General features: G+C 73.1%; 51 protein-coding genes and 1 pseudogene (1 of these 52 only partly in view). 32 read left to right on the forward strand and 20 right to left on the reverse strand.

The annotated features are described in order from the left end of the window. Together QSK45_RS35890 and QSK45_RS35895 are read left to right on the forward strand one after the other, a co-directional pair. On the forward strand, positions 1-127 hold a 127-nt coding region (locus QSK45_RS35890; RefSeq protein WP_285563213.1), incomplete at its 5' end, for an adenosylhomocysteinase. Between the two features lie 19 nt (positions 128-146). Continuing rightward, positions 147-827, forward strand: a complete 681-nt coding sequence (locus tag QSK45_RS35895) for a maleylpyruvate isomerase family mycothiol-dependent enzyme (protein ID WP_285563132.1) — start codon at positions 147-149, stop codon at positions 825-827. Positions 828-869: 42 nt separating this feature from the next. On the opposite strand, the gene QSK45_RS35900 is transcribed toward QSK45_RS35895, so the two are convergent. Beyond that, positions 870-1,610, reverse strand: coding sequence for a PIG-L deacetylase family protein (locus QSK45_RS35900; protein ID WP_285563133.1), 741 nt, complete (start codon positions 1,608-1,610; stop codon positions 870-872). Positions 1,611-1,761: 151 nt separating this feature from the next. Between QSK45_RS35900 and asnB the strand changes: the two genes are divergently transcribed. The 4 genes from asnB (at position 1,762) to QSK45_RS35920 (ending at position 7,380) form a co-directional block, all read left to right on the forward strand. Then, positions 1,762-3,552: an asparagine synthase (glutamine-hydrolyzing) gene (asnB, locus tag QSK45_RS35905; protein ID WP_285563134.1), complete on the forward strand. Its 1,791-nt coding sequence runs from the start codon at positions 1,762-1,764 to the stop codon at positions 3,550-3,552. 161 nt (positions 3,553-3,713) lie between these two features. Further along, on the forward strand, positions 3,714-5,285 hold the full coding sequence (locus QSK45_RS35910; protein WP_285563135.1) for a class I tRNA ligase family protein: 1,572 nt from the start codon (positions 3,714-3,716) through the stop codon (positions 5,283-5,285). 132 nt (positions 5,286-5,417) lie between these two features. Continuing rightward, positions 5,418-6,719, forward strand: coding sequence for a D-inositol-3-phosphate glycosyltransferase (gene mshA / locus QSK45_RS35915; protein ID WP_285563214.1), 1,302 nt, complete (start codon positions 5,418-5,420; stop codon positions 6,717-6,719). A gap of 265 nt (positions 6,720-6,984) precedes the next feature. Then, positions 6,985-7,380: a hypothetical protein gene (locus QSK45_RS35920; protein ID WP_285563136.1), complete on the forward strand. Its 396-nt coding sequence runs from the start codon at positions 6,985-6,987 to the stop codon at positions 7,378-7,380. A 56-nt stretch (positions 7,381-7,436) separates the two neighbouring features. On the opposite strand, the gene QSK45_RS35925 is transcribed toward QSK45_RS35920, so the two are convergent. The 6 genes from QSK45_RS35925 to QSK45_RS35950 form a co-directional block, all read right to left on the reverse strand. After that, positions 7,437-7,880 carry a Fur family transcriptional regulator gene (locus QSK45_RS35925; RefSeq protein ID WP_285563137.1) on the reverse strand — a complete coding sequence of 148 codons (444 nt, stop codon included), beginning with the start codon at positions 7,878-7,880 and terminating at the stop codon, positions 7,437-7,439. A gap of 116 nt (positions 7,881-7,996) precedes the next feature. Continuing rightward, complete coding sequence (locus tag QSK45_RS35930) at positions 7,997-8,938, reverse strand: helix-turn-helix transcriptional regulator (protein ID WP_285563138.1); 942 nt, start codon at positions 8,936-8,938, stop codon at positions 7,997-7,999. Positions 8,939-9,149: 211 nt separating this feature from the next. Further along, positions 9,150-10,007, reverse strand: a complete 858-nt coding sequence (locus QSK45_RS35935) for a class I SAM-dependent methyltransferase (RefSeq protein ID WP_285563139.1) — start codon at positions 10,005-10,007, stop codon at positions 9,150-9,152. A gap of 174 nt (positions 10,008-10,181) precedes the next feature. Further along, positions 10,182-10,523 carry a GNAT family N-acetyltransferase gene (locus QSK45_RS35940; protein WP_285563140.1) on the reverse strand — a complete coding sequence of 114 codons (342 nt, stop codon included), beginning with the start codon at positions 10,521-10,523 and terminating at the stop codon, positions 10,182-10,184. A gap of 143 nt (positions 10,524-10,666) precedes the next feature. Further along, positions 10,667-11,650 (reverse strand): M56 family metallopeptidase, encoded by a 984-nt coding sequence (locus QSK45_RS35945; RefSeq protein WP_285563141.1) that lies wholly within the window; start codon positions 11,648-11,650, stop codon positions 10,667-10,669. Continuing rightward, complete coding sequence (locus QSK45_RS35950) at positions 11,647-12,039, reverse strand: BlaI/MecI/CopY family transcriptional regulator (RefSeq protein WP_285563215.1); 393 nt, start codon at positions 12,037-12,039, stop codon at positions 11,647-11,649. The genes QSK45_RS35945 and QSK45_RS35950 overlap by 4 nt, the downstream gene beginning before the upstream one ends. Positions 12,040-12,147: 108 nt before the next feature. Between QSK45_RS35950 and QSK45_RS35955 the strand changes: the two genes are divergently transcribed. Continuing rightward, complete coding sequence (locus QSK45_RS35955) at positions 12,148-12,321, forward strand: hypothetical protein (RefSeq protein WP_285563142.1); 174 nt, start codon at positions 12,148-12,150, stop codon at positions 12,319-12,321. Positions 12,322-12,381: 60 nt separating this feature from the next. Here QSK45_RS35955 and QSK45_RS35960 read toward each other — a convergent pair whose 3' ends face one another. The 3 genes from QSK45_RS35960 to QSK45_RS35970 form a co-directional block, all read right to left on the reverse strand. Continuing rightward, positions 12,382-12,651 carry a metal-sensitive transcriptional regulator gene (locus tag QSK45_RS35960; protein WP_070025049.1) on the reverse strand — a complete coding sequence of 90 codons (270 nt, stop codon included), beginning with the start codon at positions 12,649-12,651 and terminating at the stop codon, positions 12,382-12,384. Between the two features lie 27 nt (positions 12,652-12,678). After that, a complete protein-coding gene (locus QSK45_RS35965; protein ID WP_285563143.1) occupies positions 12,679-14,943 on the reverse strand; it encodes a heavy metal translocating P-type ATPase in 2,265 nt (754 codons plus the stop codon). Between the two features lie 302 nt (positions 14,944-15,245). Further along, on the reverse strand, positions 15,246-15,503 hold the full coding sequence (locus tag QSK45_RS35970; protein ID WP_285563144.1) for a heavy-metal-associated domain-containing protein: 258 nt from the start codon (positions 15,501-15,503) through the stop codon (positions 15,246-15,248). A 179-nt stretch (positions 15,504-15,682) separates the two neighbouring features. On the opposite strand from QSK45_RS35970, the gene QSK45_RS35975 reads away from it, so the two are divergent. From QSK45_RS35975 to QSK45_RS35995, 5 genes are all read left to right on the forward strand, one after another. Further along, positions 15,683-16,639, forward strand: coding sequence for a DUF8832 domain-containing protein (locus QSK45_RS35975; protein ID WP_285563145.1), 957 nt, complete (start codon positions 15,683-15,685; stop codon positions 16,637-16,639). Positions 16,640-16,709: 70 nt separating this feature from the next. Next, positions 16,710-17,267 carry a GNAT family N-acetyltransferase gene (locus QSK45_RS35980; protein ID WP_285563146.1) on the forward strand — a complete coding sequence of 186 codons (558 nt, stop codon included), beginning with the start codon at positions 16,710-16,712 and terminating at the stop codon, positions 17,265-17,267. A 504-nt stretch (positions 17,268-17,771) separates the two neighbouring features. Further along, positions 17,772-17,963, forward strand: coding sequence for a hypothetical protein (locus QSK45_RS35985; RefSeq protein ID WP_285563147.1), 192 nt, complete (start codon positions 17,772-17,774; stop codon positions 17,961-17,963). 87 nt (positions 17,964-18,050) lie between these two features. Continuing rightward, positions 18,051-19,736 carry a SpoIIE family protein phosphatase gene (locus tag QSK45_RS35990; RefSeq protein WP_285563148.1) on the forward strand — a complete coding sequence of 562 codons (1,686 nt, stop codon included), beginning with the start codon at positions 18,051-18,053 and terminating at the stop codon, positions 19,734-19,736. A gap of 138 nt (positions 19,737-19,874) precedes the next feature. Further along, positions 19,875-20,045, forward strand: a complete 171-nt coding sequence (locus QSK45_RS35995) for a DUF5670 family protein (RefSeq protein WP_285563149.1) — start codon at positions 19,875-19,877, stop codon at positions 20,043-20,045. A 334-nt stretch (positions 20,046-20,379) separates the two neighbouring features. Here QSK45_RS35995 and QSK45_RS36000 read toward each other — a convergent pair whose 3' ends face one another. After that, positions 20,380-21,657, reverse strand: coding sequence for a TrbL/VirB6 family protein (locus QSK45_RS36000; protein WP_285563150.1), 1,278 nt, complete (start codon positions 21,655-21,657; stop codon positions 20,380-20,382). Positions 21,658-21,887: 230 nt separating this feature from the next. Beyond that, entirely contained in the window at positions 21,888-22,850 is a 963-nt protein-coding gene (locus tag QSK45_RS36005; RefSeq protein WP_285563151.1) for an SDR family NAD(P)-dependent oxidoreductase, read from the reverse strand. Between the two features lie 143 nt (positions 22,851-22,993). Here QSK45_RS36005 and QSK45_RS36010 point away from each other — a divergent pair, with 143 nt between their 5' ends. Continuing rightward, the gene (locus tag QSK45_RS36010; protein WP_285563152.1) at positions 22,994-23,428 is read left to right on the forward strand and encodes a hypothetical protein; all 435 of its coding nucleotides are present in this window, start codon (positions 22,994-22,996) and stop codon (positions 23,426-23,428) included. Between the two features lie 300 nt (positions 23,429-23,728). Here the strand turns inward: QSK45_RS36010 and QSK45_RS36015 are convergent, their stop codons facing one another. Together QSK45_RS36015 and QSK45_RS36020 are read right to left on the reverse strand one after the other, a co-directional pair. Beyond that, positions 23,729-26,332 carry an MFS transporter gene (locus QSK45_RS36015; protein ID WP_285563153.1) on the reverse strand — a complete coding sequence of 868 codons (2,604 nt, stop codon included), beginning with the start codon at positions 26,330-26,332 and terminating at the stop codon, positions 23,729-23,731. Continuing rightward, entirely contained in the window at positions 26,329-26,961 is a 633-nt protein-coding gene (locus tag QSK45_RS36020; RefSeq protein ID WP_490993666.1) for a MarR family winged helix-turn-helix transcriptional regulator, read from the reverse strand. The genes QSK45_RS36015 and QSK45_RS36020 overlap by 4 nt, the downstream gene beginning before the upstream one ends. Before the next feature lie 508 nt (positions 26,962-27,469). On the opposite strand from QSK45_RS36020, the gene QSK45_RS36025 reads away from it, so the two are divergent. From QSK45_RS36025 to QSK45_RS36050, 6 genes are all read left to right on the forward strand, one after another. Further along, positions 27,470-28,465 carry an ABC transporter ATP-binding protein gene (locus QSK45_RS36025; protein WP_285563154.1) on the forward strand — a complete coding sequence of 332 codons (996 nt, stop codon included), beginning with the start codon at positions 27,470-27,472 and terminating at the stop codon, positions 28,463-28,465. Then, the gene (locus QSK45_RS36030) at positions 28,462-29,817 is read left to right on the forward strand and encodes an ABC transporter permease (protein ID WP_285563155.1); all 1,356 of its coding nucleotides are present in this window, start codon (positions 28,462-28,464) and stop codon (positions 29,815-29,817) included. The genes QSK45_RS36025 and QSK45_RS36030 overlap by 4 nt, the downstream gene beginning before the upstream one ends. Before the next feature lie 3 nt (positions 29,818-29,820). Continuing rightward, positions 29,821-32,577 carry a bifunctional YncE/alkaline phosphatase family protein gene (locus QSK45_RS36035; protein ID WP_285563156.1) on the forward strand — a complete coding sequence of 919 codons (2,757 nt, stop codon included), beginning with the start codon at positions 29,821-29,823 and terminating at the stop codon, positions 32,575-32,577. A 96-nt stretch (positions 32,578-32,673) separates the two neighbouring features. Next, positions 32,674-33,696, forward strand: coding sequence for a GNAT family N-acetyltransferase (locus QSK45_RS36040; protein ID WP_285563157.1), 1,023 nt, complete (start codon positions 32,674-32,676; stop codon positions 33,694-33,696). A gap of 105 nt (positions 33,697-33,801) precedes the next feature. Further along, entirely contained in the window at positions 33,802-35,007 is a 1,206-nt protein-coding gene (locus QSK45_RS36045; protein ID WP_285563158.1) for a serine hydrolase domain-containing protein, read from the forward strand. Further along, positions 35,004-36,578: an alpha/beta hydrolase gene (locus tag QSK45_RS36050; RefSeq protein WP_285563159.1), complete on the forward strand. Its 1,575-nt coding sequence runs from the start codon at positions 35,004-35,006 to the stop codon at positions 36,576-36,578. Before QSK45_RS36045 ends, QSK45_RS36050 begins: the two co-directional genes overlap by 4 nt. Before the next feature lie 201 nt (positions 36,579-36,779). On the opposite strand, the gene QSK45_RS36055 is transcribed toward QSK45_RS36050, so the two are convergent. Beyond that, positions 36,780-37,202, reverse strand: a complete 423-nt coding sequence (locus tag QSK45_RS36055) for a hypothetical protein (RefSeq protein WP_285563160.1) — start codon at positions 37,200-37,202, stop codon at positions 36,780-36,782. A 150-nt stretch (positions 37,203-37,352) separates the two neighbouring features. On the opposite strand from QSK45_RS36055, the gene QSK45_RS36060 reads away from it, so the two are divergent. From QSK45_RS36060 to QSK45_RS36080, 5 genes are all read left to right on the forward strand, one after another. Next, positions 37,353-38,096, forward strand: coding sequence for an HAD family hydrolase (locus QSK45_RS36060; RefSeq protein ID WP_285563161.1), 744 nt, complete (start codon positions 37,353-37,355; stop codon positions 38,094-38,096). Then, positions 38,093-40,480, forward strand: coding sequence for a glycoside hydrolase family 65 protein (locus tag QSK45_RS36065; protein WP_285563162.1), 2,388 nt, complete (start codon positions 38,093-38,095; stop codon positions 40,478-40,480). Before QSK45_RS36060 ends, QSK45_RS36065 begins: the two co-directional genes overlap by 4 nt. Before the next feature lie 144 nt (positions 40,481-40,624). Continuing rightward, complete coding sequence (locus tag QSK45_RS36070) at positions 40,625-41,365, forward strand: LamG domain-containing protein (protein WP_285563163.1); 741 nt, start codon at positions 40,625-40,627, stop codon at positions 41,363-41,365. A gap of 37 nt (positions 41,366-41,402) precedes the next feature. Continuing rightward, positions 41,403-42,161: a PIG-L deacetylase family protein gene (locus QSK45_RS36075; protein WP_285563164.1), complete on the forward strand. Its 759-nt coding sequence runs from the start codon at positions 41,403-41,405 to the stop codon at positions 42,159-42,161. 75 nt (positions 42,162-42,236) lie between these two features. Continuing rightward, positions 42,237-42,452 (forward strand): hypothetical protein, encoded by a 216-nt coding sequence (locus QSK45_RS36080; protein ID WP_285563165.1) that lies wholly within the window; start codon positions 42,237-42,239, stop codon positions 42,450-42,452. Positions 42,453-42,996: 544 nt separating this feature from the next. Here the strand turns inward: QSK45_RS36080 and QSK45_RS36085 are convergent. Then, on the reverse strand, positions 42,997-43,548 hold the full coding sequence (locus QSK45_RS36085) for a putative immunity protein (RefSeq protein ID WP_285563166.1): 552 nt from the start codon (positions 43,546-43,548) through the stop codon (positions 42,997-42,999). 192 nt (positions 43,549-43,740) lie between these two features. Here QSK45_RS36085 and mgtA point away from each other — a divergent pair, with 192 nt between their 5' ends. Beyond that, positions 43,741-46,374 (forward strand): magnesium-translocating P-type ATPase, encoded by a 2,634-nt coding sequence (mgtA, locus tag QSK45_RS36090; protein ID WP_285563167.1) that lies wholly within the window; start codon positions 43,741-43,743, stop codon positions 46,372-46,374. A 102-nt stretch (positions 46,375-46,476) separates the two neighbouring features. Beyond that, positions 46,477-47,511 (forward strand): cytochrome c oxidase assembly protein, encoded by a 1,035-nt coding sequence (locus tag QSK45_RS36095; protein ID WP_285563168.1) that lies wholly within the window; start codon positions 46,477-46,479, stop codon positions 47,509-47,511. 10 nt (positions 47,512-47,521) lie between these two features. Here QSK45_RS36095 and QSK45_RS36100 read toward each other — a convergent pair whose 3' ends face one another. Continuing rightward, positions 47,522-48,124: a helix-turn-helix domain-containing protein gene (locus QSK45_RS36100; protein WP_285563169.1), complete on the reverse strand. Its 603-nt coding sequence runs from the start codon at positions 48,122-48,124 to the stop codon at positions 47,522-47,524. On the opposite strand from QSK45_RS36100, the gene QSK45_RS36105 reads away from it, so the two are divergent. Both QSK45_RS36105 and QSK45_RS36110 read left to right on the forward strand, forming a co-directional pair. Further along, positions 48,123-48,641, forward strand: a complete 519-nt coding sequence (locus tag QSK45_RS36105) for a GNAT family N-acetyltransferase (protein ID WP_285563170.1) — start codon at positions 48,123-48,125, stop codon at positions 48,639-48,641. The two genes, QSK45_RS36100 and QSK45_RS36105, sit on opposite strands and share 2 nt — an antisense overlap. Before the next feature lie 137 nt (positions 48,642-48,778). Further along, positions 48,779-50,113 carry a chloride channel protein gene (locus QSK45_RS36110; RefSeq protein WP_285563171.1) on the forward strand — a complete coding sequence of 445 codons (1,335 nt, stop codon included), beginning with the start codon at positions 48,779-48,781 and terminating at the stop codon, positions 50,111-50,113. A 43-nt stretch (positions 50,114-50,156) separates the two neighbouring features. Here QSK45_RS36110 and QSK45_RS36115 read toward each other — a convergent pair. Further along, positions 50,157-50,635, reverse strand: a pseudogene (locus QSK45_RS36115) (YciI family protein); the annotation flags it as partial. Between the two features lie 236 nt (positions 50,636-50,871). Between QSK45_RS36115 and QSK45_RS36120 the strand changes: the two are divergent. From QSK45_RS36120 to QSK45_RS36130, 4 genes are all read left to right on the forward strand, one after another. Then, the gene (locus QSK45_RS36120) at positions 50,872-51,843 is read left to right on the forward strand and encodes an alpha/beta hydrolase (RefSeq protein WP_285563172.1); all 972 of its coding nucleotides are present in this window, start codon (positions 50,872-50,874) and stop codon (positions 51,841-51,843) included. 53 nt (positions 51,844-51,896) lie between these two features. Then, entirely contained in the window at positions 51,897-52,496 is a 600-nt protein-coding gene (locus QSK45_RS36125; RefSeq protein WP_285563173.1) for a YdeI/OmpD-associated family protein, read from the forward strand. A 441-nt stretch (positions 52,497-52,937) separates the two neighbouring features. Further along, positions 52,938-53,204, forward strand: coding sequence for a HEAT repeat domain-containing protein (locus QSK45_RS38690; protein WP_395482008.1), 267 nt, complete (start codon positions 52,938-52,940; stop codon positions 53,202-53,204). A gap of 151 nt (positions 53,205-53,355) precedes the next feature. Continuing rightward, the gene (locus QSK45_RS36130) at positions 53,356-53,826 is read left to right on the forward strand and encodes a GreA/GreB family elongation factor (RefSeq protein ID WP_285563174.1); all 471 of its coding nucleotides are present in this window, start codon (positions 53,356-53,358) and stop codon (positions 53,824-53,826) included. A gap of 3 nt (positions 53,827-53,829) precedes the next feature. On the opposite strand, the gene QSK45_RS36135 is transcribed toward QSK45_RS36130, so the two are convergent. Both QSK45_RS36135 and QSK45_RS36140 read right to left on the reverse strand, forming a co-directional pair. Beyond that, positions 53,830-56,313, reverse strand: a complete 2,484-nt coding sequence (locus tag QSK45_RS36135) for an ATP-dependent Clp protease ATP-binding subunit (RefSeq protein WP_285563175.1) — start codon at positions 56,311-56,313, stop codon at positions 53,830-53,832. Positions 56,314-56,336: 23 nt separating this feature from the next. Then, positions 56,337-56,634, reverse strand: partial view of a Dyp-type peroxidase gene (locus QSK45_RS36140; protein WP_285563176.1) — the final stretch only. Its footprint extends 671 nt past the window's final position; only the last 298 of its 969 coding nucleotides appear in the window; its start codon lies beyond the right edge, outside the window; its stop codon occupies positions 56,337-56,339.

Consider the following 56,634-nt stretch of genomic DNA (forward strand, 5'->3'; position numbering starts at 1 on the left):
CGAGAAGGTCGCCCGCCTCCACCTCGACGCCCTCGGCGTCAAGCTGACGACGCTGCGTCCGGAGCAGGCCGCGTACATCGGCGTGGAGGTCGACGGCCCGTACAAGCCGGACCACTACCGCTACTGAGCCCGCGGAGCAGAGAGAGATGTCCGAGCACACCCCGTACGCGGCAGAGGGCCGGGACCCCGGCCTCCCCGGCCGGCTGCTCCGCACGGAGCGGGACGCGCTGATGCCGCTGCTGCGCGCCGCCCCGCGCGAGCGGTTCGAGCTGCGCACCGCCTGTCCCGGCTGGACGGCGCGGCAGGTCCTCGCCCACTGCGGCGCCGCGTTGATCCGCATCGTCGAGGGCCGCCTGGAGAAGGGCGCGTTCCTGCCGGAGGCGAACGCCAGGGATGTGGCGGAGCGCGAGGACTGGCCTTTGGAGCGCGTGCTGGACGAGCTGGACCAGGGGCTCGCGGAGGCCGGCGCCGTCATCGCCCGGCAGGACGACGACCGGCTGGACGCCGTCGCGCTGGGCGAGTGGGTGCACGCCGGTGATGTGCGCGAGGCGTTCGGGGAGCGGGGGGCGTACGCCGGGGAAAGCGCGGAGCACGCCCTCCCCCTGCTCACGGCGACCAGTCGTCGGCGCGGTACACCGGGGCTGCGCGCGCATCTGCCGGGCCTCCCGGCACCGCTGCCCCTGGGGAACCCCTGCGCGGAGCGCCCCCTCGCCGAGTTCCGCGGCGACATGCCGACGCTGATCCGCGTCTACACCGGCCGCCCGCTCGTCGGCACCCGCTACCGGCTGTCGGGCGCCACGGAGAAGGAGCTGTGCATCTACCGGTGACGCGGGGCGCCCGGCCGGTCCACGGCGCGAACCGGCCGGCGTTCACTCGGTCTTGACGATCTGGAAGGCCTCGGCGAGGCGGCCCGGGGGCAGGCCGCCCGCGTCGGCGTGCTCCGCGAGCCAGTCGCGCAGCAGTCCGGCGAGGTCCTCGAAGTGGGCCGTCTGCGAGGTGTGGATGCGCAGCGCCTCGACCTTGCGCTCGAAGACGGTGGTGACGTCGACGTACTGGTTGGGGGTCGGTCCGGTCATGAGCCACAGCTCGGGCACGATCCAGGGGTCGAGGCCCTCGCTCCTGAGCAGTTCCGGATGGGCGAAGGGGTTGCGCGCCTCCGGGTAGACGGCCCGCAGCGCCGCGTCCCCGACCGCCCGGTGGTCCGGGTGCAGGTCCGCGACCCGCTTCCAGTTGATCTCGGGACTGGGGATGATCGCGCGCCGCGGGCGGACCTGGCGGATCACCCGGCACAGGTCGCGGCGCAGTTCGGCGGTCGGCTCGACGAAGCTGTCCCGGTAGCCGAGGAAGCGCACGTCGTGCACCCCGCTGAGCTTGGCCGAGTGCACCTGTTCGGCGCGGCGCAGATCGGCCATCGCCTGCCGGGGCAGTCGTTCGTCGTAGCCGCCGGCGTCGCCGTCGGTCACGATGCAGTACGTCACTCGGGTCCCGTCGGCGATCCAGCGCATCACCGTGCCGCTGACGCAGAACTCGATGTCGTCCGGGTGGGCGGCCACGACGAGAAGACTCTCCGGCGCGCCGCGGTCTGGGGGCTCGGCCCTGAACTCTTCCATGAGATCAACCCTGTTGGGCGGCTACCTGGCGGACAAGGCGGCCCCGGTGGCGCATCGACGCCATGACATCTATGCGCCAGACCAATAATTGGCACTCCCCCGATATTTTGTTGCCTCAAAACAATGGATCCATCTCTCGGAGGCCACCAGAATGTGCAGGATCTTCGGTTCCTTCGCGGTCGCGGCCACCGGCGCCGAACTGGCCACGGTGTCGGCCCGGCAACGGCACGGGGGGCCGGACGACCGCGGTGTCCTGACCGGCCGCGGCTGGTCGCTCGGCTGCGACCGGCTCGCCGTGACCGACCCGGCGGGCGGCGCCCAGCCCTTCACCCTGCCGACGGCGCCGGGTGTGCTGGCCGTGCTGAACGGCGAGATCTACAACCACCGCGAGCTGCGCGGGCAGTTGACCGCGCGCGGCCACCGTTTCCCCGACCGCTGCGACGGAAGCCTGCTGCCCGCGCTGTACACCGAGTTCGGCCCGGCCTTCGCCGAGCGGCTGGACGGCATGTTCGCGATCGCCGTCCTCGATCTGCGCGAGCGCCTGCCCCGACTCGTCCTGACCGTGGACGGGATGGGCATGAAGCCCCTGCACTACCACCAGGGTCCGCGGGGCGCGGTGCGGTTCGCCTCCGAGATCCCCGCGCTGCTCGCGTTCGACGGGGTGCCCGCCACGCCACGCGAGGAGGCCCTCGACACCGTCCTGTCCACCAGGACCCCCTTCGGCACGGAGACCGCACTGCGGGACATCCGCGTGCTGCCGCCCGGGAGCGTCGCGGTGGCCCACGGTGCCGGGGGACTGCGGATGCTGCGCTGCGGTCCCCGCGCCTCGGCACCCCGCACCGAGCAGGCGCCGTCGGCCGCGGACGTGCTGGAGACCCTGCGCCAGGAGGTGCGCCGGCTCGCCGACGTCGACCTGCCACTGTGCGCCCTGACCAGCGGCGGCCTGGACTCCGGCCTGGTGACCGTCCTCGCCGCGGAGCACGCCGGGCCGCTGCACACCTTCCACCTCGGCTACCGGGGCCGCTGGCCGGGCGCCGAGCACACCTTCGCGAGGGCCGTCGCCAAGCGTGCCCGCACCCGCCACCACCAGGTCGGCCTCGATCCCGCCGAGTTGCCCTCCCTGCTCACCCGCACGGTGCGCCACCTGGGCCAGCCCAACGCCGATCCCATCACCGTCAGCACCTACGCGCTGTTCCGGGCCGTGCGCGAGGCCGGGTTCACCACCGCGCTCACCGGGGACGGCGCGGACGAACTGTTCGGCGGCTACGAGCGCTTCCGTACCGCCCTGACGGCGCCCGCCGGGGCCGACTGGACGGCGGCCTACGCCGACGCGCTGGCGGCCGCGCCCCGGCTGCTGCGGGAGTGGCTGTACACCCCCGGATACCGGGCGTTCATCGCCGAACGCGGCTCGGCGGCCGACCGGGTCACGGCCGAACTGCGCGCCTCCGGCACCGAACGGGCCGCCGTGCTCCAGCAGTTCGAGACGCGACGCCGGCTGCCCGCGTACCATCTGCGGCGCGTGGACCATCTGAGCATGGCATGGGCGGTCGAGACCCGGATGCCGTTCTGCCAGCCGGAGGTGGTGCGTCTCGCCCGGCGACTTCCCGCCGAACTGCTTACCGGCAAACGGGCTTTGTACGAGGCCGGGCAGGGGCTGCTCCCCGCGGCCGTGCTCCGTCGGCCCAAACAGCCCTTCACCCTGCCCCTGTCCGCGATGCTCGCCGTCGACGGGCCGCTGCTGTGGACCCTGCGCGAGCTGCTCTCGCCCGCGCGGCTGCGGCGCACGGGGCAGCTACGCGCCGACCGGGTGCAGGCGCTGTTCGCCCGGCACGCCGAACGGCCCTCCGACCAGGACGCCCTCGCCCTGTGGGCGCTCGGCGTGCACGAGTTGTGGACCGATGTGGTGCAGGGTCTTCGGGTGTCGGCGGACCTCGCGGCGTGATCACCTGGCGCATCCACGTCACGGCGTGAACGCGCACCGCTCCGGGCGCGGTCGGGGCGGCACCTTTCTGTCAGTGTGGAGGCAGCCCCCGGAGCGCCGCCTCGAGCCCCGTTGACGCTCGCGGGCTCAGCAGCGCTTCCCCACCGCCAAGGAGCTCGGCCATGAGCAGCCCACTCTGGATCACCGCCACCCCCCTTGCCAGTGACGGCGAACTGCACATCGGGCATCTCGCCGGACCGTATGTCGCCGCCGACGTCCTCAGCCGCTCCCTGCGTGCCGACGGGCACCCCGTCCTGTTCACCTCGGGCACCGCCGACCACGCCGAGTCCGTCGAACTGCGCGCGCTGCGCGGCGGGCGCAAGCCGGAGGAGGTGGCGGAGGGCTTCCGGGCGGCGATCACCGCCGACTGGCTGCGCGCCGGCGTCCGCCTCGACCGCGTGGTCCGCCCCGGGCGCGACCGCGGTTACCGGCGGTGGCTTCAGGAACTCCTCCTCGGCCTGTACGCCCAGGACGTCATCGTCCCCCGCACCCGGCTCGCGTACTACTGCGACTCCTGCCGGTCCTGGCTGCACGGCGCGTACGTCACCGGCGCGTGCGGCCACTGCGGGGCGCGCGGCGAGGGCGGGCTGTGCCGGCGGTGCGCCCGGCCCAACGACGCCGAGCTGGTCGATCCCACCTGCGCGCGGTGCGGTGCGCCGGGCCGCCCGCGCCGCTGCCGACGCCTCTACCTGGCCCTGGAGCCGATGCGCGAGCTGCTCGCCGACCACTGGCGGGGCGCGGAACTGCCGCCGCGGCTGGCGGTCCTGTGCGAAAGCCTCCTGGAGGACGGGCTGCCCGACGTACCGGTGGGCCATCCGGGCGAGTGGGGGGTCCCCGTGGCCGTGGACGGCTTCGCCGGCCACCGCGTCGATTCCTGCTTCGAGTCCGCCGCGATGCAGCTGTTCGGCTACGGCCACGACAAGCAGCCCTTACCCGAACGCGCCCTGCACTTCTGCGGACTCGGGCACGCGTTCTGCCATGTGGTCCTGCTGCCCGCGATCCTGGTCGCGCTCGGTCTGAAGCTGCCCCAGGCATTCCACGTCAACGACACCTTCGACACCGGGTGCGGGGAACCGGACGGCGCTCCCGCGCTGTGGGCACTGGACCTGCTCACGGAGTTCGGGGCGGACACCGTGCGCCGCCATGTCCTGACGGCGCGACCGCAGGGCCCGGTCCACGGCGTCGGGCGGGCGGACCTGGAACACACCCGCGCGCTCCTGGACGGCACCTGGAACAGCTGGCTGAGCCGGCTGTTCGCCGCCGTGCGCGAGGACAGCGCGGGCCGCGTGCCGGACGCGGAGCCCGGCGGCGAGGGCTGGTCGGCGCTGCGCCACCGGCTGCACCGGGCCGCCGAGGACCTGCGCGAGGCGTACGGACCCGAGGCGTACGACCCCCGGCGCGTGGTCGCCCTGCTGGACGAAGTGGTGCGCTGCACCGCGGACTTCGGGTACGTGAACGGGTTCGAGCGGCATCGCCCGTCCGGCGCGGTACGGCATCTGCGCGCACTGGCCGCGCAGTTGGCGGTCGCGTCGGCGCTCACCGCCTGGGCCTGGCCGGTGATGCCCGAGGGCGCGACGCGACTGGCGCAGGCGCTGGACGTCCCGCCGGGTGGTCCGGTGATCCCCGGGTCCCTCGTCCCGCCGACCGCCGGAACACGGCTCGCCCCGCCGTCCGGCCCGGTGTTCGGCTTCTGACCCGCGCCCCGACCCCCTGCTCCCGCGCCCCGCGGGAGAACCAGGTGCCCACCCGCTCCCGGCGAGGAGCGGGTGGGCACAGCAGTTTGCGGACCGTCAGCGAAGGAGTCCCTCGTGTCCTTGCGCATCGCCATGCTCAGTGTCCACACCTCGCCGCTGCACCAGCCCGGCACGGGTGACGCGGGCGGCATGAACGTCTACATGGTCGAGCTGTCCCGCGCCCTCGCCCGCGAGGGCGCCCGCGTGGACCTCTTCACCCGCTGCCTCGGGGAGGGCCACCCGCCCCGTGTCGAACTCGCCCCCGGTGTGGACGTCCTGCACCTCCCGGCCGGTCCGCGCCGGCCGTTGCCGAAGGAGACCATGCCGGGCCTGGTACCGGACTTCGCCCGCGCCCTGCTGGCGGCGACCGCCCGGGACCGCTACGACGTGATCCACTCCCACTACTGGCTCGCGGGACAGGCCGGCGCCGTGGCCGCCGCCCACCGGGACGTCCCGCTGGTGCACACGATGCACACGCTGGCCCGGGTGAAGAACGCCTCGCTCGCCCCGGGCGACCGCCCCGAACCCGCCCCGCGCATCCACGGCGAGGCCGCCCTCGCCGAAGCCGCCGACCGGCTCATCGCCAACACCGCCGAGGAGGCGCGGGCGTTGCGGGACCTGTACGGGGCCGACGCCGACCGCACCGACGTCGTGACACCCGGCATCGACGTGCGGACCTTCCGCCCGGCGGACGGCCGGCGGGCGGCGCGCGCACGGCTCGGCCTGCCGCGGGACGCCTTCGTCCCGCTGTTCGCCGGGCGCATCCAGCCGCTGAAGGGACCGGACGTCCTCGTCCACTCGATCGCCGCGCTGCTGCGCGAGTCACCCGGACTGCGACGGCGGCTGCTCGTGCCCGTCATCGGCGGGCTCAGCGGAGCCGGCCTGCGCGCGCCGGGTGAGCTCGGGGACCTGTGCGCGCGGCTCGGCCTGCTGGACGTGGTGCGCTGTCAACCGGCTGTCCCGCAGAGGGAGCTGGCCGACTGGTACCGGGCCGCGGATGTGCTGGTGATGCCGTCGCGCAGCGAGTCGTTCGGGCTGGTGGCGCTGGAGGCGCAGGCGTGCGGCACTCCGGTCCTGGCCGCGGCGGTCGGGGGCCTGCCCGCCGCCGTGCGGGACGGGCTGACCGGTCTCCTCGTACAAGGGCACGACCCGGACGACCACGCGCGCGCGTTGCGCTGGTTCGCGGAGCATCCCGCACATGCGGAGGGCATGGGCCACGCCGCCGCCGAGCACGCCCGTCGGCTGGACTGGGGGGCGACGGCCCGCAGCACACTGGGCAGTTACACTCGTGCGCTGCGGAACCGGGCATCCGGGGTGGGGCAGGAACGGCGGCACGCCCCTGCCCCCGCGGCCGCTTCCTCCCGGAGGTACAAAAGGGCCGCGGTACCAGCCTAGCATTTCATTTGAGCAGACCAAAGGTGCTGCCTCACCCAAAAAGGATGTCCGGCCTGATTTCTTCGGTTGGCCGGATGAAACCGCCCGTGGTGAGTCCGTTCCGCACCACCGGCCCCGGCGCTGTCATATCCGCGCCATGGCAGGTCCACGACTTGTGGAAACATGGACTCCCCGTCCAGGGAGGGCGATTATAGAAATGTCTTCGGAACAAGCCCGGCGGCACGGGCCCGAAGACAAAAATCACCGATCACTTCCTGGAGGAAAAGTGTCCGCGTCTTCCCGCACCACCGGTTTCCGCACCGCCGCCCGCCAGTTCGCCCTCGCCGCCCTCGTCTGTACCGCCGTGGCGGGCGGCGCGGTCGCGGCCACCGCCACGGGAACGCACTCCGCGCACCACGTAGTCGCCGACAACAACTGGCCGGCCACGCCCGGCGCCACCCCGGCGGACAACAACTGGCCCACCGCCAGCGCCACCCCCGCGGACAACAACTGGCCCAACTCCGCCACCGTCACCCCGGCGGACAACAACTGGCCCACCACCAGCGCCACGCCGGCGGACAACAACTGGCCCACCGCCTCCGCCGTCCCGGCCGACAACAACTGGCCCACCGCCTCCGCGCCGGCCGACGACAACGGGCCGACGCCGGTCGCGGCGGTCTGACGCGGCACACCCCCGGGGCCGGGAGAGACGGGTCACCGTCTCCCCGGCCCGGCCTGTCATCCCGCCGCGGAAACCGCGGCACGGCAGTCCGGGCACAGCCCCTTGAAAACAATATCCGCGTCGTTCACATCCCAGTCCGGCAGATCTTTTCGCGGCAGGGTCGGAGCGCTGTGGACGACATTTTCCACACGCCCGCAATGCACACACAATGCGTGCTGGTGACGCGGTCCCGCGATTTCGAACACCGCCGGCCAGCCGGGACGCTCGAATTTCGTCACCAGGCCCGCTTCCAGAAAATGCCTCAGCATTTCGTAGACGGCCTGGGAAGTGAGCGTGCCGAGCCGTTCGCGCGCCGCGGCCGTCAGGCCCTCGACGTCGAGATGACCGCCCGAGGCGAGCACCTGGAGCACCTCCAGGCGCGGGCTGGTGACCCGCAACCCCGCATCGCGGAGTTGCCGGATCGCCGTCTCGCGCCCCTGAGCCACCGCTTCGCGTGCCATCTTCCCGCCATCTGGTGAGACCAAAAGTTTGAACGCATCGTACCTCTTGGTCCACCGGGTGCGCGGAGGGCGCGGGAGGGGTTGGCCGAGAAGGCCCGTCCGCCGGGCGGCGGCGTTCAGTCGAGCCAGCCGAGCCGGGCGGCCCGCACTCCCAGCTCGAAACGGCTGGACGCGCCGAGCTCCTGCATCAGCTCGGAGATCATCCGGCTCACCGTCCGCAGCGAGACGCCGAGGCTGCGCGCGACCTTCTCGTCCTTCATCCCGGAGGCCAGCATGCGCAGCGCCGCCCGCTGCTGCTCCGACAGCCCGTCGCCGCCCCGGGCGGGCAGCACCTGCTCGCCGTAGGGCGTCGCGGTGTGCCAGCAGTGCTCGAACAATGTCTGGTACGAGCGCACGATGGCGGAGCCATGGGCGAGAATGGCGCCGGCCGAGCCGTCCTCCGGGTCGACCGGAAGAATCGCGAACTGCTCGTCCGCGATGATCATGTTCATGGGGACGACGGGCGAGAGGCGCACCTGGACGCCCAGTTTCGCCTTCATCCGCAGGTGTTCCGCGTCCTCGGGCACCGAGGTCAGACGCTGACTGAAAATGGAGCGGACCTGGACGCCCTTCTCGATCTGGCGCCGGTCCCGGTCGAGGGCGCGCTCGGGGATCTCCCGCCCCCGCGCGATCGGGTGCATCGAGGCGAGGTTGGCCTGGACGGTCACCGTGATGTCCTCCAGGACCTGCTGGATACGCCGGTAGTCGGAGAGGATCTCGATCTCCACGCCGACCGTCTGGGCGAGCGTCTCCGTGCGCAGGAAGTTGCCGGCGAGGGTCTTCAGCGTGTGGTGCGCCCGGTCGGCCTGCTCCAGGTGGTTGCGCAGCCGGGTGCGCTCGCGCTCCAGCAACCGCAGCAGGGCGATCTCGGGGGCGATGACGGTGACGACGTCGGCCTCCGTCTCGTCGCAGGCGTCCGGCTCCAGACGGCTCGCGTGCAGTCGGCCGGTCCGGACGACCAGCCCGAGGTCGATCAGTTCCTCGCGACATCGCGCGAGGTCGTCCTCCGACAGGCCCATGCCGGACGCGACGTGGTGCAGGCTCGACGCCCCCCGTGCTCGAAGATGCCGGTAGAGGGTGAGAGCCAGATCAGTGGATTGCGTCCCTGCACCGCCACTGCCATTGATCACCGCGACGCGGCCCCCCTTGTGATTGCGCGAAGCTCTCCCATCACACCTTGTCACAGAGGGGGCCAAAGATCTCCGATGCTGCTTAGTAATGTGATGCTCGTCACGTGTCGGTGCGGCACACCAGCAGCACGCTCCGGGTCCGCTCGTCCAGCCGGTGCTGCCGCTCGTCGGCGACGCGCAGTCCCGCGGCGCGCAGATCCCGGTGCAGATCCAGGGAGTTGACGATCCACTTGCCGGTCGTCACGCACGAGGAGCGGCTCCCCGCCGGCTCCGAACGCTCGATGGCGTAGGTGATGTGCTCGCGCATGGCCACCGGGTCGAAGTCCTGCCGTGCCACGACCCATTCGGTGACCCCGTCGAACCGCGGTACCTCGAACGACCAGGCACGGTGCGGGTGTTCGGCCAGTTCCACGGCGTCATGGGCGGTGTAGTCGAAGGCGAGCGCGCCGTGCGGCTGGAGGTGCCCGGCGATCTCCCGCAGCACCCGGGGGCGGGAACCCGGCGGGACGGCGGCGATCATCGATCCCGCCATCACGGCGAGTCGGCAGGGCCGGTGCAGGCGCAGGCCGAGCAGATCGGTGCGGGTCGCGGTGATCCGCTCGCGCACCCGGGGGCCGAGGCGGCGGGCCCAGTCGAGCAACCGGTGCAGACTGCGCCCGTCCCGGTCGACCGCGTCCACCGTGAACCCCTGGCGCGCGAGGGGCACGGCGAGCCGGCCCGCGCCCGAGCCGAGGTCCAGCACCGGGCCGCCGGTGGCCCGTGCCAGCGCCAGGTACTCCAGGATGTCGCCGCTGAACGGGCCCAGCAGCGCGTCCTGGAGCCACACGTCCTCCCGCGAGAGCGGGGCGAGGCACTCCAGACCGGGCAGGTGGTCCGGGCGCGGAGGGGACACGGTGGCGGTCCGGGACAGCGGGTCTGCGAGCGCGGTCCTCACCGGTGTGCCGGTCTGTGTGTGCATCGCTCCTCCAGGTGGCCTCGGCCGTTCCCGGCCGTCCGGACGGGCCCCGTGCCGCCGGGGCCGCGCCGCCCGACCATCGTGTCCGGGACCGTCCGCGGCGGTCCAGCCAGGAGGTATGCGTTTTCACGCCAACGCGTGGGTACGCCAGGGCCGCGCCCCGGTCGACCACGCGACTCACACGGTTCGCGCCAATCTCCGTCCGCCTGCGGTGGAGCCGTGGGCGGTGAAGAAGGGCAGCGCGGGATCACCGTCGGCCTGGGAGGTGACGCCTCGCGTCCGCGCCGCCTGGGCGCGCGTCCGGTCGGTGAGCGCGGTCAGCAGGGTGCCGCGGCGGCGGTCGGGTCCGGCGCACTGGGTGTGGAGCTCGCCCTCGCCACCGCCCGCCGCGGCGCCGGCGACCCGGCCGTCGGGCTCCGCCGCCACCAGCCGGCCGAGCCGGCCCGGGGCGCCGCCCGGTATCCCCCTCTCGGCGGCGACGCGGGACAGCGAACAGTTCGTCGCCACCAGCCGTGCCACGTCGTCCGCCGGGGGCAGGCCGGTGCAGGGGCGCCGTATGACAGCGGCGAGCAGCTGCGGATCGGGGCGGCGTCCGTCACCGCGGCGGGCCGCACCTCCACGCTCATCAGGGCGGAACCTCCACGGAGGCCCCTCCTTGCCGGTCACATGCCGGGTGCCGGGACGGAGCAGCACACGGCCGCCAGTCCGGGCAGGCCGACCGCCAAGGTGAGGACGAGCAGGGCGACACCCGGCACCGTGGGGCGTTCGGTGGGTGGTTGAAGGATGCGCCGCATGCGCAGCAACGCCGACGGGCCGCCCGCCGCCAGGGCGGCGTGCGGTGCCTGTCCGGCCGCGACCGCGTACAGGGCGACGGCGAGTGCCCGGCGCGAACACCGGCGCAACGCCCGGTCGTCGGCGACCATTTCGAGCAGGAGAGGCACCTCGTCGCGGACGAGCCGGGCCAGCGGGAGCCGCCGGGAGAGGGCCCCGACGGCCGAGGCGGCGGCCGCCAGGAGGTGGTGGCGACCCGCGATGTGCGCGCGTTCGTGCTCCAGCGCGGCCGCGAGCTGTTCTCCGGTCAGGGCGTGCACGGCGCCCTCGCTGACCACCACCTGGGGCGCGCGCCCCGGCAGACAGTAGACGGCGGGGGTGGTGTGCGGCAGCACCGTGGCTCCCAGTTCCGAGCGCCAGTGCCCCACCATTCCGAGTACTTCGGCGTGCCGGGCGCGCCTTCGCCGGAAGTCGAAGACCTGCCGGGCGAAGGCCAGGGCGAGGGCGAGCGGCGGACAGACGGCTGCGGCGAACCCCGCCCACGCGCGGGCGCTGGGCCGCTCCAGGTCGTTCAGCATGACGTCGACACAGCGCCTGCCGCTGGTGAGGAAGCATCCCTGGGCCGCCTCGGACAGCTGGTGGCTCTCGGCGACGGGGAAGAACAGTTGCATGACCGCGAGGGACAGCGAGGCGGTGACGACGAGCACCAGCAGCCCCCATAGCCCGAGCGTGAGCCGGGGCGTGCGGTGTGTCCAGGAGCTGCGGACGAGGAACCGCGGCAGGATCACCCCGGCGGCCACGGCCAGCATCAGCGGCGGCAGCACATGGTGGAACCGCAGCGCAAACTCCCCGGACCGGTACAGGAGTTCGCTCACGACGGTTTCTCCGGTGGCACCTCGCCCGCGGGCCGGTGTCCCGCGGCGCGCAGGGCGGCCTCCAGGACGGACACGTCCTCCGGCGACATGCGCTCCACGAAGCGCTGGAGTGCGGCCTGCCGGTCCTCGGTACTGCCGAGGACCTGCTGCATCAGGCTCGCGGTGTACTCCTCGCGGCTGCGCAGCGCCTCGTACAACCAGGCACGCCCGGTCTTCTCGCGCCGGAGCATGCCCTTGCGGTACAGGATGTCCGCGACCGTCATGACCGTCGTATAGGCGACCGGCCGGATGCGGTTGATGTCGTCGACGACCTCCCGGACCGTGGCGGGCCGTCCCCAGTTCCAGAGACGATCCATGATTTCGGCTTCCAGACCACCGAGCCGTCGCACCTGTTCCCCTCCGCCGCCCGTCACCGAGGCGCTCCATATCGTAGGACAAGCCTTCCGGATACGACATCACCGACCGTCGACCATACCGGGGAGGGGTATGGTCGACGCATGGTGTCCTTCAGCAGGAGAGTCGTCGTCGGACGTCCGGGTACCGCGTGTGCCAGGTTCTGCGGAGCCGGCCTCGGCGAGGCCGAACTGGTGCTGCTGCGCCAGGTGTTCGGCCTGTGCCTGAGTCTCGGTCTGCGGCTGCGCACTGAGTGCGCGGCGGCGCGGGAGAGGTGACACACACCGGGCCCCGGACGGAGCGATCCGTCCGGGGCCCGGTGTCTCGGAGGCCGGCCATCAGGCTCGTACGAGCCGGGCGATGGCGGAGGATGCCTCGCTGACCTTGGTTCTGGCCTGTTCACCGCCTTCCACGATGGCCTCCGTGACACAGGAGTTGAGGTGCTCGTCCAGCAGGGCCAGCGCGCAGGACTGCAGCGCTGCGTTGGTGGCGGCGACCTGGGTGAGGACGTCGATGCAGTAGGCGCCCTCCTCGACCATGCGCTGTAGGCCACGGACCTGGCCTTCGATGCGGCGCAGCCGTCTGACGATGTCGTCCTGGTGGGCCACGGCGGCCTCCTCGTCCTCGTCCGCGTCTCAGCGGTCCGCGGGCGTGAACCCGCGCAGCCGGAGGCTGTTGCCGACCACGAAGACCGAGGAGAAGGCCATGGCGGCGCCGGCGATCATCGGGTTGAGCAGGCCGCTGGCCGCGAGCGGCAGTGCCGCGACGTTGTAGGCGAAGGCCCAGAAGAGGTTGGACCGGATGGTGCCCAGCGTCTTGCGGGACAGCCGGATCGCGTCCGCCGCGACCCTCAGGTCCCCGCGGACCAGCGTCAGGTCGCCGGCCTCGATGGCCGCGTCCGTGCCCGTGCCCATGGCGAGACCGAGGTCGGCCTGGGCGAGCGCGGCCGCGTCGTTGACGCCGTCGCCGACCATGGCCACCGAACGGCCCTCGCCCTGGAGTCGCTTGACGACATCCACCTTGTCCTGGGGGAGGACCTCGGCGAAGACGTGCTCGGGGGCGATCCCGACCTCCGCGGCGACCGCCTCGGCGACCGCGCGGTTGTCACCGGTCAGCAGGATGGGCGTGAGCCCGAGTCCGCGCAGCCGGCGGATGGCCTCCGGGCTGGTCTCCTTGATGGCGTCGGCGACCTCCAGCACCGCGCGCGCCGCGCCGTCCCAGGCCACGGTGATGGCCGTACGACCGGCCGCCTCGGCCCGCGCCTTGGTCCGGGCGAGCTTCTCGGGCAGTTCGATCGCCCACTCGGCGAGCAGCTTCTCCCGGCCGACGAGCACCGCGTGCCCTTCCACGATGCCCTGGACGCCGAGTCCGGCGATGTTGGCGAAGTCCTCGGGCGCGGGCAGGGTGCCCACGCGGGCGGCGGCGCCGGAGGCGACAGCCTGGGCGATGGGGTGCTCGGAGGCGTGCTCCAGCGCGCCCGCGAGGCGCAGCACCTCGGTCTCGTCCGTGCTGTCGGCGGCGTGCACGGCCAGCAGGGTCATCCGGCCGGTGGTGACGGTGCCGGTCTTGTCCAGGACGATGGTGTCGACCTTGCGGGTGGTCTCCAGGACCTCGGGGCCCTTGATGAGGATGCCGAGCTGGGCGCCGCGGCCGGTGCCGACCATCAGCGCGGTCGGCGTGGCGAGGCCGAGGGCGCAGGGGCAGGCGATGATCAGCACGGCGACGGCCGCGGTGAACGCCTCGGTGATGCCGGCGCCGTTGCCGAGCCAGAAGCCCAGCGTGCCGACGGCCAGCGCGATGACCACCGGGACGAAGACCGCCGAGATCTTGTCGGCGAGGCGCTGGGCCGCGGCCTTGCCGTTCTGCGCGTCCTCGACGAGCTTGGCCATGCGGGCCAGTTGGGTGTCGGCGCCGACGCGGGTGGCCTCGACGACGAGCCGGCCGCCCGCGTTGAGGGTGGCGCCGGTGACGCCGTCGCCGACGCCGACCTCGACCGGCACGGACTCGCCGGTGAGCATGGAGGCGTCCACGGCGGACGAGCCCTCGACCACGGTGCCGTCCGTGGCGATCTTCTCGCCGGGGCGGACCAGGAAGCGGTCGCCCACCTTCAGTTCGGCGACCGGCACGAGTTCCTCGCGCCCGCCGCGCAGCACGGTGACCTCCTTGGCGCCCAGTTCCAGCAGGGCCTTCAGAGCGGCGCCGGCCTTGCGCTTGGACCGGGCCTCGAAGTAGCGGCCGGCCAGGATGAACGCGGTGACCCCTGCGGCGGCCTCCAGGTAGATGTTCCCGGCGCCGTCGCTGCGGGCGATGGTCAGCTCGAAGGGGTGCCGCATACCGGGCATGCCGGCCGTACCGAAGAACAGCGCCCACAGGGACCACAGGAAGGCCGCCGAGGTGCCGACGGAGATCAGGGTGTCCATGGTGGCGGCGCCGTGCCGGGCGTTGGTCCAGGCGGCCTTGTGGAAGGGCCACGCGGAGTAGGTGACCACCGGCGCGGCGAGTGTCAGCGACAGCCACTGCCAGTTGTCGAACTGGAGGGCCGGGACCATGGCCATCGCGATGACGGGCACGGCGAGTACGACCGCGACGGTCAACCGCTCGCGCAGCGGCCGCAGTTCGTCGCTCTCCGCCACGGCCTCCCCGCCGCCGGGACCGGATTCGGCACGCGGCGGCTCGGGTTCACGCGCGGTGTAGCCGGTGGCCTCGACGGTCGCGATCAGATCGGCGACCTCGATGTCCGCGCGGTAGCTGACCTTTGCCTTCTCGGTGGCGTAGTTGACGGTGGCCTCGACACCGTCCATGCGGTTGAGCTTCTTCTCGATCCGGGCGGCGCACGAGGCGCAGGTCATGCCGCCGATGGCGAGTTCGACCTCGGCCGCGCCGGGCGTGGTGGTGGTCATGTCTCTGCTCCTCGGAGCTGGTGGACGTACAGAGCCGGGGCGGGACGCAGCGGGCGGGCGGGTCCCGCCCCGACGTGGGTGGTCGGGCGCGTGGGCCCGACATGGTGGGGTCGGGCGGATCGGCCCGACGGGGGTGAATCGGTACGGATCAGGCGGTGGGTCCGGCCCGATCGGGTCAGGGCCGGGCGCCGAGGTGGGTGGAGCCGGCGGCGCCGGGGCCGATGGTCTCGACGTCCGGAGCCGACGTGGTTGGACGTGCCGGCCGGGGCCGGGGGCCGGGCGGCCGGGAGCGGCTCGGCCGGTCAGGCGGCCCGGCCGGCGAAGTCGTAACCGGCGTCGTCGACGGTCTCGGCGATCAACGCGTCGAACGCCTCGCCGGCCGCGGCGACGGGTGTCACGGTCACCAGGCCGGTGCCGATCTCCACCTCGACCGCGGCGACCTCGTCCAGACCGCCGACCGCCCGGGTGACGACTCCCTGGCAGTGGGCGCTGCCGACACCGCCGACCTTGTAGACGACCTTGGCCGGGGCGCTGCCGTCAGGGGTGCGGGAGTTCGACACGGGATCCTCCAAGGTGACGGTCCAATACCCCCGTGGGGTATCTTCGAACGGCTTCATGTATACCCCCCACCCGTATGGGACGCAACCCCTGACCCGGTTTGACTTCATACCCCCTGGGGGTATGGTGAGCCACACGGTCGGCCGCACACCGAGCGACCGAGAGGGACGAGGAGTTGGGCATGAACACCGCACTGCGGATCACCGTCTTCGCCGCCGCGCTCGCCGCGACGTTCGGCACCGCCTACGGGGTCGGCAACGCCGTGGGCCCCATCACCCCGCAGCAGAAGGGCGGCCACACCATGCACCACGACACGAGCGGCGGACACCACGACATGGCGTCCATGCCCGGCATGACCGGCACGCCCGGCACGCGGCACGACGCCGAGCCCGGCGGTCTGGAGATCTCCAAGGACGGCTATACGCTCGCCCTGAACACGTCACAGGTGCCGGCCGGCAAGAAGACGGAACTGAGCTTCTCGGTGGTTCGGGACGACACGGGCCGGAAGGTCACGGCGTACGAGCAGGAGCACGGCAAGGAGCTGCACTTCATCGTCGCCTCCCGGGATCTGACGGTCTACCGCCATCTGCATCCGACGCGTGCCGCCGACGGCACCTGGAGCACGTCCGTGGATCTCCCGCGCGCGGGCGGCTACCGCGTCTTCGCGGACTTCACACCCAAGGGCGGGGAATCGCTCACACTGGGCGCCGACCTCGCGGTCGCGGGCCGGTACGAGCCGACGGCACCGCCGGCGCACAGCACGACGGCGAAGGTGGACGGCTACGAGGTGCGTCTCGACGGCACTCCCGTGGCCGGCGAGCCCTCCACCCTGACCCTCACCGTGACCAAGGACGGCCGCCCGGTCCGGAACCTCCAGCCCTACCTCGGCGCCTACGGCCACCTCGTCGCCCTGCGCTCCGGCGACCTCGCCTACCTCCACGTCCACCCGACGGGCGAACCGGGCGACGGCACGACCACGCCGGGCCCGGAGGTCTCCTTCATGGTGACGACGCCCACCGCGGGCGCGTACCGCCTCTTCTTCGACTTCCAGCACGGGGGACAGGTGCGTACGGCGGCGTTCACGGTGCACGCGGGCGGTACGGCGGGGACGCACGGCGCCGGGACCGGCGAGCACTGACGCGGCCGCCCGATCACGCGAGGGCCCTGCCAGGTTCGGCCGGACCAAGTGATCTTCCGCGGACGGACGGATGTTCCCCGAGACAGTACTGCACACGGACCGCCTGGTCCTGCGACCGTTCACCGACGCCGACATCGAGGACACCCGGGCGAGTTGCGCCGACGCGCTCACCCAGCGATGGCTCCCCCTCCCCCGGCCCTACACGTCGGCCGACGCCACCGCCTGGTGCACCTCCGTCTCCCATGCCCTGCGCGAGTCCGGTGACGGCATCCACTTCGCCGTCACCGACGCCCGCACCGAACGGCTGCCGGGCACCGTCGGCCTCAAGAAGACCGACTGGCGGGCCCGGGTGAGCGAGGTCGGCTACCGGGTCTCCCCCTGGGCCCGCGGCGACGGTGTCGCCGCCGAGGCGACCCGCGCCCTGGCCCGCCGGCTCCTGGCCGACCACCGCTTCGAGCGCCTCGAACTCCGCGCCGCCACCGCCGACACCGCTTCCCGGAGAACCGCCGTCACAGCCGGCTTCCACCCCGAGGGCATCCTGCGCAACGCGGGCTTCGTCCATGACGGACGGGTCGATCTCGTCCCGTTCTCCCTGCTCCCGGACGATCTCCGGCGACCGGCACGATGACCGGATGACCGGCACGAACGCTCGGCGGACGACCTGCCCGACGCGGCCGGCGCGGGTGCCTCCCCTCCCGCCTCGGTGACGACGGCTCCCTCGACGCGATTCCGGGGGCGTCGTACGTACGGGACCCGCCGAGGTCCGGGGAGAGCCGATGCGGGCGCCCTCGAAGGCTCGGGCGAACCAGCACCGCCCGGCCGGAGCCGGGTGCGGCGTGGACACCGCCCCCACCCGCGAAAAGACGTGTGCGCGCTCCCCGTTGCCCGCCGACCGGATCGGCGGCCTCGTCCTGATGGGGGAACGCGCCACCGTGCTCGGCCACCGGTCCGATGCCGCGCCGGTGCGGGGCGGTCCGCCACCCGGAACGGGTGTCCGCCGGTGCCACGGCCATCCCCCGCTCCTCACGGCGGTACCGGGTGCCGGGGGTGGCCGCGCCGGTCCCTGTCAGCGGGCGACGCGGGGCTCGGGGCCGAGCTGCCGTCCGGGGGCGACGGACGTACATTCGCGTTCATGGAGGAGATGCCGCGGCGCATCGACCCCGCCACGGACCGGACCGCCGCCGCACACCTGCTGGGCTGTCCGCCGGACGAGGTCGGCTACTGCCCGCGCTGTCAGGGGCTCACCCGCCGCTACGGCCGCCGGGCCCAGGTCATCTGCGCCGCCTGCCGGGCGGCCGAGGCGGCCGACTCCTCCCGCGGCTGACCGCGCCGTCTCGCCCGGTCTCCCGGGTGACGTGAGGCAGAGGGGGAACTCCGGAAGGAGGGACGCCATCCGGTGAAGGGGGCGGAGATGCCTGCGCAGGGCAGCCCTCGGGAGACGGTGGCCAAGGCGCTCGACGCCCTCGGCACGGGCGCTTATCTGGCCGACGCGCAGGGCTGCGTCGTGGGCGTGAACCCGTGTGCCGAACGGCTTCTGGGCCGGTCCGCCGCCGAGCTGCTCGGCGGGGACGCGCACGACCTGCTCCACCGCAACGTCAACGGAGAGCCGGTGGCGAGGGCCCAGTGCCGGGTCCGGGAGGCCATCCTCGCCGGCCGCACCGCGCACGGCCGCGAGTGGATGGAGCGCGGTGACGGCACACTGCTCCCGGTGATCTGGCTGGCCACCCCCTGTGACCTGGGGCAGCGCCCCCCGACCACCCTGGTGCTGTTCTACCCGGCGGGCTGGGGACAGGACCCCGCGCCCCGCTCCCCGGCCGACGGGCAGCTGTCCGAACTGGAGCGGCTCGCCCTGCTGGCGGAGACGACCACCCTGCTCACCTCCACGCTGGACATCGAGGAGGCCCTGCACCGGCTGATCGCCCTGCTGGTGCCGAGGCTCGGCGACTGGGCCGTCATCGACCTGATCAGCGAGCGGGAGGAGGTGCGACGCTGGGCCGTGGCCCACGCCGAGGACGGCCACGTGCGTCTGCGGGAGGACCTTCAGGGGCCCATGCCGCCGGTGCCGCAGGAGTCGGGCATGCCCCTGTCCCGCGCCCTGCGCGGCGTCGCGTCCACCCTCGCCGGGCCCGAGACCTACCAGGGGCCGCCCGACTCCGGTCTCGCGGTCGAGCAGCGGCGGCTCTTCGAGGCGACCGGCATGCACTCGGCGGCCGTCGTCCCCATCCGCAGCCTGCGCGAGGTGCTGGGCGCGGTCACCCTCGGCCGCGCCGACCAGCCCGGGAAGTACACCGCGACCGAGCTGGCCCTGCTGGAGGACATCGCGCGGCGCGCGGGCCTCGCCCTGGAGAACGCCCGCCTCTACCAGCGGCAGCGCATGGTCGCGGAGACCATGCAGCGCCATCTGCTGCCGCAGCTCCCGCGCACGTCCGGGCTCGCCATGACCACCCGCTACCTGCCCGCGCCGGACGCGTCGGAGGTCGGCGGGGACTGGTACGACGCGTTCCCGCTGGCGGACGACGTGACCGCGCTCGTCGTCGGGGATGTCGTCGGCCATGATCTGGACGCGGCGGCCGGCATGGCCCAGCTGCGCAACATCCTGCGCGCCTACGCCTGGTCGCAGCAGAAGCCACCGAGCGAGATCGTGCGGGAGCTGGACCGCGCGACCGCGCGCATCGCCGAGGTGACCATGGCCACGGTGGTCTTCGCGCGGATGACGGTGGACGACGCCGGCCGGTCCACGCTGACCTGGACGAACGCGGGCCATCCCCCTCCGCTGCTGATCACCCGTGAGGGCCTCGCCGAGTACCTGACCGACGGCCACGGTGTCCTGCTCGGGGTACTGCCCGAGCAGGAGCGCCCCGACGCGACGCGCCGACTGCCGCCCGGTGCCACGCTGCTCCTCTACACCGACGGCCTGATCGAGTCCCCGGGCCACCCCTTGGACGAGGGCCTCGAACGACTGCGCCGGCACGCCGCGTCCCTCGCCCACCGCCCGCTGGAGTCCTTCACCGACCAACTGCTCGCGCGGGCACGGCCGCCGGACAACGACGACGATGTGGCGCTGCTGGCAATACGGGTGCCGTCCGCGTCGTCGTGAGGCCGGGCCAAGCAGCTGCGTCCACCTCGGACCGCGAACCGAAGGTGTGCTCTTCCCCTCAACGCGTGCAAGTAACGTGCGTTTTATGTGCTTGCCGGGACGGAGCAAGGGCATTCGGTGGCCAGGAGGTTGATAACGATGGTTCCCCTGCTTCTGGTTCTTCTTCTGGCCCTGATTCTGTTCGGTGCGGGCTTCGCGCTGAAGGCACTGTGGTGGATCGCGGTGATCGTGCTGGTCCTGTGGCTGCTGGGCTTCCTCGTCCGGCCCGCGGGCAGCGGCGGCCGCCGAGGGCGCTGGTACCGGTGGTAGCCGCCCGGCGGACCGTCGTCCACGGCTACCGGCCACCCTCTGCCCCGCGGGTCAGACGGGTGGCGAGACGGTAGTCGACGGCGATGTCGCGGTACCCCCGGCCAGGGGTGACCCGGTCGGGGAGGTTGGTCCGCTCGCTGTGGGAGGAGGACTCCCGTGCGCCGTCGCCGGGGAAGCCGACGGACGTCCGGGGCTCCTCCTCGAAGCGCAGACGGTCACCGCGGACCGTCGCCTCGAACGAGATGTCCGGTTCCGGGGGTCCCCCGGAGCCGCGCGCGGCGGGTGACCGGCGGCCCGTCGGCCGCGCGGCGCGGGTCCCTCGGCGGGCACCCGTTCACGGCGGCTCGTCGCGGTGCTCCCGGGCACGGCGGCGGACGGGACGGGCCGACGGCTCGCCTTCGCCGCCGACATCGTCGCGGTCGCCGTCGCGGTCGCGGTCGCCGTCGCGGTCGCGGGAACGACGTGGCCGGGCGGGCCGGGCCCGTTCGGCTTCGCCGCTCCTGCTCGCGGCCCTCTTGGCCGACCGTGCCGTTCGCCTGGCGGCGCCGCGGTCGGCCGCCTTCCCCACCACGTCGGCCGGCTCCCCCTCGACGTCGACCGCTTCGGCGGCGGTGTCTCCCGCCTTCTCCACCGTGCGCCCCGCGGCCCGGCCGGTCTCCCGCACGGCCCCGCCGACGTCCCCCGCGACCCGGCCGCCGACGTCCTCCACCACACGCCCGGCCCGGCCGCCGACGTCCTCCACCACACGGCCGGTACCGGCGCCGACGTCCTCGACAACACGGCCGGTACCGGCGCCCACGTCCTCGACAACACGGCCGGTACCGGCGCCCATGTCCTCGACGGCACGGCCGGCTCCCTCACCGACGACCCGCACGGCGGACCCGGCGCCCCGACCGACGTCCTCCACCGCGCCGCCGGCTCCGCGCCCGACGTCCTCGACCGCGTAGCCCGCGCCCCGGCCGACGTCCTCCACGGCCCTTCCCGCCCCGGTGCCGAGTTCGCCGACGGCCAGCCGGGCCCCGCCGCCGACGTCCCGCACCGCCGAGCCGACGCCGCGCGCCAGTTCCTCCAGGATCTGGGGATTGCGGTCGAGGGTGGTGAGCACCCGGTTGATGATCGTCGCGACGTTGTCGAGCCGCACTCTCAGCTGCGCCTGCGCCTCCACGCCCGAGATCCCCAAGTGCACCCGGCCGAGGGCGACATCGGCACCGACGTTCAGTCTCAGCAGGTCCAGCACCTCGGCCTGGAGCGAGACTCGGGCCCGCAGGTCCTCGACCTCCAGGTCGATCTCGTCGACCTTCAGGCGCGGGACGTCGAGGAAGACGTCGGGCTCCGCATCGGCCCGCCCGCTCCGGGCCGCCGAACCGTCGCCCTCGTCCTCCTCATACGACGCGACCCCGTCGTGGACATCGGGGCCCTCGGGTTCGTACTCGGCACCGGGCTCGTACCCGGCCTCGTCCTCGCCCTCGTCCTCATCCACGTCCTCGCCGTATTCGTCCCCGCCCCCGTCCCCGCCGTGTTCGTCCTCGTCCTCGTCCTCACCGTATGCGTCCTCGTCGTACAGCTCGGGTTCCTCGACGGGCCCGTCGTCGTTCTCGACGTCGTCGCGCATGCTGGCACCTCCGCGGGTTCGGCGGCCGTTACGCCCCTTTCGAGCAAGTATGGGAGGCCGCCGTACGCGATCCCGGGCGACGGACATCCCCGGCGCGGCCGCCTCCACGGCATACGCCGACGCCGCAGGCGGGAGCGCCCGGGACGCGGGCGGTGGCAGGCCGGTACGCCGGACGGGTGACGAGGAGGGGCCCGCGGGCCGGCGCGCGAGGCGCCGGGCAGCCCCGCCGGTCAGGAGGCGAACGCGTCCACCCCCGTCAGCTCCGCCGACAGCGCCCACAGCCGGGCCGCCTGCTCCGGGTCGATCGCCCAGTCCTTGACGCCGACGCGGTCACCGTTGTCCGGAGCGGGTTCGGCGACCTCGCAGTCCTCCAGGTACAGGCCGCCGAGCCCGTCGAGCTGCGGAGAGGTCGCCGCCCACACCTGGGTGGCCGCGCCCTGCTGCGGGGTCTTGAAGGCCTCGGGGTGGAGCACGGTGCCCTTCTCGTCGATCCAGCCGCGCTCGATCATCTCCTCCTTGGGCAGGTGCCGCTGGAGCGGGGTGATGATGCCGCCGGGGTGCAGGGCGAAGGCGCGGACACCGGTGTCGCGGCCGAGCGTGTCGAGTTGGACGGCGAACAGGACGTTGGCGGTCTTGGCCTGGCCGTATGCCTCCCACTTGTCGTAGCCCTGCCGCCAGTGGATGTCGTCCCAGCGGATGCCGCCGGCGTGGTGGCCGCGCGAGGACACGGAGACGACCCGGGCGCCGCCCGGCGCGATCGCGGGCCACAGCCGGTTGACGAGGGCGAAGTGGCCGAGGTGGTTGGTGGCGAACTGCGCCTCCCAGCCGTCGCCCACCCGCGTCTCCGGGCACGCCATGATCCCGGCGCTGGCGATCACGATGTCGAGGCTCCGTCCGGAGTCGAGGAACCGCTCCGCGAACCCCCGTACGCTTTCCAGGTCTCCGAGGTCCAGCTCGTCCACCTCGACACCGGGCAGCCCGGCCAGCGCCTGCCCGGCGGTCTCCGGACGGCGCGCCGGTACGACGACCGTGGCGCCGGCCCTGACGAGCGAGCGCGTGGTCTCCAGGCCGATACCCGAGTAACCACCGGTGACCAGGGCCAGTCTGCCGCTGAGGTCGATGCCCCGCAGAACCTCGTCCGCGGTGGTGGCGGCGCCGAATCCGGACCCGATCTTGTGCTGTGCAGTACTCATGCCCGGAACGCTACGGATTGGAGTGCGCTCCAAGTCAAGCGGCGCACTGGGGGATGAGGCCGCCCGCCTCCCACGACCGACCGGCGGGCATCCCAAGGTGATCGGCATGCCGACACCCCGTACACGCCCTCGCCCACCGGGCCTTGACCACCGAGGCCGTCGCGGAACTGGTCGCCCTGCCGTTCGTGGCGCCGGTCGGCGAGGACCACGAAGCCGTCGACGAGGAACTGCGGCGGCGCGGCCGGCACCGGGAGGACCTGGTCCGCGAGTCGTTCCGCACCGGGCACGGGCATGTGCTGCGCAGCGACGACGACAGCCCGTTGGGGGAGCTGGAGGCACGGACCTTTCTCGTCTTCGGACAGATGTGTCCCGTGGATCCGGACGACACGGGGATGCGCAACGGAACCTGGCTGAACGGGTACATGGAGGGGTGGGAGCAGGTGCCCGGCTGGAGCAGTCTGCGGCCCGCCACCGATCAGGACTGCGAGTCGGTGCTCACCCAGGCGGCGGGGGCGGTGACCGAACTGCTCGGCTCGGCCCCCGAGCGGACCCTCGTGTCCGCGCACATCGACTGGTGACGTCGGACGCCAACCCGTAGGAATGGAAAGCCGGTTGGTCGCCGACCGGCGTCTCACCGAGGCCAAGCCGCCATACACGACGTCGGCGGCGGCCTCGCGGAGGCGGCGGCCAGTTCACCGAAGGCGCCGTCGGCCTGGTGATCAGGTCGCTGAGCCGCCGCATGGCCACAGGGTGCTCCTGCCGTGCCGGAACGGACCGGCCGCCGACGGCTTTCGGCGGGACCCGCGCACAGGCGTCAGGGGCTGCGCTCCGGCGGATCGCAGACCCTGACGCGGACGCGCCCGGGGCGCGCGGACTCGTTACCGGGTGGTGTCCTCGTGGGACAGTTCGAGGTCGAAGTCCGTGGTGCCGCCGGCGTCCAGGTGCACGGAAGTGGCCACCGGGGCGTACCCGCCGGCGATGACGGTGTACTCGCCGAGGTCGAGGTCGGTGAACGCGTAGGCGCCGTCGGGGCCGGTGGTCGCCGTGCCGAGCACGTTTCCGGCCGCGTCCAGCAGCGTCACCTTGGCGTCGCCGAGCGGCCCGCCGGTGGCGGCGCTGATGACGCCGTGCAGCCGGGCACCGGGTTCGAGACGGATCTCGCAGGGCTCGGCCGTACCCGCGGTGACCTCGACCGGGACGGCCGCCGGCCGGTGGCCCGCGGCGTTCACGGCGAGGGTGTAGCTGCCCGGGACCAGGTCCACGAGCGAGAAGCCACCGTCGGCGGCGGAGGTCGCGGAGGACACGACCTCACCGCGCAGGTCGGTCGCGACCAGCAGGGCGCCCGGCAGCGGGTTGCCGTCGACCGCGTCCCGGACCGACCCGGCGAGCGCGGCGCCGCTGCTGCCGAGCACCAGGTCGCAGACGACCGGCTCGTCGCCGGCCGGCACCGTGACGGCCTGCGGCTGACGGGCACCCGCTGCGCCGATCAGCACATAGGTGCCCGCGCCGGGCACCGACACCGTGTAACCGCCGTCCGCGCCGCTGACCGCGCGGTCCAGCTGCCGGCCGCGGACGTCGACCAGCGTGATCGCCGCCTGCGCGACCGGGGCGCCGGAACCGTCCAGCACCCGGCCGCTGACGGCCCGCCGGGCGGCGGCGGTCACGGACTCGACGGCCGTGGGAGCGTCCGCGACCGGCGCGTCGGCGGGCTCCGGCGTGCGGACGCCGTCCGCCGGGGCGCCACTCGTCCGGGCGTCCTCCGGCTCGGCGTCCTCCGCCTGCGTGCCGCTCGCCTCAGCGGCCCGTGCCTCCAGGCCGGAGACCTTGCGCAGCGGTACCTCCTTGGTCCACACCGCGACCAGCAGGCCGAGGACCATGATGGCCGCGGCGCACAGGAAGACCACGTGCATGGCGTCGGTGAAGCCCTCCTTGAAGGGCTGGGCCAGACGCGGGTCGAGCCGCTGGATGAAGGAGGAGTCGTCCAGCACGCCCGAGCCGCCGCCGCTCGCGGCGGGGTGCTTGAGCATCTTCAGTACGGGCGCGTTCGCGGGATCGGCCTGCACGGCCGGGTCGTGCAGGGCCGCCTGGAAGGCGGACGTCCGGGCGGCCGCCCGGAACGCGGAGCTGATCTTGTCGCCGACGGTGCTGAAGAGCACGGACAGGAAGATCGCCGTACCGGCGGTGCCGCCCATCTGCCGGAAGAAGGTGGCCGACGCGGTGGCGACGCCCATGTCCTCGGGCTCGACGGAGTTCTGCACGGCCAGGGTCAGGATCTGCATACAGCCACTGAGGCCGAGACCGAACAGCGCCATGTAGGCCATGGTCTCCGGCAGCGGGCTGTCCCACTGGACCCGGTAGTGGAACAGCAGCATGGCCGCGATCAGCAGGATCGTGCCGACGATCGGGAAGATCTTGTACTTGCCGGTCTTGGAGATGATGCGGCCGACCACCATGGTGCCGGCGATCATGCCGACCATCAGCGGCAGCATCAGCAGACCGGACTTGGTGGGGCTGACGCCCTTCACGATCTGGAGGTACAGCGGGACCATCATCATCCCGCCGAACATGCCCATGCCGATGAGCACGGACAGCAGGCTCATCTTGCTGAACACCGAGCTGCGGAACAGACGCATCGGGATCAGCGCCTCGTCGCCCATGGCCCGCTCCACGAAGACCCAGGCCACCAGGCCGACCACGCCGACGGCGTAGCAGACGTACGACTTGGCGGAGGTCCAGCCCCAGCTCTGGCCCTGCTCGGCCACGAGCAGCAGCGGCACCACGCCGACGGCGATGGTGAGCGCGCCCCACCAGTCGATGCGGTGCTCGCGCCGGGTGTGCGGAATGTTCAGCACCTTGGCGACGACGAACAGCGCGACGATGCCCACCGGCACGTTGACCAGGAACACCCAGCGCCAGCCCGCGATGGCGAGGATGCTGCTGCGGCCGGCCAGGAAGCCGCCGATCAGCGGGCCGAGGACGCTGGAGGAGCCGAACATGGCGAGCATGTAGCCCTGGTACCGGGCGCGCTCCCGGGGCGGCACGATGTCGCCGATGATCGCCAGGGCCAGCGACATCAGACCGCCCGCACCGATGCCCTGGAAGGCGCGGAAGGCCGACAGCTCGTTCATCGAGGTGGCGAAGGAACACGCCGCCGAGCCGACGACGAAGATCGTGATGGCCGCGAGGAAGAAGGGCTTGCGGCCGTAGAGGTCGGACAGCTTGCCGTACAGCGGGGTGCTGATGGTCGACGTGATCAGGTAGGCGGTGGTGACCCACGCCTGTGCGCTGAGTCCGTGCAGATCGTCCGCGATGGTGCGGATCGAGGTGCTGACGATGGTCTGGTCGAGGGCCGCGAGGAACATGCCCAGCATGAGGCCGCTGAGGATCGTCATGATCTGGCGGTGCGTCAGCCGGCCGGCCGGCGGTGGCGACGCGGATATCGCTGGAGTTCCCCCGCGGGCCGGGGACGCGGACGTGGTCATGCGTGCGGATCTCCTTGCCTCGCCTCGCCCGCCGGGTGCTGCCCGGTCCCGAGGCTCGTGTACGTGCTGTCCACCAGGTCGTCGTTGAGGCGCTTCAGCAGACGGGTGAGCAGGGTGCGGTCCTCGGCCGGCCACGGCTCCAGGAGGCGGGTCAGTTCCGCCTCGCGGCGGCGTACGGCGCTCCGGTAGGCGGCGCGCCCGGCCTCGGTCGCGCTGAGCAGCGAGCCCCGGCGGTCCTCCGGGTCCGGGTGGCGCTCCACCAGCCCCCGGTCCACCAGCGAGCGCACCTGCCGGCTGACCGTCGACAGGTCGAGGAAGACGTCCGCCGCGAGGTCGGTCGCGCGACGTCGGCCGCAGGTCACCAGCCGGGCGAGGAGCACTCGGTCGGCGGCCCCGCACTCGAAGCCGGCGCGCTGGGTCCAGGCGGCGAAGAGCCGCATGAGGCGCACCATCTCGGCCCCGAGGCCCGATGCCGCGGCCCCGGCGCTCCCGGCCCGCGCGATCACGGTCGCCGCGTCGGCCGTCCGCCCGCCCGCCGTCGGGGCGGCCACCGGTTCGGCGGTCGTCGTCGCGGCGCGCGTCGCGCCGGCGGGCGGTACGTCGTCCGGGCGCACGGGTGTCGGGCGCACGTCGTCCGCTCGCGTGGTGTCCGGGCGTACGGCTTGTGCGCCTGCGGCGCCCTCATGGCCTCTCCGGCTCTCTGTGCCGATCATCACTCACGTTCCGTTGCTTGCGGCTACCAAGTGAGTGTAGGGCCTGGCCGTCGCCACCCGTACGCCGACGTCCGGTCATGCTTCGGCAATACGAGGACCGGTGCGGCGGGGGAGCGGGGTACCCGGCCACGCTGTGCGTCCGGACCGTGCTCCGCGCTGGCCGGGCATCGCGGTACGGCCGTCCGGCCGGGTGGAACGCGCCCTAGGGTGACCGCGGCGGCGCTCCGTCCGTTGGACACGGGGGCGCCGTGCGCGCACGCGCGTGGCGGGGGTGGGGGTGTCGCGCGGCCCGGCGCGGGTCGCGCACGGGGGGCGCGATGTGTCGAACGGCTGTTGTCCCTCGTTCCCGGAACGTTCAACTCTCCTCCCTGCCAGGGTTCTTCGGCGCACGCCTACGGTCCTTGCGGTCTTGAAGGAGGAGTTCATGGACGCAGTGCTCGCGGTGCGGGCGCGCGGGATCACGAAGTGCTTCGGTGACGTGGTCGCGCTCGACGGGGTCGATCTCGACGTGACCCGGGGTCAGATCCATGGCCTGGTCGGGCCGAACGGGGCGGGGAAGACAACGTTGCTCGGCCTGATGCTGGGGCTCGCCGTCGCCGACGGCGGCGCTCTGGAGATCCTCGGAGTGCCGGTCGGGCGTGCGCTTTCGGCCGTTGACGGAGTGGCCGGTTTTGTCGACGGTCCGGGCCTGTACCCGTCGATGACCGCCCGGCGGAACCTGGCCGCGCTGGCCTCGCTGCGCGGACGCGACGCGCGGACGGCGGGGATCGAGGAGGTGCTCTGCGAGGTTGGTCTGCGCGATGTCGCCGACGACCGGGTGCGCGGCTTCTCGCTCGGCATGCGGCAGCGGCTCGGGCTCGCGGCCGCCCTGCTCACCCGGCCCCGGCTGCTCGTCCTGGACGAACCCTCCAACGGCCTCGACCCGTCGGGCACACGGCATGTGCACCGCGTCCTGAACCGGCTCGCGGCGGACGGCACGAGCGTCGTGCTCTCCAGCCACCGGATGGACGACGTCGAGGCGCTGTGCTCCGAGGTCACCATCCTGGCCACCGGACGGGTCGTGTTCTCCGGCCCGCTCACCGAACTCGCTGCCGGAAACAGTGACTTGGACTACCGTTTGCGCACCTCCGACCCCGAGGCCGCGCGGCGACTGGCCGCCATGACGGACGGCGTGCGGGTCGTGGCGGACGGCGGGACGCGGTACGGCGACGAGGTGCTGGTCGTGCGGGCGTCGGTGCCCGCGCTCGACCGACTCGTCTCCGGCGTCGTGCGGTCGGACATCGCGGTGCGCGAGCTGGCGCCGGTGGTCTCGCCGTTGGAAGCCGCCTTCCTCGCCCTGACCGAGCAACAGGAGCGACAGGATCAGCGGGAAGAGCACGAGCACCGCGCGCAGCGGGAACGCCAGGAGGCCGGCCGATGACCGCCCCGCCCACCGCGGACCACGCCGCCCCCGCCCGCCCGGTCCCGGTTCCGCGCGGCTACCGCTTCGAGCTGGTCAAGCTGGTGTCGCAGTGGCGGATCAGGCTGCTGGTGCTCGCCTGCTGGATCGTACCGGCGGTGTTCGTCGTCGGCGTGAGCGCGCAGAGCACCCTGCCCTCGGACACCCTGTTCGGGCGCTGGATGCACGCCACCGGCTGGGCCGGGCCGCTGGTGGTGCTCGGCTTCGCGGGCACCTGGGCGCTGCCCCTGCTGACCTCGGTCGTCGCCGGTGACGTGTTCGCGGCCGAGGACCGGCTCGGCACCTGGCGCCATCTGCTCGTGGTCGTACGGTCGGCGCGGCGGATCTTCGTGGCCAAGACCCTGGCGAGCCTCACCGTCATCCTGCTGCTCGTGGCCGGGCTGGCCTGTTCCAGCACGGTCGGCGGACTGCTGGCGGTCGGCGACCAGCCGCTGGTCGGCCTCGACGGTCATCTGCTCGCGCCGTCGGACGCCGCCGTCAGGGTCCTGCTCGCCTGGGTCGCCGTGCTCGCGCCGACGCTGGCGCTCGCCGGGATCGGACTGCTCGGGTCCGTGACGCTGGGCCGCTCCCCCATGGGCCTTCTCCTCCCCGCCGTCGTGGCACTCGCGATGCAGCTCGCGCAGATGCTGCCGCTGCCCCTCGTCGTGCGCCTCGCGCTGCCCGGCTACGCCTTCATCGCCTGGAACGGCCTGTTCACCAGCCCCGAACAGGTCGGCCCGCTGCTCATCGGCGTCGCGGTGAGCCTCGCGTGGGCCGTCACCGCGACCGTGCTGGCCCATGTGCTGTTCCTGAGGCGTGACTTCACGGATGCGGGCTACGACGGCTCGGGCCGGCGCGCGGTGGCGGCGGGACTGCTGCCGCTCGTGGGCCTGGTCGCCGTATCGGCCGCCGTGATCGCACCGGCGACCGGGGTGTCGGGCTCCGGCATCGAGCAGGACAAGGTCCAGCGCTCGCTCGCCACCGCCTTCGCCCACCTGTACCGGATGCAGACCGAGCAGCTCCACCGACCCCACGTCACCGAGGCGCAGTTGAGGGCCACGGCCGCGTGCGACAAGGGCAGCGACAAGGTCGCCGTCCAGGGTCCGGGCAACGACTGGCGCTGCGTCGTGTCCTGGCATCTCCCCGGCGTCGAGGCCACCGGTACGGCCGTCTACCAGCTCGACGTCACCTCGGACGGGCGGTTCGTCGCCGACGGCGACGGCCCGAAGGAAGTGAACGGCTACTTCCTGGTGCGCACCCCCACCGGGGACGCACCGAACCCGCTGTGGCAGTTCGACGGCAACGTCGAGCTGCTTCCCACCTCGAAGGGATAACCCATGCAGGTAACACGCCGCCGCAGGCGTGTCCAGAAGGAGCGTTCGGGCTTTCTGTCCAGACGCTTCGGCCGCCGGATACCCCTGGTGACCGCTGGTACCTCCGCGCTCGCGCTCATCGCGGCCGGCGCCGCCTTCGCCCAGACCCATCAGTTCGGCACCCAGCAGGTCGGGCAGACCACGCGCAACGGCCAGGTCATCTCCAGCGACCAGTACATCGACCCGTACGGCAAGCGCCTGGTCGTGAACAACGGCAAGATCATGTCGTCCACGATCAGCCCGGACGGCACCCACCTCGCCGCCTCCGTCACCGACGGGGGCAGCGCGCTGGCCGTCGTGGACCTGAACGGCTGGAAGGTGCAGCAGGTCGTCGGCAACGCCGCGTCGTCCAGCCCGCGCATCAAGGGCAACGATGTCGGCCAGGAGGGACCGACCTACTCCCCCGACGGCAAGCAGCTGTGGCTCGGTCAGACCGACGGCTACACCCGCTTCACCGTGAACGCGGACGGCACGGTCGCCGACCCGACGTACATCAGGATCCCGGCGGACGGCGGCAAGCACGCGCTCGTCGGCGCCGCGGTGTTCTCGGCCGACGGCTCCACCGTGTACGCGGCGGTCAACGGCCAGAACCGGGTGGTCGCCATCGACACGGCGACCGGGAGCGTCACGCGGAGCTGGCCCGTGGGCATCGCCCCGCGCGGCCTGGTGCAGGTCGGCGACAAGCTGTACGTGAGCAACGAGGGCGGGCGCCCGGCCGAGGCCGGCGACACCACCATCAACTCGTACGGCACCCCGGTCCCGGCCGACCCGAAGACCGGTGCCACCACCACCGGCACGGTCAGCGTCATCGACCTGGCGCACCCGTCCGACGCCGCGAGCAGCATCGACGTCGGCCTGCACCCGACCGCGCTGTACGCCGGGAAGGGCGCGGTGTTCGTCACCAACACGGCGACCAACAGCGTGTCGGTCGTCGACACGGCCAACGACAAGGTCGTCCAGACGATCTCCACCCAGCCGTGGCCCGAGGCGTCGGTGGGCTACGAGCCGGACGCGGTGACCCTCACCGACGACGGGCACCTGCTGGTGACGCTCGGCCGCGCCAACGCGGTCGCCGTCTACCGCTACACCAGCCCGCAGGAGCCGGTGAGTTACGTGGGCCTGCTGCCGACGGACTACTTCCCCGCGGAGATCGCGAGCGTCGGCGACCAGGTGGTGGTCTCCAACACCCGCGGTGTCGACGCGCTGCGTCCCACCACCAGGGCCGGGCACGGCACGCACGACACCACGTCGAGCGTGCAGAGCTTCACGCTGCCCGACGACAGCGTCATCCGGGACCAGACGGCCAAGGTCTTCAAGCAGAACGGCTGGACCGACGGCTCGGTGCGGCTGGCCAGGGGCGCGAGCCGGGCCAGGCCGGTGCCGGTCCCGCTGCGTCTCGGCGACCCTTCGACGATCAAGCACGTCTTCCTGATCGTCAAGGAGAACCGCACCTACGACCAGGTGCTCGGCGACATGCCGCAGGGCAACGGCGACCCGTCGCTGACGGAGTTCGGCGAGAACGTCACCCCCAACCAGCACGCGATGGCCGAGCAGTTCGGCCTGTACGACAACACGTACGACATCGGCACCAACTCCGCCGAGGGCCACAACTGGCTGATGCAGGCGGACAACCCGGAGTACACCGAGTCCTCCGCCGGTGAGTACGCGCGCAGTTACGACACCGAGGACGACGCCCTCGGCCACCAGCGGACCGGGTTCCTGTGGACCGGTGCGCAGGCGGCGGGCAGGTCGGTGCGCGACTTCGGCGAGTTCCAGCAGTTCCTGACCAAGCCGTCGGGCGCGAGCTGGCAGAACCTGTACTGCGACGCCAAGAACATGGACGCGACCGGGCAGGACACCGCCTACACGCTGAACTCGTCCTCGCCGATCCCGTCGCTCAACGACGTGTCGGTGCACGGCTTCGCGAAGTTCGACACCAGCGTGCCGGACGTCTACCGGTACCAGATCTGGAAGCAGGACTTCGAGAAGAACGGTCCGGCGGACCTGAACATGTTCTGGCTCTCCAGCGATCACACCGGCGGTCCGGCGAGCGCCGCCGCCCAGGTCGCGGACAACGACCTCGCCACCGGCAGGATCGTGGACCGGATCTCGCACAGCAAGTACTGGAAGGACTCGGCGATCTTCGTCGTCGAGGACGACTCCCAGGCGGGTCTCGACCACGTCGACGGCCACCGTGCCCCCATCCAGATCATCAGCCCGTGGGCCCAGCACGGCAAGGTCGACAGCCACTACTACTCGCAGATCACGGTGATCCGCACCATCGAGCAGATCCTCGGGATACGCCCGATGAACCAGAAGGACAGCGCGGCCACCCCGATGACCGGGGCGTTCACCGGCCACCCGGACTTCACGCCGTTCACCGTGCTGCCCAACCGGACGTCGCTGACCGACGGTCTGAGCACCCCGCCGTCGTGCGGCGTGGACACCCCGGCGCCGCAGGACCCGAAGGCCGCCGCGGTGCCCGCGGCCAAGGTGCCGGCGGCCGAGAGGGCGCTCGCGGCGCAGTGGGACGCCTGGAAGTCCAAGCAGCGGCTGACCGGGCCGACCGCGGTGCCCGACTACGCCAACCCGGCCCAGATGAACCACTACACGTGGTACCAGACCCACAACTGGGCCAAGCCGTACCCCGGTGAGAAGAAGCTCTACGCACCGAACGACGTCCCGGGCGCGTACCTCCCGTCGTCGGAGAACGACGGCTGACGCACCCCGGCCGTGTGAAGGGGCCCCTGGCCGGCGTGACCGCCGGCCGGGGGCCTTCTCCGTTTCCGGCGGGGAGTCCTGGTGCAGGGTTCATCCATGGCTGATTCCTTCTCCGCGGGGTGGCCGGACGGCTATCGGGTCCGCCCCGCCACCCCTTCCGACACCGGCACGGTGCATCGTCTGGTCGGCGCGTGCGAGTACGCGTCACACGGCCGGGCGACGACCGACGCCGATCGCATCGCGGCCGATCTGGGTTCCGTCGACGGTGAGTCGGCGTGTGACACGGTGCTGGTCCAGGACCGTGCCGGGGACCCGGCGGCGTGGGGCTGGGTGCGCGGTCGGCGGGCCACCGTCCATGTGCACCCCGCGCACCGGGGGCGGGGGCTCGGCACGTCCCTCCTCGCCTGGACCGAGGCGCGGGCCCGGGAGTCGGGGGGCGACCGGCTCGCCCAGACGATCTCCGACAGCGATCTCGCGGCGACGGCGCTGCTGCGGTCGGGCGGGTACGCCGGGCTGGTCACCGAGTGGCTGCTGGAGATGGCGCTGCCGGACGAGCCGGAGGTGCCGCAGCCGCCCGCGGGCGTCACGGTGCGGGCGTTTCGCGCGGGCGACGAGGAGGCGGCGTACCGGCTCACGGAGGACGCGTTCGACGAGTGGCAGCAGCGGCGGAAGTCGTACGCCGAGTGGGCACGGCACACGGTCGGGCGGTCGACGTTCGCGCCGGGCGCGTCGCCGGTCGCGTTCGTGGGCGAGGAGATGGTCGGGGCGGTGCTGTCGCTGGATCCGGGGGCGGATGCGCGGTGGGACACGGGCCGGCGTCTGGGCCTCGACACCGGGTCGGGGCCGGGGGCGGTCGTGGGGCCGGGTGTCGCGGGGCCGGGGGCTGAAGGGGGCGGCGAAGGGTACGTCGAGCGGGTCGCGGTCCGGCGCGATCAGCGCGACCGGGGCATCGCCCGGCTGCTGCTGCGCGAGGCCTTCCGCGCCTTCTACCGGCAGGGGAGGCGGGGGTGCACCCTGTGGACCCACTCGGACACGGGGGCACTGCCGCTGTACGAGCGCATCGGCATGACGGTCCGGCGCAGTTCCACGGTGTACGGCAAGGCGCTCCTCGCAAAGTAGCCGGCGCTAGGGTTTCCTCCCCCTGCCGGGCTGGTGCTGGCCCCCGTACAGGTCCGGCTGTCTGCCGGAGTGATCGCGCCGCGGGCGATCCCTACCGTGGTGCGCATGGCAATTCCTTTACGTTCACCCGCTCTTCGCCGGTGTACGGCGCTCGCCGCGGGCGCCCTCGCCGCCGTGCTGCTCGCCGCGCCGCCGGCGAGCGCCCGGCCACCGGACGCCTCCCGGGCGTGCGGTACGCACGAGGCCGTGCGCCGGGCCGTGCACCGCCTGGTCACCGAGGACCGGATCGCCGGAGTCGCGGTGCTCGCCGACGGTGCCGCCCCGAAGGCCGGTTGCGCGCGCTGGACCGTGACGGACGGGGTGGCCGACCTGCGCACCGGCCGCCCCGTGAACGCCACGGACCGGCTGCGCGTCGGCAGTGTCACCAAGACCTTCACCGCCACCGTGGTCTTGCAACTCGCGGCCGAGCACCGGCTGTCGCTGGACGCACCGGTCGAGCGCTATCTGCCCGGCCTGATCCACGGGCACGGCTACGACGGCCGGCGGATCACCGTCCGCCGACTCCTCCAGCACACCAGCGGCCTGCCCGACTACCTCGAAGCGCCCGAATGGGAACACCCCGAGGCGCTGCGCCACCGCCACTTCGAGCCGCGCGAACTCATAGCCCGCGCGCTCCGCCTGCCGCACCCGGAGAGAAGCTGGCACTACGCGACCACCAACTACGTGGTGGCCGGGCTGATCGTCCAGGCCGTCACCGGGCACTCCCCCGAGGCGGAGATCACCCGCCGCGTCATCGTGCCGCTCGGGCTGCGCGACACCTACTGGCCCGGTGACGACCCCCGTATCCAAGGACCCCACTCCCGGAGCTACTTCACCGATGCCGAGGGCCACCGGGTCGACGGCACCGACTGGAACATGACCTTCGGGGACGTCGGTGGTGCCCTGGTGTCCACGCCGGACGACCTGACGCGGTTCGCCACCGCGCTGCTCGGCGGCCGTCTGCTGCCCCTCGCGCAACTCGCCGAGATGCGGCGGACCGTGCCCGCCGACCCCGACCGGATCTGGCCCGGTGCGCGCTACGGGCTCGGGCTGATCTCGACGCCGCTGTCCTGTGGCGGCGCCTGGTGGGGTCACGCGGGGACGGTGCCGGGCGGCCACCGGTCCCTGGTGGCCGTCGGGCCCGGCGGGCGCAGTGTCGCCGTGGCCCTGAACGAGACACCGGCCACGCTCCAGGCCGAACTGGACTTCCTCGACGCCGTCGACAAGGCCCTCTGCGAGGAAGACCCCCCTGCCGAAAGGACAACCGCATGACCACCTCCTTCGAAGGCGACAGGCACCGCGGGCGCCGCTTACGCCGTCGCGTGACGCGGACCGGCCCGGTGGCCGCGCTGTGCCTGGCGGGCGCGCTCACCGTGGGCGCCGCCCCGGCATCCCCCACCGCCCCCGCCGATCCCCTGGCCCGCTATCACCACCAGCACCTCACCTGGAAGAGCTGCCTTCTCGGCCCCGACGACGAGACCGGCAGGGAACTCGAGCAGGCGGGTGCCCGATGCGCCGACGTCACCGTGCCGTTGGACTACACCCGCCCCGGCGGCCGTACGATCACCGTCGCCGTCTCCCGGATCCAGGCCACGGACTCCGCGCACCGCGCCGGCGCGCTGCTGCTCAACAGCGGCGGTCCCGGCGGGCAGACGATCGGTGATCCGCCGTGGGTGCGCAAGGCCATGAAGGATGTCGGCGGGCGGTACGACGTGGTGGGGGTGGACCCCCGCTTCGTGGGCCGCAGCACCGTGCTGGACTGCCGGTGGCCGACCGGCAGCATGATCCGCGGAGCGGGCAAGGATCGCGCCGGCTTCGACCGCATGGTGTCCTTCTCCGCCGACCTCGCCCGACGCTGCCGCGCCCACGCGGGTGACCTGGTGCCGTACGCGAGCACCCGCAACAGCGCCCGCGACATGGACGTGATCCGGGCCGCGCTGGGCGAGCGCCGGATCTCCTACCTCGGCTACTCGTACGGCAGTTACCTCGGCGAGGTGTACGCCACGATGTTCCCCGGCCGCATCGACCGGGTGGTGCTGGACGGCGTGATCGATCCCGCCCGGTACGGTCCCCGGCTGCTGCGGGGCACGGAGGCCGCAAACAAGCACGCCCTGCGCGACTGGGCGGACTGGGCCGCCGCGCACGACCGGGACTACGGCCTGGGCCGCACCGAAAGCGCGGTCCTCGCGACGGTGGAGCGGATCCGGTCGGCCGCCGAGCGCGCCCCCCTGCGGGTGGGCGGCTACCGGGTGGACGACCAGATCGTCCCCGCCCTCGTCTTCAACGGCCTCTCCCAGGACAATGCCTCGGCCTTCGGCGACTTCGCCCAGGGAGTGCGGGACCTGCGGCTCGCCGCCGAGGGGCACCCGGTGGCCCCGTCCCCGTGGCTGGCCGGTTCCCTCCAGTTCCTGCTGACGGGGCACGACTCCGCGTACGGCAGCGCGCAGACGGCGGTCCTGTGCGGCGACCGGGCCGCGCCCCGCGACCCGGAGACCTACTGGCGCGATCTGCGGCAGGCCGGGACCGACGACCGGCTCTTCGCCCCCGTCACGAACGACATCAACCCGTGCGCGTTCTGGGACGCCCCGCGTGAGCGGCCCACCAGGGTCCGCGCCGACCTCGCGGCGCTGCTGGTCAACGCCACCGGGGACCCGCGTACGGTGTACCCCGGCGCCGAGGCGGTCCACCGCGCCTGGCCCGGCTCCCGGCTGATAACCCTGCACGACGCCGACCAGCACGCGGTGTTCGGCGTCTTCGGCAGCGCGTGCGTGGACGACGCGGTGAACGCCTACCTCGCGACCAAACGCCTGCCGGCCACGGACCTCTCCTGCCCCCGCCCCTGACGCGTCAGGAACACATCAGCACTCCGTCAGGGTCCGCTGCCATCCTCTTCTTGTGAACGGAATCGGGGCGCAACCCCGGACCGGGAACAAAGAGAGGTGCCCGGAGCGGTTGATCGGGGACCGACGAGCTCGCCTCAAGGTCGGACCTCCAGGGGTCCACGCAGGTTCGAATCCTGCCCTCTCCGCCAGCGTGCTCCACCCTCAGTCCTCCGCCGGCGGAGACCAGGGCCCCACCGGGGGCGGCGGTCCCTCCCAAGCGCTGCGGAGCATCTCCTTGAGGCTCTTCGGCGGGGTCTCCTTCTCCTCCCGCACATGCATGAGCCGGGCCGTGGTCACCCGTATGTGGCACTGGTACCCCCTCAGCCCGAGGAGGACGACCCACGAACCGTCCTGCGCCAGGAAGGCGTGCCGCGCCTCCTGGTCTCCCGGCTTGGCGTGCCGGGCCAAGGACATCGGCATGTAGTGCAGGGCCGCGTCCTCGGCCACGGCGGCGACCCTGGCCTCGTCGCCCCGGACGCGGTGCGCGGCCGCCAGCTTCCAGTCGTGCAGCTCGAACTCGACACCCTGCACACGCTTCCTGCCCTGTCTGTCCTCCTCGATGAGGACGTACCACTCGGCGCTCATGATCCGCGCATCCTGCCATGCGCGTCACCGGTGGCGAGCGCCAGGGCCCGGGGCCCGCGTCCCCGTTCGCCCCTCGACCGGGCGGGTGCCTGCCGTCCTGCCGGGCGCTGTCGCCTCGCCGTCGGTCGCCGGGGAACCTAGCCTCGGAGTATGCCCCGGCTTCCCGCACACGTACGCGCCTGTCTGTTCGACCTCGACGGGGTCCTCACCCGGACCGCCAAGGTGCACGCGGCGGCCTGGAAGGAGATGTTCGACGCCTATCTGCGCGATCGGGCACGACGCGAGGGGACGGAGTTCGTGCCCTTCGACGCGGTGCGGGACTACGACGAGTACGTGGACGGCCGGCCGAGGGAGGACGGGGTGCGTACGTTCCTCGCGGCGCGCGGGGTGCGGTTGCCCGAGGGGGCGCCGGACGATCCGCCGGACGCCGAGACCGTGAACGCACTGGGCACCCGCAAGAACGAGCTGGTGCTGCGGCGGATCCGGGAGGACGGCGTGGAGCCGTACGAGGGCTCGGTCCGCTTTCTGCACGAGGTCCGGGAGGCGGGTCTGGCGTGTGCGGTGGTGTCGTCCAGCGCCAACGCCCGGGACGTGCTCGCCGCGGCCGGTATCGCGGACCTGTTCGACGAGCGGATCGACGGGGTGGTGACACGCGAACGGCACCTGCGCGGCAAGCCCGCTCCGGACACCTATCTGGAGGCGGCCCGGGGACTGGACACGGAGCCCGGTGCGGCCGCCGTGTTCGAGGACGCGCTCGCCGGTGTCGAGGCCGGGCGGGCGGGGAGGTTCGGGCTGGTCGTGGGGGTGGACCGGGTGGGGCAGGCGGAGCAGCTGCGGGCGCACGGCGCCGACGTGGTCGTGCGCGACCTGGCGGAACTCCTGGAGTCGCCGTGATCACTCATCCCAGTTACACCGTCGAGCCCTGGTCGCTGCGCGAGACCGAGCTGAACCTGGACGTGCTCGCGCAGAGCGAGTCGGTGTTCGCGCTGTCCAACGGCCACGTCGGCTGGCGCGGAAACCTCGACGAGGGCGAACCGCACGGACTGCCCGGTGCCTATCTCAACGGCGTCCACGAGCGGCACCCGCTGCCCTACGCGGAGGCCGGTTACGGCTATCCGGAGTCCGGCCAGACGGCGATCAACGTCACCGACGGCAAGGTCATCCGGCTACTGGTGGACGACCACCCGTACGACATGCGCTACGGCCGGCTGCTGTCCCACGAGCGGGTGCTGGACTTCCGTACCGGTGTGCTCAGCCGCACCGCCCGCTGGACCTCGCCCGGCGGCCGCACGGTGCGCATCACCTCACGGCGGCTGGTGTCCTTCACCCAGCGCGCGTTGGCCGCCGTCGTCTACGAGGTAGAGCCGGAGGACGGACCCACCTCCATCGCCATCCAGTCCGAGCTGGTCGCCAACGAGCAACTCCCGCACGTCGAGGGCGATCCCCGCGTCGCCGCCGCGACCGAATCCCCGCTGACGGCGGAGGAGCACTACGCCGAGGAGACCCGGCTGCGCCTCGTGCACCGCACCGACCGCAGCGGACTGCGCGTGGGCGCGGCGGCCGACCATCTGGTGGAGGGTCCCGAGGGCACCCGCTGGTCGGCTCAGTGCGAGCCCGACGTCAGCCGGCTGACGGTGACCGCGGACCTGACGCCCGGACAGCCGCTGCGGCTGGTCAAGTTCGTGGCCTACGGCTGGTCCGGTGAGCGTTCGCTGCCGAGCATGCACGACCAGGTGGACGGCGCGGTGGCGGTCGCCGTCAGCACCGGCTGGGACGGTCTGGTCGCGGAGCAGCGGGCCTATCTGGACCGGTTCTGGGCGGGCGCGGACGTCGAGGTGGAGGGGGACGCGCAGATCCAGCAGGCGGTGCGGTTCGCCCTCTTCCACGTGCTGCAGGCGGCGGCCCGCGGCGAGAACCGGGCGATCCCGGCGAAGGGCCTGACCGGGACCGGGTACGACGGGCACTCCTTCTGGGACACCGAGTCCTACGTGATGCCGGTCCTGACGTTCACCGCGCCCGAGACCGTGGCGTCGGCGCTGCGCTGGCGGCACAGCACCCTGCCCGCGGCCCGCGAGCGCGCCCGTCAACTGGGCCTCCAGGGCGCGGTGTTCCCATGGCGGACCATCGACGGGGCCGAGTGCTCCGCCTACTGGCCCGCCGGGACCGCCGCCTTCCACATCAACGCGGACATCGCGCTGGCCACGGTCCGGTACATCGCGGCGACCGGCGACGAGGACTTCGAGCGCGGGGTCGGGTTCGACCTGCTGGTGGACACCGCCCGGCTGTGGCGCTCCGTCGGCCATCACGATCCGGAGGGCGTCTTCCACATCGACGGGGTCACCGGTCCCGACGAGTACAGCGCCATCGCCCGGGACAACCTGTACACCAACCTGATGGCCCGCCAGAACCTGCTGGCCGCCGCCGACACGGCCACCCGCCACCCGGACCGGGCCGACGAACTCGGCGTGGACGACGAGGAGGCCGCGGCCTGGCGGGACGCCGCCGCCCGGATGGCGGTCCCGTACAACGAGACCCTCGGCGTGCACGAACAGTCCGCCGGGTTCACGCACTTCCAGCGCTGGGACTTCGATTCGACGCCGCCCGAGAACTACCCGCTCCTGCTCAACTACCCCTACTTCGACCTGTACCGCAAGCAGGTGGTGAAGCAGGCCGATCTGGTGCTGGCGATGATGGAGTGCCCGTACGCGTTCACCGAGGAGGAGAAGGCGCGCAACTTCGCCTACTACGAGGCGCTGACAGTGCGCGACTCGTCCCTGTCGGCGTGCTGCCAGGCCGTGCTCGCCGCCGAGACCGGGCACCTCAGGCTGGCGTACGCCTATCTCGGCGAGGCCGCGCTGATGGACCTGGACGACCTGGAGCACAACACCCGCGACGGGCTGCACATCGCCTCCCTCGCCGGGACCTGGATCGCCCTCGTCGGCGGCTTCGGTGGCCTGCGCTGGCATCTCGGCAAGGACGAGCGGCCGGACGTGCTCGGCTTCGCGCCGCGCCTGCCCGAGGCGCTGTCCCGGGTGGTCTTCACGGTGCAGTTGCGCGGGCGCCGGCTGACGGTGGACATCGGCCCGAAACGGGTGCGCTACCGACTGGCGGGGGGCGACCCGGTGACGGTCCTCCACTACGGCGACCCGGTCACCGTGACCGCCGGCGCGCCGCAGGACCGCCCGGTCCCGCCCCCGCCGGTGTGCCCGGAGCCGCAGCAGCCCCGGGGGCGGCGCCCGCAGGGGCCGGCCGAGCAGGACGAGACGTCGGAGCAATAGGCGTACGCGCCCACCGGATGCGTCCGGCCGGCGACCGCGGCCGGGAACCGGCCCTTCACCCGGACGGGTAGATCCGGCCAACAGTCAGGACCCGCACGCATGACCGGCCCCCAGGCGGTGAGACATTCGGTCATGGAGAGGAACATGGACGAACCGCCCCGGGGCGGCCCGTTACCGGGCGCCCCGCGTTTCCCGGCCGCGTCCGATGTGGTGTTCACGGCGGACTTCGCCTCCACGGCCCAGTGGGTCGCGGGCCGTTCGCGGGCGTTTCCGGGCGGCGGCCCGGCCCATCCGGACGAGGACAGGCTGGACCGGCTGGTGCCCGACCCCGGCTACTGTCGCTCGGGGGTCTTCCGGGCCACCCCGCGGGCGGACGGCCGTTGGGACACGGGGCTGTTGACCACCGAGGGCAGCCGGGAGGGGTTCACCGTGCGGCCGGGCGATGTGCTGGAGGCCCGGGTGCGGCTGCCCCGGGAGACCGGTGCCTGGCCGGCCATCCGGACCTGGCGGGACGGGGGTCGGGGCGTGGACGTTTTCGAGTACCACGTGGACAACCCCGACCATCTGGAGTTCACCAACCGTGTGCGCAGCGCCAGTTGTCACCTCCACGACGACGCGATCCGGCCCGGCGCCTGGGTGGACCTGCGCACCGAGTTCGGGCCCCGCTGCGTGATCTGGTCGCTGAACGGAGCCTCGGTGTTCGCGGACCACCGGGGCGTGGGACATGCCTGGCGGGCCCATCTCGTCGTCGCCCTCTCGGTGTGCGCCGGGCGATATCATCCGTCACCGGAGCCCGGGACGGGTGAGATGTCGTTCGAGGTGGGCAGTCTGACCGTGCGCCGCCCGTCCGGTGGTGCGCGTGCGGCGTACGCGCGTCCCGTGTGAGCGGTATCCCAGGTCCCCCGGCGAAGGCGGTCCGTCCGTGCATGTGCCCAGTCTGCTCGCGGTGTTCGCTCACCCTGACGACGAGTCGCTGTCGGCGGGCGGGGTGCTGGCCCGGCACGCGGACGCGGGCGCCCGTACCGGGGTCGTCACGTCGACGTGGGCCGAAGACACCGTTCGTGCCGAGGAGTTGGCCGACGCGCTGCGGATCCTCGGGGCCGGCGAGCCCCGGCTCCTCGGGTACGCCGACGCTCGGGTGCCGTGGTCGGCCCCGGGCCGCGCACGGTTCTGCGACGCGCCGCTGGACGAGGTGGTGCGTCGACTGGTGGCGCACATCCGTGCGTTCCGCCCGGAGATCGTCGTCACCCATGACGCCTACGGAGGACTGACAGGGCACCCGGACCACGTGCACACCCATCGGGTGACCGTGCTCGCGGCCCGTGCGGCCGGGCTCGCGCGGTTCCACCCTGATTCCGGTGCCCCCTGGCAGCCGCGCGCGCTGTACCTGGCCACCCACCCGGACTCGGCCGTCGCGGCGCTGCGCGAGGTGGTCGGGACGCGCAAGACGGCGTACAGCACGCCGGACGAGCAGGTCACGGCGACGGTCGATGTCGGGCCCTGGCTGGAGCGGAAGACCGCCGCCGTCCTGGCGCACCGCTCCGAGGTGGAGCGCGGTGCCGTTCCGGGACTGCTCGCCCATCTGCCCGCGCAGGAGCGGCGGCGGCTGATGGGCACCGAGTGGTTCGTCCGGCACGGCCTCGCGACCCCGGCACCGGCCCGGACGGAACCGACCGTCTGACCGTCGAGAGGCGGGCGCACGTCCGATTGGCCATGCTGGGCTGAGAGTGGCAGTTCTCGCGACAAGGAGCACGGCATGCCGACGGACACGGTCGGACGATTCATGGCGGCCCTGGACCCCGATCAGCGGGAGACCATCGGCGCGAAGCCGCGCGCCGAGCAGGAGCAGCTGGCGGCGGCCTGGGAGCGGGAGCTGGAGGCGGACGACGAACTGGACACCCTGGACGAGCTGTCCCCACCGGCCGCGGAGGCCGAGGCGGCACGCCGCGTCCTGCACCGCGAGGCGGGCTGAACGACCGCCGCACGCCCCTGGGACGCCCTCCGCCCCCGACCCGTGAAGCCGGACGGCGCCGACCGCCTTGCCCCGGTCGTCCGCCGGGGCGAGACGCAAGGCCGGGCCAACGATCATCTCCGAGCCGAGACGTCCCCCCGTCACCGGTCACAGGCCGGGGACGGACCGCCCACCGCCCCACCGTGGGCCACGAGGCCGAGTGGCGTCCGCCGCCGGGCCCGAGGCAGGTCCTGGGCCAGGGCCCGGAGCGACAACCGTCAGGGCCCGGAGACGGCCCCGCGATGTCATGGCCGGCCAGGCCGGGGCGGGCAGGTCCTCGGTCCGGGGCGCCCCGCCGGGCCCCGCGTCCCGAGCACGGGCGGCACCGGCCTGCCCTCCCGCCCCCGGGCCGAAGCGCCCGGCGAGTGGCCGTCGGCGGACCCCCGAGATGGCCCGCCGCGCCGTGGGCAGCGCGGCCGGCGGCACCCACGGCCCGGAGCCGAGGGCCCGCCGCCTCATGGCCGAGAGGCGGGACACCGGCGTCGTCCGGCGGGACATCCCCGTCTCAGGCCCGCAGCGCGCTGTCCAGTTCCCGGATGAATCCGCCCACGCGGCCCCCTCCGGGAGGTGCGACGGGCAGTCGGCCGAGTACGACGGTGACCGCGGCCGGGGCGTGACCGCGCGCCCATGCGAGGGCCGCGGCGGCGACCGCCGGGTCCTCGGCGGCCGCCAGCTCCGCCGCCCGTGCCGCGTGGGCCGCCGCGCCGAGGATGTGTTTGACCTGGTGGGCGTCGGCGAGGGGGTGGAGGAACGCGGCACCGGCCGCGTGGCTCGCGGCGCGGGCGGCGTCGGCGGCGACCGGTGAGCCGGCCTCCCGCGCCGCGCGGAACGCCGCGAACCCGCAGCGGCGCAGCGCCTGGGTGCGCCGGCCGCCGTCGGCGAAGGCACGGGCCGCGTCGACGGCCTCGCGGGGGCGGGCGTCGGCGGCGACGCTCTGTTCGAAGAGGGGCAGTGCCCTGCTCGCGCAGTCGGCCGCGTATCCCGTGATCTTCCGCAGTTCGTCCTCGGTCAGCTCTATCCGGTCCGGCCGGTCCGTTTTCCCTGGCGTGGTCGGCATCGCCCCATCCTGCCGCGGACCGGCCCCGCGCCGCAGGACGTTGAGTCGGCCGGGATGGCCCGAACGGCCCCGTGGCGATCTCGGGGCGGACGCGGAGACTGGTGACCGAGCGGCCGGTGAGGCCGACGTCCTCTCGGGCAGGAGCTTCCTCGTCATGCAGCACCGCACCAGTGTCGTCATCAGGGGCCGGGCATGGTGACCACGGCCGTGGGCGCCGGCCCCGGTGCCGCGAGCGGGATCGGCGCGGCGGCGGCGCGGCCCGGCGAGGAGGTGCTGCGCGAACTGGGCGTGGCGGAGACCGGGCTGGCCGGGGAGGAGGCGGAGCGGCGGCTGGTGCGCTGGGGGCCGAACGCGGTCCGCTCGCACCGGGCGCGCGGTCTGCTCGTCCTCTGGCACCAGGTGCGCTCCCCTCTGCTCGGCCTGCTGCTGGCCGCCGCTGTCGTGTCGTACTTCGTCGGCGAACGCAACGACGCGGTGATCATCGCGGTGATCGTCGCCCTCTCGGTCGGTCTCGGCTTCGTCAACGAGTACCGGGCGGAGAAGACCGCCGAATCCCTGCACGCCCGCATCCGGCACCAGGTGCTGGTGCTGCGCGACGGCCGTCCGCAAGAGGTCGACGTCACCCGGCTGGTCCCGGGCGACGTGGTGGAGCTGCGGCTCGGCGATGTGGTACCCGCGGATCTGCGGCTGCTGTCGGTGACCGAGCTGAGCTGCGACGAGTCCGCGCTGACCGGCGAGTCCCTGCCGGTCGCCAAGGACACGGCGGCCGTGCCCGCCGGCTCCGCGCTCGCGGAGCTGACCGGATGTGCGCTGATGGGCAGCGTGGTGCACGCGGGCAGCGGGCGGGGGGTGGTGGTCGCGACGGGCGCGCGCACCGAGTTCGGGGCGATCGCGGCCGGGCTCGGCGAGCACCAGCTGGAGACCGAGTTCCAGGTGGGGCTGCGGCGCTTCTCCATGCTTCTGGTCTACGTCGCGGGCGCGCTGACCACGACGATCTTCGTGATCAACGTGGTGCTGCACAAACCGCTCATCGACGCCCTGCTGTTCTCCCTCGCGATCGCGGTCGGCATCACGCCCCAGTTGCTCCCGGCGGTGGTCTCCACCAGCCTCGCGGCCGGTTCGCGGCGGCTGAGCAGGCTCAAGGTGCTGGTCAAGCGGCTGGTGTGCATCGAGGACCTCGGCGACGTGGACGTCCTGTTCACCGACAAGACCGGCACGCTGACGCTGGGGCGCATCGAGTTCATGCGGCCGGTGCCGCTGGGCGGCGACTCGGCGCAGGACGTGTTGCGGTGGGGGCTGCTGTGCACGGAGACGGAGTTCGACCAGGGCCGGGCGGTCGGCGGCAACCCGCTGGACGCGGCGCTGTGGGCCTCCCCCGCGGCCGACGCCCAGCGCGCCGCGGTGGCCGGGTGCGCCAAGGTGGGGCTGCTGCCGTTCGACCATGAGCGGCGGCTGGTCTCCGTGACCGTCACCGACGCCTCGGGCGCCGCGCTGCTGGTGACCAAGGGCGCCCCGGAGACCGTACTGGAGCGCTGTGGACAGGTGCCGGAGGACGCGCGCCGGCGGCTGGAGGCGGAGTTCGCGGCGGGCAACCGGGTGGTGGCCGTCGCCACGCGCCCCCTGCCGACCGCCGCGGCGCCCACCGCCGAGGACGAACGGGGCCTCCGGCTCGCCGGGCTGCTGGTCTTCCTGGACCCGCCGAAGCCGGACGCGGCGGCGGCGCTCGAACGGCTGGCCGGGCTCGGGATCGGCGTGAAGATCGTGACCGGGGACAATGCCGCGGTGGCCGTGAAGGTCTGCCACGACCTGGGGCTCGGCGAGGTCTCCGCGCTCACCGGCACGGAGCTGGACGGCCTGGACGACGCCGAGCTGACCGCCGCCATCGCCCGGACGACCGTGTTCGCGCGGGTGAGTCCGGAGCAGAAGGCGCGGATCGTCCGGTTGCAGCGGCAGACGGGCAGCGATGTCGCCTTCCTGGGTGACGGCGTCAACGACGCGCTCGCCCTGCACGCCGCCGACGTGGGTATCTCCGTGGACTCGGCCACCGATGTCGCCAAGGACGCGGCGGACATCATCCTGCTGGAGAAGAGCCTCGGCGTCCTCGCGAACGGGGTCGCCGAGGGGCGGCGCATCTTCGCCAACACGATCAAGTACGTGCTGATGGGGACGTCCAGCAACTTCGGCAACATGTTCAGCGCCGCCGGTGCCTCCCTCTTCCTGAGCTTCCTGCCGATGCTGCCCTCGCAGATCCTGCTGAACAACCTGCTGTACGACACCAGCCAGCTGGCGATTCCCACCGACGAGGTGGACGAGGAGCAGGTCCGCCGCCCGGCGCACTGGGACATCGCGTTCATCCGCCGGTTCATGCTGTGCTTCGGCCCGATCAGCTCGGTGTTCGACTTCGCCACCTTCGGGGTCATGCTGTGGGTCTTCCACGCCGGGCCCGCGCAGTTCCGCACCGGCTGGTTCGTGGAGTCCCTCGCCACCCAGACCCTGGTCATCTTCGCGATCCGCACCCGGCGCAGCCCGTTCTGGCGCAGCCGGGCGAGCCTGCCGCTGGTGCTGACCACACTGGCCGTGGTCGTCATGGCGGCCGTGCTGCCGATCACCCCGCTCGCCCCCACCCTCGGCTTCCAGCGGCTTCCCCTCGGCTACTTCGCCGCGCTGTCCGGGATGGTGGTGTGCTACCTCGCCCTGGTGGAGGTGGCCAAGCGCCTCTTCTACCGGACCCGGCCCGGCGAGGCCGGCCCGCGCGCCGCGGTCGGCCGCCGCCACCTGCGGCGCCGCGCGGCCCGCTTCAGCACGGTCGGCCGGGTGGCCCACTGAGGGACGTCTCACCGGACCCTGCCGCCGGGTCCGGCGCCGCGGGCGGCTACTGTCACCTGTCGTCCGGTGTGCTCCCTGTAGGCAGGTGGAGGAAGCTTTTCCATGTCTGGTCACGCGACGGCCGTCGCAGCGGTCGGGAGCCTGCCGGAGCTGACACCCGCGCGAGCCCTGGCATCGTGGCAGGTCGACGTGCCCGCGCTGGTCCTGATCGCCCTGCTGGGCGGCCTGTACGGCTGGGGTGTGCTCCGGGTGCGCCGGGCGGGCGGCACCTGGTCGCCGGGCCGGATCCTCGCGTTCACGCTGCTGGGCCTCGGCGGGCTCGCGGTGGCCACCATGTCGAGCCTCGCGGTCTACGACCACGTCCTGTTCTGGCCGGCCGCGGTGCAGAACGTCCTGCTGGACCTCGTCACCCCGCTCGGCCTGGCCCTGGGCGATCCGCTGCGGCTCGCCGTCGAGGCACTGCCCGGCGGGGGCGCCGGGCGGGTGCAGAAGGTGATGACCGGCCGGATCGTACGACTGCTCACCTTCCCCCTGGTCAGTACGGCCCTCGTGCTGGGAACCGAGCTGACGGTCTACTTCACGCCGTACTTCGCCACGGCCCTGCGCGTCGGCTGGCTGCACGAGCTGATGTACCTGCACCTGCTGGCGGCCGGCTCGCTGTTCGTCGTACCGGTGCTCACGCGCGAGGAGGCGCTGCCCGCCTGGTGCAGCCACCCGGTGCGCGCGGCCCTGGTGTTCCTGGACGGCGTCATCGACGCGGTGCCCGGCCTCGTGGTGATGACGCACGGCACGCTGATCGCCGGGGCCTGGTACCTGCACCACGCGCCGGCCTGGTCGCCGGACGTCCGGCACGACCAGCAGATCGGCGGCGGCGCCATGCTGAGCATCGCCGAGCTGGTCGCCCTGCCCTTCCTGCTGGCGATCCTCGTGCAGTGGGCGCGCGCCGAACGCGTCCAGGCCGCGGCGCTCGACCGGCGTCTGGACCGTGACCTCACGCCGGTGGTGTCCCCGGCGCACGAGGCCGGCCGGACCGAGGGCGCGTCCGACGGGGCCGAGGCCGTTCGGGTACGGCCCTGGTGGGAGACGGAGCAGAACGAGGTGGCCACCCGGATCCGCCGCCAGCACGGGCAGGACTGAGCGCCCCGGATCAGGGCCGGACGCCCCGGGTGAGGATCACCGCGTAACGGCATTCGGCGTCGGTGGTGTTGGCGAAGACGCGCGGGGCGGGGTCGCCGAGTTCGAGGGTGTCCCCCGGGCCGAGGTCGTGGATGTCGTCGCCGTCGTGGAAGGTCAGCCGCCCGTCGAGGACCCAGACGACCTGGTGCACGAAGGCGAAGGCCGCGGCCGGGTACGGCACCCGGGCGCCCGCCGGCAGCCGGATCTCGGCGACCTCCGCGGGGAAGCGCGGGCCGGTGATCTGACGGCGCCGGTAACCGGTGGCGGGGTCCCGCCATTCGGACGCCCCGGCACGACGGCACACGCCCGCTTCCCCGTCCGTGTCCCGGTCCCGCTCCGGCGGGGCGCCTTCCGCGAGGGCGAGCAGGGAGGCGATGCCCAGCTGGAAGGCGGCGGACAGCTTGCCGAGCACCACTGCGGTGGGGCTGCTCTCGCCGCGCTCGATCCGGTTGATCATGGCACGGGAGACCCCCGACTCCTCCGCCAGCCGGGCCAGGGTCCAGCCGCGCCGTTCCCGCTCGGCGCGGATGCGGGCCGCGATCCGACCGACCAGGGGATCTACTATGTTGGACATGCTTCCAATATATGAGAAAGATCGTGCGGTGACGGTGCGCCCCGCGTGCGCCGGTGACGCGGAGGCGGTGCGCGCGATCCGCAACCACGCGATCGAGCATTCGACGGCCCTGTGGACCGAGACCCCGCAGTCGCCCGCCGAGGCCGAGGCATGGCTGGCGAGGCACCTGGAGCGCGGTTCGGCGTTCGTGGCCGAGGCGGACGGCGAGGTGACCGGGTTCGCCACCTTCGCGCCCTGGCGGGAGCTGGAGGGCTACCGGCACACCGTGGAGGACTCGGTCTACGTCCGCGAGGGCCGGCACGGGCTCGGTATCGGTTCCACGTTGCTCGCCACGCTCATCGCGGCGGCGCGCGAGGCGGGCCACCACCTCGTGATCGCCGGTATCGAGGCGGGCAACGGCGCGTCGATCCGGCTCCACGAGCGCTTCGGGTTCGAGCACGCCGGGACGGTGCGGGAGGCCGGCGTCAAGTTCGGCCGCCGCCTGGACCTGACGCTCATGCGGCTGGCGCTGGACTGAGCCGGGCCGCCGCACCCGTGGGCTGGTCAGGCGTCTCCCGAGATGCGGGGCGCGGCGGCCGGTCGTTTACTGAAGCCCGCCCGGTGCGTTGCCGAACGCCACCCGAGGGCGCCGTGGGCGGTGGAGGTGGAGCGGGCGTGAGCGGCACGGTCGGGCAGTCCCCCGCGGCCGACGACCCGGCGAGGCTGCTCCTGAGCCGCGGCTATCTCCGGCTGCTTCCGCTGTCGCTGGTGCTCGGGGTGCCCATCGCTCTCGCCAGTTTCTTCTTCGTCGGCCTCCAGCACTGGCTCCAGCACCTGGTGTGGCAGGAACTGCCCCACGCCCTCGGCCTCGGGCGCGCCCCCTGGTGGTGGCCGCTGCCCGCGCTGACCCTGGCCGGACTGATCCTCGCACCGATCGTCACCCGGCTGCCCGGGGCGGGCGGGCATGTCCCGGTGCACGGCCTCGGCGGTGACCCCGTCGGCCCGCGCGCCCTGCCGGGCGTGGCGCTGGCCGCCGTACTCACCCTTCCGCTGGGCGTGACCCTCGGCCCGGAGGCGCCGCTGATGGCGGTCGGGTCCGCGCTCGCGCTGCTCGGTGTGCGGGCGCTGCGGCGGCATCCGGTGGATCCCGCCTCGGCGAAGGTCGTGGCCACCGCGGGGTCCACGGCGGCGATCTCCACCATTCTGGGCGGTCCGGTGGTGGCCGCCATCATGGTCGTGGAGGCCGTCGGGCTCGCCGGGCCCCGGCTCGCCGTGCTGTTGCTGCCCTGCCTGACCGCGAGCGGGGCGGGCGCGCTCGTGTTCACCGGGTTCGGCCACTGGACCGGCCTGTCGACGGGCGCCCTCGCGTTGCCGACGGTGCCGCCGGACGCCCTCCCGGACGCGGGCGACTTCCTGTGGGGGCTGCCGGCGGCCGCGCTGGTCGCCGTACTCGTCTCGACGGCCCACCAGTTCGGCGAGCGCGCCCACCGGTGGACCTCCGCGCGCGCCACGGCGGTCCGCACGTCGGCGTGCGCCATGGCCGTCGGGGTGTGTCTGACGGCGTACGCCCTGCTGACCGGCCGCTCGCCCGAGGAGGCGGCGCTGTCCGGGCAGACGACGCTCGGGCAGATGGCCGAGGACCCGCGCGGGTGGTCGGTGCTCGCGCTGGTGGCGCTGGCGCTCTGCAAGGCGCTCGCCTGGGGCATCAGCCTGGGCAGCCTGCGCGGGGGCCCGATCTTCCCGGCCGTGCTGATCGGCGTGGCGACCGGGCTGGCCTGCTCGGGCCTGCCGGGGCTCGGCGCCGCGCCCGCGTTCGCGCTGGGCATCACGGCGGCGGCGACCGTCGTCACCGGGCAGCCCCTCACCAGCTGCGTCCTGGCGGTGCTGCTGCTCGGACGCGACGCGTACAACCAGATGCCGCTCATCGTGCTGGCGGCGGTGACCGCCCTGCTCGTCAGCAGCCGGCTGCGGGCCCGCCCCCGGCCGGGATGCGCGCCGTCCGACGCCTGACGTGCGCCGCCTGAAAACCGACGTGCGCGGTCCGCCGCTCGCCGCGGCCCCCGAACCGCCGGGCGTGAACCTCGATGTCGGCGTACCGGTCGCGGGTCAGCAGGGCGCGGGCGGCGGCCGGGCAGGGGGCCCGGAGCAGGGCCGCGGTGCCCAGCCAGGCGGTGGCGTCGTCCGAGAGCAGGGGATCGTGGGCGATCAGGTCGTCGCCGCGCCCGGCCGGAACCGTGAGGCCCGGAGCACGGGCTGCGGTCAAGGACGAGCGGAGGTGCGTCCGCCGGGGAAGTCCCGCATGGTGCGCCCGAGCAGATCGCGCCGGCGCCGCAGCAGCACGTCCTGGTAGTCGCCCGCCTGGTAGCCGGGCTCGTCGAAGGCGAACGCGCGGGCGGCGGCGGGATCCGGCAGGTCCAGGATGTGCACGCTGCCGGTGGGCACCTCGCCGTCGGCCGCGAGCGTCGGGCCGCGGGCGATCATCTCCTTGGCGAACCGGTCCATGTACGACCAGTGCTCCTCCAGCAACTCCATGCGGAGCGCGCGGGAGCCGGATCGGTCGCGGTGGTGGCAGAGGAACTCCGTGCGCACACTCTCCCGCGCCGATCGCCGCCGCTTCACGCCCTTTTCCCGCACCGGGGTGGTCCCGCCCCGGGCGGGCAGGAGACCCCGCGGGCGCTCCGCGTGCGGCACCGGGAGAAACCGTGCACTGTGGGTACGTCGGCCGTCCGCCCGCCGGTCCGACGGTCCGAGGATGCCGAGGAGAACCGATGTCCGATGCCGCAGCGCCCCCGCAACCGGTACTGGAGCCCGCGGCGGCCGAGTTCGCGGCGGCGACCGCGAAACCGCCGTTCCTGTTCGACCTGCCGCCCGCGGAGGGCCGTAAGGCGGTCGACGAGGTGCAGTCCGGGGACACCGGGAAACCGGAGGTCGACGAGGAGTGGATCACCGTCTCGGGCGGCCCCACGGGCAGTGTGCGGGCGCGGATCGTCCGGCCCCCCGGCTCCTCCGGCAGCCTCCCGGTCATCCTCTATCTGCACGGCGCCGGCTGGGTGTTCGGCAACGCCCACACCCACGACCGCCTGGTGCGCGAACTCGCCGTCGGGGCGCGGGCCGCGGTGGTCTTCCCCGAGTACGACCTCTCCCCCGAGGCCCGTTACCCGGTCGCCGTCGAGCAGAACTACACCATCGCCCAGTGGGTGGTGGAGCAGGGCGCGACCAAGGATCTGGACGGCTCGCGGATGGCGGTGGCCGGGGACTCGGTCGGCGGCAACATGAGTGCCGCCCTCACCCTGATGGCCAAGGAGCGCGGCGGTCCCGCGCTGGTGCAGCAGGTGCTGTTCTACCCGGTCACCGACGCGAACTTCGACACGCCGTCCTACCACCAGTTCGCCACCGGCTACTTCCTGCGCCGCGACGGCATGCAGTGGTTCTGGGACCAGTACACGACCGACGAGGCCGACCGCGCCCGGATCACGGCCTCACCGCTGCGCGCCACCACCGAGCAGCTCAAGGACCTGCCCCCGGCGCTGGTCATCACCGGCGAAGCCGACGTGCTGCGCGACGAGGGCGAGGCCTACGCGACCAAGCTGCGCGCGGCCGGCGTCCCCGTCACCGCCGTCCGCTTCCAGGGCATCATCCACGACTTCGTCATGCTCGACGCCCTGCGCGACACCCACGCGGCGCGGACGGCCGTCGACCTGGCCTCCCGCACCCTGCACACGGCCCTGCACCCGAACTGAGGCCGCTGTCCCGCCGGTTGACCAGCGCGCGCCGCCGGGATTTCATGAGGGCCATGTCCGGCAACTCGACCGACGCGACCGATCCGGTGCTCTCCTTCGCCACGCGGCAGGCGTGGGAGACGTGGCTGGAGGAGAACCACGAGGACGCCACCGGTGTCTGGCTGAAGCTCGCCCGGAAGAACTCCGCGGCGCCCGTGCCCGACGGCGTCGACCACCCGACCGCGCTGGAGTCGGCGCTCTGCTTCGGCTGGATCGACGGCCAGAAGAGGAAACTGGACGAAGGGCACTGGCTCCAGCGCTTCACCCCGCGACGGCCCACCAGCAGATGGTCCCAGGTCAACCGCGACAAGGCCATGCGGCTCATCGAGGAGGGCCGGATGCGGCCCGCCGGTCTGCGCGAGGTGGAGCGGGCACGCGCGGACGGGCGCTGGGCGGCGGCCTACGCCGGCCAGCGCACCGCCACGGTCCCCGACGACCTCCGAACGGCCCTGGACGCCACCCCGGCGGCCGCCGCCTTCTTCGCCACCCTGGACAGCCACAACCGCTACGCCGTCCTCCACCGCGTCGAGGCGGCGAAGAAGCCCAAGACCCGCGCGGCCCGCATCGCGAGGTTCGTGGCCATGCTCGCGGACCAGAAGAAGCTCCACCCCTGAGGCGTGCCGTACCGCTCCCGGCGAGTGACGGTGACACCGGCGCCCGCAGCGTGGGTGGGTTGACGGGGCGCTGCGCCGTGCGTGGGACGAGTGGGATCCGCGGCCGGCCGCGGACGCCGATCGCGGGCCCGGCGCACGCCGTCGGTTCGAGCCGCTGGTGGAGAGGTTGCGGACACCGGCGGCGGCGTTCCCGCGAACCGAGTCGGAGCAGCGGCTCGCCCGTCACGTCGACGCGGACGAAATCCTATCGCGCGGGACCACCTGGCTCACGCGCCGGCGGGCGCGCTGTCCGTCATCGATTCCGTCGGCACCAGGTACTTCGGGCGGGTCACCGACGCGGCCCGCGACCCGCCCCGGGGGTACACGCCGACGTGATGAGCACTCTCGGCAGCCTCTTCGGCACGGGTGATCCCGCAACGCGCCCCGGCCATCCTGATGACCATGACCGGCACGAAGGATGCCGCGCCCGACGTGAGGCGAGCGGCCGTGGCGGCACTGGGGCGGTTCCACGAGGACGCGGTCACGGACGTCCTGCTGGCCCGCGCCGGCGACAGTGACCGCCGGGTCCGGCCTGGGCCGCGTGGTCGCCGGCGCGCGGGCCGGCCCCCGAGGCCCGAGCCGCACTCGGACGGCCGGCGACGGACGAGGACGCGGACGTACGCGGAGCCGCGCACAGGGGCCCTGGCCCCGCCGCTCACGTGGCCGTGACGGGAATCCTCCGTGGACGGGGCCCCGCGTCAGGGGTCGCCTCCGGGAGGGACACGCACCCCTGCGTCGTGTCCGCGCGATCCCCGCTCCACCGCTTACGATGCGGAAGCGAAGCCTCATCCATCCGCCGACCCTCCCGACTGGAGCAGCGATGACCGGTGGTCCCGAGCCGATCAGTGCCGAGGCGCGACGTGCGTTGGAGCAGGAGCTGGCGGATCTGCTGGAGGAGCGGCGCATGGTCGCCGCGACGCTGAAGGACAATCCCGACGTGGGTGACCAGGCGGATCAGGCGGACGAGTTGCAGCGGGTGGACCAGCTGGACCGACTGGACGGCCGCATCACGGAGATCACCGAGCGGCTCCGGGAGGCGGACCTGGCGGGGCCCGCGCGGACCGACGCGGTCGGGGTGGGCAGCACGGTCACCGTGCGGTTCGCGGACGGCTCGGTCGAGACGCTGCAGATCGGCGAGGGTGCCGAGGCGCTGGACCAGGACCTGGTCACCGCGGACAGCCCGCTCGGCCGGGCCCTGCTCGGGTGCCGCGCGGGGGACAGCGTGCGGTACGACACGCCGGACGGGCCCGCGAGCGCGGTGGTGGAGTCGATCGGCGCAGCGCCCTCGTGAGCCTCAGGCGTTCTCGGCGACCGAGCAGTGCAGGGAGTCGTTGACCACGTCGGCGACGATCGTGTCCCCGGGCTCCGCCTCACCGCTGAGCAGCAGCGTGGCGATGCGGTTGTCCAGCTCCGTCTGGATGGTGCGACGCAGTGGGCGGGCGCCGAACTCCGGCTGGTGGCCGTGGGCGATGAGCAGTTTCTTCGCGGCCTCCGTGACCTCCAGCGTCATGCCCTGGGCGTGCACCCGGTGCTTGCTCCGGTCCAGCAGGTGGTCCACGATCTGCGACAGGTTCTCCTCGGTGAGCCCGTGGAAGATGATGATGTCGTCGATGCGGTTGAGGAACTCGGGCAGGAAGCGGCCCCGCAGGTCCTCCATCAACTCGTCCTTCAGGTCGGACACATCGCCCTTGTGGTCGAGGATGCGGTGCGCGCCGATGTTGGACGTCATGATGACGACGCAGTGGCGGAAGTCGACGGTGCGGCCCTGGGAGTCGGTGAGGCGGCCGTCGTCCAGGATCTGGAGAAGGGTGTTGAAGACGTCCGGGTGCGCCTTCTCCACCTCGTCGAACAGCACGACGCTGTACGGCTGCCGGCGCACCTTCTCGGTGAGCTGGCCCGCCTCCTCGTAGCCGACGTATCCGGGCGGCGCGCCCACGAGGCGGGCGACGGTGTGCTTCTCCTGGAACTCGCTCATGTCGAAGCGGACCATGCGGTCCTCCTCGCCGAACAGCAACGCGGCGAGGGTCTTGGCGAGTTCGGTCTTTCCGACACCGGTCGGACCGAGGAAGAGGAACGAACCGACCGGGCGGTCGGGGTCCCCCATGCCCGCGCGGTTGCGGCGTACGGCCTGGGAGACCGCGGTGACCGCCTCGTCCTGGCCGACGATCCGCGCGTGCATCTCCTCCTCCAGCCTGAGGAGCTTCTCCTTCTCGCTGGCGGTGAGCTGGGAGACGGGGATACCGGTGCGCCGGGAGACGACGTCCGCGATGTCGGAGGCGGTGACCGAGACGACGCCCTCCCGGCGCTCCTCGATGCCGGCGAGTTCGGCCTCCACCTCGGCGACCTGCCGCTTCAGCTCCGAGGCCCGTTCGAAGTCCTCGGCGGAGACGGCCTGTTCCAGCTCGCGGCGCAGCTTGGCGATACGGTCCTCACGGCTGACCACCTCGGTGGAGCGGCCCGCGCTGCGCAGTCGTACCCGGGCGCCCGCCTGGTCCATGACGTCGATGGCCTTGTCCGGCAGGAATCGGTCGGTGATGTACCGGTCGGACATCTCGGCCGCGGCCGCCAACGCGCCGTCGTCGAAGCGGACCTGGTGGTGCGCCTCGTAGGCGTCCCGCAGCCCCTCGAGGATCTGCACGGTCTCCTCGACGGTCGGCTCGGGGACCATCACCGGCTGGAACCGGCGCTCCAGGGCGGCGTCCTTCTCGACGTACTTGCGGTACTCGTCGATGGTGGTGGCGCCGACGACGTGCAGCTCGCCGCGCGCCAGGGCGGGTTTGAGCATGTTGCCCGCGTCCATGGAACCCTCGCCCGTCGCGCCCGCGCCGACGACCGTGTGCAGTTCGTCGATGAAGAGGATGATGCTGCCGCTCGCCGCCTGGACGTCCTCGATGACCTTCTTCAGCCGCTCCTCGAACTGGCCCCGGTACTGGGCGCCCGCCACCATGCCCGAGAGGTCGAGTGCGACGACCCGCTTGTCCTTCAGGGTGTCGGGGACCTCCCCGGCCACGATGCGCTGCGCGAGGCCCTCCACGATGGCCGTCTTGCCGACACCGGGCTCGCCGATCAGCACGGGGTTGTTCTTGGAGCGCCGGGACAGGATCTCGACGGTCTGCTCGATCTCCTCGGCGCGCCCCACCACCGGGTCCAGCCTGCCGGCCCTGGCCTCGTCGGTCAGGTCGCGGCCGAACTCGTCCAGCGTGGTGGCCGGCTGCTTGCGTTCGGCGGGCGCGTTCTCGGTGCGGGCGGCCTGTTCGGCGAGGCCCGCCAGCTTCTGGCTGCCCATGCCCTCGGCCCGCAGCAGCCGGGCGGCGCCGGTGTCGCTGTCGCCGAGCAGCGCGGCGAGGATGTGCTCGGGGCCGATGTACGACACCCCGGCCGCCTGGGACCGGGCGTAGGCGGCGCCGAGGGTGCGCTTGGCCGCCGGGGTGAGACCGGGCTGCGCGGAGGGCTGGCCGGACTCGCGGGGCAGTACCTTGGCGATCTCGTTGGCGAGGGTGTCGGGGTCCACGTCCACCTGGAGCAGAAGCCTGCGCGAGGGCTCGACCTTCGTGGCCGCCCACAGCAGGTGTTCGGTGTCGAGGTCGGCGGTGCCGTCCTCGGCGGCCCGCTGCGCGGCCAGGTTGAGGAGTTCCTGGGACGACTCCGTCAGCAGTCGTCCGATCGGCACCCGCTGCACGGCGGGGGGCGAGGACGCCGGCGACATCCCGAAGAAGCGATTCAGCAGTTCGCTGAAGGGGTCCTGGGAACCGAAGGGGGCGCCGAACGGCATCGACATGAGAACTCCTGGAGCGCAAGGGGTCAGTACTCACTGAACCCCGGCGCCGTGTGGCCCGCAAGCGGAGGCCGGGCGGGGAGGTCGTCGAGGAAGTCGACGGTCGGTACGTGGAAGAGACAGCCCGTGACCGGCACGGAGAAGTCGAGGATCCGGTCGTGCGCCGCGGACTCCCGGCCGAGGAACATGTTGCGCAGCATGGACTCGGTGACCTCGGGCGTGCGGGCGTACCCGATGAAGTAGGTGCCGAACTCGCCCCGCGCGATGCTGCCGAAGGGCATGTTCTCGCGCACGATCCTGCGTTCGTTCCCGTGCTCGTCGGTG

Origin of the sequence: Streptomyces hygroscopicus subsp. hygroscopicus (assembly GCF_030269125.1) — a bacterium.
GTDB lineage: Bacteria > Actinomycetota > Actinomycetes > Streptomycetales > Streptomycetaceae > Streptomyces > Streptomyces hygroscopicus_C.

Excerpts from the sequence above, each read along its gene's own strand:
- QSK45_RS35895 (WP_285563132.1), top strand. The coding sequence starts at position 147 with ATGTCCGAGCACACCCCGTACGCGGCAGAGGGCCGGGACCCCGGCCTC.
- QSK45_RS35900 (WP_285563133.1), bottom strand. The coding sequence starts at position 1,610 with ATGGAAGAGTTCAGGGCCGAGCCCCCAGACCGCGGCGCGCCGGAGAGT.
- asnB (WP_285563134.1), top strand. The coding sequence starts at position 1,762 with ATGTGCAGGATCTTCGGTTCCTTCGCGGTCGCGGCCACCGGCGCCGAA.
- QSK45_RS35910 (WP_285563135.1), top strand. The coding sequence starts at position 3,714 with ATGAGCAGCCCACTCTGGATCACCGCCACCCCCCTTGCCAGTGACGGC.
- mshA (WP_285563214.1), top strand. The coding sequence starts at position 5,418 with ATGCTCAGTGTCCACACCTCGCCGCTGCACCAGCCCGGCACGGGTGAC.
- QSK45_RS35925 (WP_285563137.1), bottom strand. The coding sequence starts at position 7,880 with ATGGCACGCGAAGCGGTGGCTCAGGGGCGCGAGACGGCGATCCGGCAA.
- QSK45_RS35930 (WP_285563138.1), bottom strand. The coding sequence starts at position 8,938 with ATGGGCCTGTCGGAGGACGACCTCGCGCGATGTCGCGAGGAACTGATC.
- QSK45_RS35935 (WP_285563139.1), bottom strand. The coding sequence starts at position 10,007 with ATGCACACACAGACCGGCACACCGGTGAGGACCGCGCTCGCAGACCCG.
- QSK45_RS35955 (WP_285563142.1), top strand. The coding sequence starts at position 12,148 with ATGGTGTCCTTCAGCAGGAGAGTCGTCGTCGGACGTCCGGGTACCGCG.
- QSK45_RS35965 (WP_285563143.1), bottom strand. The coding sequence starts at position 14,943 with ATGACCACCACCACGCCCGGCGCGGCCGAGGTCGAACTCGCCATCGGC.
- QSK45_RS35975 (WP_285563145.1), top strand. The coding sequence starts at position 15,683 with ATGAACACCGCACTGCGGATCACCGTCTTCGCCGCCGCGCTCGCCGCG.
- QSK45_RS35980 (WP_285563146.1), top strand. The coding sequence starts at position 16,710 with ATGTTCCCCGAGACAGTACTGCACACGGACCGCCTGGTCCTGCGACCG.
- QSK45_RS35985 (WP_285563147.1), top strand. The coding sequence starts at position 17,772 with ATGGAGGAGATGCCGCGGCGCATCGACCCCGCCACGGACCGGACCGCC.
- QSK45_RS35990 (WP_285563148.1), top strand. The coding sequence starts at position 18,051 with ATGCCTGCGCAGGGCAGCCCTCGGGAGACGGTGGCCAAGGCGCTCGAC.
- QSK45_RS35995 (WP_285563149.1), top strand. The coding sequence starts at position 19,875 with ATGGTTCCCCTGCTTCTGGTTCTTCTTCTGGCCCTGATTCTGTTCGGT.
- QSK45_RS36000 (WP_285563150.1), bottom strand. The coding sequence starts at position 21,657 with ATGCGCGACGACGTCGAGAACGACGACGGGCCCGTCGAGGAACCCGAG.
- QSK45_RS36005 (WP_285563151.1), bottom strand. The coding sequence starts at position 22,850 with ATGAGTACTGCACAGCACAAGATCGGGTCCGGATTCGGCGCCGCCACC.
- QSK45_RS36015 (WP_285563153.1), bottom strand. The coding sequence starts at position 26,332 with ATGACCACGTCCGCGTCCCCGGCCCGCGGGGGAACTCCAGCGATATCC.
- QSK45_RS36025 (WP_285563154.1), top strand. The coding sequence starts at position 27,470 with ATGGACGCAGTGCTCGCGGTGCGGGCGCGCGGGATCACGAAGTGCTTC.
- QSK45_RS36030 (WP_285563155.1), top strand. The coding sequence starts at position 28,462 with ATGACCGCCCCGCCCACCGCGGACCACGCCGCCCCCGCCCGCCCGGTC.
- QSK45_RS36035 (WP_285563156.1), top strand. The coding sequence starts at position 29,821 with ATGCAGGTAACACGCCGCCGCAGGCGTGTCCAGAAGGAGCGTTCGGGC.
- QSK45_RS36040 (WP_285563157.1), top strand. The coding sequence starts at position 32,674 with ATGGCTGATTCCTTCTCCGCGGGGTGGCCGGACGGCTATCGGGTCCGC.
- QSK45_RS36045 (WP_285563158.1), top strand. The coding sequence starts at position 33,802 with ATGGCAATTCCTTTACGTTCACCCGCTCTTCGCCGGTGTACGGCGCTC.
- QSK45_RS36050 (WP_285563159.1), top strand. The coding sequence starts at position 35,004 with ATGACCACCTCCTTCGAAGGCGACAGGCACCGCGGGCGCCGCTTACGC.
- QSK45_RS36055 (WP_285563160.1), bottom strand. The coding sequence starts at position 37,202 with ATGAGCGCCGAGTGGTACGTCCTCATCGAGGAGGACAGACAGGGCAGG.
- QSK45_RS36060 (WP_285563161.1), top strand. The coding sequence starts at position 37,353 with ATGCCCCGGCTTCCCGCACACGTACGCGCCTGTCTGTTCGACCTCGAC.
- QSK45_RS36070 (WP_285563163.1), top strand. The coding sequence starts at position 40,625 with ATGGACGAACCGCCCCGGGGCGGCCCGTTACCGGGCGCCCCGCGTTTC.
- QSK45_RS36080 (WP_285563165.1), top strand. The coding sequence starts at position 42,237 with ATGCCGACGGACACGGTCGGACGATTCATGGCGGCCCTGGACCCCGAT.
- QSK45_RS36085 (WP_285563166.1), bottom strand. The coding sequence starts at position 43,548 with ATGCCGACCACGCCAGGGAAAACGGACCGGCCGGACCGGATAGAGCTG.
- mgtA (WP_285563167.1), top strand. The coding sequence starts at position 43,741 with ATGGTGACCACGGCCGTGGGCGCCGGCCCCGGTGCCGCGAGCGGGATC.
- QSK45_RS36095 (WP_285563168.1), top strand. The coding sequence starts at position 46,477 with ATGTCTGGTCACGCGACGGCCGTCGCAGCGGTCGGGAGCCTGCCGGAG.
- QSK45_RS36105 (WP_285563170.1), top strand. The coding sequence starts at position 48,123 with ATGCTTCCAATATATGAGAAAGATCGTGCGGTGACGGTGCGCCCCGCG.
- QSK45_RS36100 (WP_285563169.1), bottom strand. The coding sequence starts at position 48,124 with ATGTCCAACATAGTAGATCCCCTGGTCGGTCGGATCGCGGCCCGCATC.
- QSK45_RS36120 (WP_285563172.1), top strand. The coding sequence starts at position 50,872 with ATGTCCGATGCCGCAGCGCCCCCGCAACCGGTACTGGAGCCCGCGGCG.
- QSK45_RS36125 (WP_285563173.1), top strand. The coding sequence starts at position 51,897 with ATGTCCGGCAACTCGACCGACGCGACCGATCCGGTGCTCTCCTTCGCC.
- QSK45_RS38690 (WP_395482008.1), top strand. The coding sequence starts at position 52,938 with ATGACCGGCACGAAGGATGCCGCGCCCGACGTGAGGCGAGCGGCCGTG.
- QSK45_RS36130 (WP_285563174.1), top strand. The coding sequence starts at position 53,356 with ATGACCGGTGGTCCCGAGCCGATCAGTGCCGAGGCGCGACGTGCGTTG.
- QSK45_RS36135 (WP_285563175.1), bottom strand. The coding sequence starts at position 56,313 with ATGTCGATGCCGTTCGGCGCCCCCTTCGGTTCCCAGGACCCCTTCAGC.